The organism is Flavobacterium sp. F52 (assembly GCF_000278705.1).
Taxonomy (GTDB): domain Bacteria; phylum Bacteroidota; class Bacteroidia; order Flavobacteriales; family Flavobacteriaceae; genus Flavobacterium; species Flavobacterium anhuiense.
The window spans coordinates 1-57,671 of sequence record NZ_AKZQ01000024.1 but is presented as its reverse complement, the minus strand read 5'-3'; the positions used below and the strand labels follow the sequence as shown (position 1 = coordinate 57,671).

General features: G+C 33.5%; 54 protein-coding genes and 1 riboswitch (1 of these 55 running past the window's edge). Of the genes, 28 read left to right on the top strand and 26 right to left on the bottom strand.

What is annotated here, in order from left to right; genetic code table 11:
* The 3 genes from FF52_RS09250 to FF52_RS09240 all read right to left on the bottom strand — a co-directional run.
* Positions 1–2,726 carry the 5' portion of a T9SS-dependent choice-of-anchor J family protein gene (locus FF52_RS09250; RefSeq protein WP_008464881.1) on the bottom strand. Its footprint begins 727 nt before the window's first position, so the window shows 2,726 of its 3,453 coding nt (coding positions 1–2,726); the start codon lies at positions 2,724–2,726; its stop codon lies off the left edge, out of view.
* A 307-nt stretch (positions 2,727–3,033) separates the two neighbouring features.
* Positions 3,034–3,786, bottom strand: a complete 753-nt coding sequence (locus FF52_RS09245) for an SDR family NAD(P)-dependent oxidoreductase (protein ID WP_008464880.1) — start codon at positions 3,784–3,786, stop codon at positions 3,034–3,036.
* Between the two features lie 155 nt (positions 3,787–3,941).
* Complete coding sequence (locus tag FF52_RS09240) at positions 3,942–4,316, bottom strand: hypothetical protein (protein ID WP_008464879.1); 375 nt, start codon at positions 4,314–4,316, stop codon at positions 3,942–3,944.
* A gap of 402 nt (positions 4,317–4,718) precedes the next feature.
* Between FF52_RS09240 and FF52_RS09230 the strand changes: the two genes are divergently transcribed.
* Positions 4,719–5,291 carry a pseudouridine synthase gene (locus tag FF52_RS09230; protein ID WP_008464877.1) on the top strand — a complete coding sequence of 191 codons (573 nt, stop codon included), beginning with the start codon at positions 4,719–4,721 and terminating at the stop codon, positions 5,289–5,291.
* A gap of 66 nt (positions 5,292–5,357) precedes the next feature.
* Positions 5,358–5,816, top strand: coding sequence for a tRNA (cytidine(34)-2'-O)-methyltransferase (locus FF52_RS09225; RefSeq protein ID WP_008464876.1), 459 nt, complete (start codon positions 5,358–5,360; stop codon positions 5,814–5,816).
* A 134-nt stretch (positions 5,817–5,950) separates the two neighbouring features.
* On the opposite strand, the gene FF52_RS09220 is transcribed toward FF52_RS09225, so the two are convergent.
* The 3 genes from FF52_RS09220 to FF52_RS09210 are packed head-to-tail and all read right to left on the bottom strand — an operon-like array spanning position 5,951 to position 8,951.
* Complete coding sequence (locus FF52_RS09220; protein ID WP_008464875.1) at positions 5,951–6,727, bottom strand: ABC transporter ATP-binding protein; 777 nt, start codon at positions 6,725–6,727, stop codon at positions 5,951–5,953.
* 51 nt (positions 6,728–6,778) lie between these two features.
* Entirely contained in the window at positions 6,779–7,807 is a 1,029-nt protein-coding gene (locus FF52_RS09215) for a FecCD family ABC transporter permease (RefSeq protein WP_008464874.1), read from the bottom strand.
* Position 7,808: 1 nt separating this feature from the next.
* Positions 7,809–8,951: an ABC transporter substrate-binding protein gene (locus FF52_RS09210; RefSeq protein ID WP_008464873.1), complete on the bottom strand. Its 1,143-nt coding sequence runs from the start codon at positions 8,949–8,951 to the stop codon at positions 7,809–7,811.
* A gap of 94 nt (positions 8,952–9,045) precedes the next feature.
* Here FF52_RS09210 and FF52_RS09205 point away from each other — a divergent pair, with 94 nt between their 5' ends.
* The 7 genes from FF52_RS09205 (at position 9,046) to FF52_RS09175 (ending at position 16,411) form a co-directional block, all read left to right on the top strand.
* Positions 9,046–9,408, top strand: coding sequence for a DUF5522 domain-containing protein (locus tag FF52_RS09205; RefSeq protein WP_008464871.1), 363 nt, complete (start codon positions 9,046–9,048; stop codon positions 9,406–9,408).
* Between the two features lie 96 nt (positions 9,409–9,504).
* On the top strand, positions 9,505–10,014 hold the full coding sequence (cobU, locus tag FF52_RS09200; RefSeq protein WP_008464870.1) for a bifunctional adenosylcobinamide kinase/adenosylcobinamide-phosphate guanylyltransferase: 510 nt from the start codon (positions 9,505–9,507) through the stop codon (positions 10,012–10,014).
* A 169-nt stretch (positions 10,015–10,183) separates the two neighbouring features.
* Positions 10,184–11,863, top strand: coding sequence for a nicotinate-nucleotide--dimethylbenzimidazole phosphoribosyltransferase (cobT, locus tag FF52_RS09195; RefSeq protein WP_008464868.1), 1,680 nt, complete (start codon positions 10,184–10,186; stop codon positions 11,861–11,863).
* A 55-nt stretch (positions 11,864–11,918) separates the two neighbouring features.
* Complete coding sequence (locus tag FF52_RS09190) at positions 11,919–12,704, top strand: adenosylcobinamide-GDP ribazoletransferase (RefSeq protein ID WP_008464866.1); 786 nt, start codon at positions 11,919–11,921, stop codon at positions 12,702–12,704.
* Entirely contained in the window at positions 12,689–13,222 is a 534-nt protein-coding gene (cobC, locus tag FF52_RS09185) for an alpha-ribazole phosphatase (RefSeq protein WP_008464864.1), read from the top strand. Before FF52_RS09190 ends, cobC begins: the two co-directional genes overlap by 16 nt.
* 64 nt (positions 13,223–13,286) lie before the next feature.
* Positions 13,287–13,492, top strand: a riboswitch (cobalamin riboswitch).
* 66 nt (positions 13,493–13,558) lie between these two features.
* Positions 13,559–15,373, top strand: a complete 1,815-nt coding sequence (locus tag FF52_RS09180) for a TonB-dependent receptor plug domain-containing protein (RefSeq protein WP_237718545.1) — start codon at positions 13,559–13,561, stop codon at positions 15,371–15,373.
* Positions 15,374–15,376: 3 nt separating this feature from the next.
* Complete coding sequence (locus FF52_RS09175) at positions 15,377–16,411, top strand: YncE family protein (protein ID WP_008464860.1); 1,035 nt, start codon at positions 15,377–15,379, stop codon at positions 16,409–16,411.
* An 84-nt stretch (positions 16,412–16,495) separates the two neighbouring features.
* Here the strand turns inward: FF52_RS09175 and FF52_RS09170 are convergent, their stop codons facing one another.
* Positions 16,496–17,956: a S41 family peptidase gene (locus FF52_RS09170; RefSeq protein ID WP_008464859.1), complete on the bottom strand. Its 1,461-nt coding sequence runs from the start codon at positions 17,954–17,956 to the stop codon at positions 16,496–16,498.
* 167 nt (positions 17,957–18,123) lie between these two features.
* Between FF52_RS09170 and FF52_RS09165 the strand changes: the two genes are divergently transcribed.
* The 5 genes from FF52_RS09165 (at position 18,124) to yiaA (ending at position 20,715) form a co-directional block, all read left to right on the top strand.
* Entirely contained in the window at positions 18,124–18,633 is a 510-nt protein-coding gene (locus FF52_RS09165; RefSeq protein ID WP_008464858.1) for an RNA polymerase sigma factor, read from the top strand.
* Complete coding sequence (locus FF52_RS09160; RefSeq protein WP_008464857.1) at positions 18,620–19,081, top strand: hypothetical protein; 462 nt, start codon at positions 18,620–18,622, stop codon at positions 19,079–19,081. Before FF52_RS09165 ends, FF52_RS09160 begins: the two co-directional genes overlap by 14 nt.
* A gap of 16 nt (positions 19,082–19,097) precedes the next feature.
* A complete protein-coding gene (locus FF52_RS09155) occupies positions 19,098–19,625 on the top strand; it encodes a DUF4252 domain-containing protein (RefSeq protein WP_008464855.1) in 528 nt (175 codons plus the stop codon).
* 2 nt (positions 19,626–19,627) lie between these two features.
* The gene (locus FF52_RS09150; protein ID WP_008464853.1) at positions 19,628–20,167 is read left to right on the top strand and encodes a DUF4252 domain-containing protein; all 540 of its coding nucleotides are present in this window, start codon (positions 19,628–19,630) and stop codon (positions 20,165–20,167) included.
* 149 nt (positions 20,168–20,316) lie between these two features.
* Positions 20,317–20,715, top strand: coding sequence for an inner membrane protein YiaA (gene yiaA, locus FF52_RS09145; protein ID WP_008464850.1), 399 nt, complete (start codon positions 20,317–20,319; stop codon positions 20,713–20,715).
* Between the two features lie 73 nt (positions 20,716–20,788).
* Here yiaA and carB read toward each other — a convergent pair whose 3' ends face one another.
* Both carB and rpmH read right to left on the bottom strand, forming a co-directional pair.
* The gene (gene carB / locus FF52_RS09140; protein WP_008464849.1) at positions 20,789–23,644 is read right to left on the bottom strand and encodes a carbamoyl-phosphate synthase large subunit; all 2,856 of its coding nucleotides are present in this window, start codon (positions 23,642–23,644) and stop codon (positions 20,789–20,791) included.
* A 143-nt stretch (positions 23,645–23,787) separates the two neighbouring features.
* Positions 23,788–23,949: a 50S ribosomal protein L34 gene (rpmH, locus tag FF52_RS09135; protein ID WP_008464848.1), complete on the bottom strand. Its 162-nt coding sequence runs from the start codon at positions 23,947–23,949 to the stop codon at positions 23,788–23,790.
* 168 nt (positions 23,950–24,117) lie between these two features.
* On the opposite strand from rpmH, the gene FF52_RS09130 reads away from it, so the two are divergent.
* Complete coding sequence (locus tag FF52_RS09130) at positions 24,118–24,633, top strand: hypothetical protein (RefSeq protein ID WP_008464839.1); 516 nt, start codon at positions 24,118–24,120, stop codon at positions 24,631–24,633.
* Positions 24,634–24,855: 222 nt separating this feature from the next.
* Here FF52_RS09130 and FF52_RS09125 read toward each other — a convergent pair whose 3' ends face one another.
* Positions 24,856–25,335: a hypothetical protein gene (locus tag FF52_RS09125; protein WP_035691273.1), complete on the bottom strand. Its 480-nt coding sequence runs from the start codon at positions 25,333–25,335 to the stop codon at positions 24,856–24,858.
* A gap of 174 nt (positions 25,336–25,509) precedes the next feature.
* Complete coding sequence (locus FF52_RS09120) at positions 25,510–26,166, bottom strand: YqiA/YcfP family alpha/beta fold hydrolase (protein WP_035691271.1); 657 nt, start codon at positions 26,164–26,166, stop codon at positions 25,510–25,512.
* A gap of 294 nt (positions 26,167–26,460) precedes the next feature.
* Here FF52_RS09120 and FF52_RS09115 point away from each other — a divergent pair, with 294 nt between their 5' ends.
* Positions 26,461–26,763, top strand: a complete 303-nt coding sequence (locus FF52_RS09115; protein ID WP_008464832.1) for a GNAT family N-acetyltransferase — start codon at positions 26,461–26,463, stop codon at positions 26,761–26,763.
* Here FF52_RS09115 and FF52_RS09110 read toward each other — a convergent pair.
* The 3 genes from FF52_RS09110 to FF52_RS09100 form a co-directional block, all read right to left on the bottom strand.
* On the bottom strand, positions 26,760–28,190 hold the full coding sequence (locus FF52_RS09110) for an anion permease (protein ID WP_008464830.1): 1,431 nt from the start codon (positions 28,188–28,190) through the stop codon (positions 26,760–26,762). The genes FF52_RS09115 and FF52_RS09110 overlap by 4 nt on opposite strands.
* Positions 28,191–28,210: 20 nt before the next feature.
* A complete protein-coding gene (locus tag FF52_RS09105; protein WP_008464826.1) occupies positions 28,211–29,356 on the bottom strand; it encodes a porin in 1,146 nt (381 codons plus the stop codon).
* A 245-nt stretch (positions 29,357–29,601) separates the two neighbouring features.
* The gene (locus FF52_RS09100) at positions 29,602–31,236 is read right to left on the bottom strand and encodes an ABC-F family ATP-binding cassette domain-containing protein (RefSeq protein WP_008464824.1); all 1,635 of its coding nucleotides are present in this window, start codon (positions 31,234–31,236) and stop codon (positions 29,602–29,604) included.
* Positions 31,237–31,515: 279 nt separating this feature from the next.
* Between FF52_RS09100 and FF52_RS09095 the strand changes: the two genes are divergently transcribed.
* Positions 31,516–31,959, top strand: coding sequence for a PepSY-like domain-containing protein (locus FF52_RS09095; RefSeq protein ID WP_008464822.1), 444 nt, complete (start codon positions 31,516–31,518; stop codon positions 31,957–31,959).
* Between the two features lie 133 nt (positions 31,960–32,092).
* On the opposite strand, the gene FF52_RS09090 is transcribed toward FF52_RS09095, so the two are convergent.
* Positions 32,093–33,268 carry a GlmU family protein gene (locus FF52_RS09090; protein ID WP_008464820.1) on the bottom strand — a complete coding sequence of 392 codons (1,176 nt, stop codon included), beginning with the start codon at positions 33,266–33,268 and terminating at the stop codon, positions 32,093–32,095.
* Between the two features lie 160 nt (positions 33,269–33,428).
* Positions 33,429–33,683 carry a type B 50S ribosomal protein L31 gene (locus tag FF52_RS09085; protein ID WP_008464817.1) on the bottom strand — a complete coding sequence of 85 codons (255 nt, stop codon included), beginning with the start codon at positions 33,681–33,683 and terminating at the stop codon, positions 33,429–33,431.
* Between the two features lie 248 nt (positions 33,684–33,931).
* Between FF52_RS09085 and FF52_RS09080 the strand changes: the two genes are divergently transcribed.
* From FF52_RS09080 to FF52_RS09060, 5 genes are all read left to right on the top strand, one after another.
* Positions 33,932–34,462 carry a DUF4199 domain-containing protein gene (locus FF52_RS09080; protein WP_008464815.1) on the top strand — a complete coding sequence of 177 codons (531 nt, stop codon included), beginning with the start codon at positions 33,932–33,934 and terminating at the stop codon, positions 34,460–34,462.
* Between the two features lie 8 nt (positions 34,463–34,470).
* Positions 34,471–35,427, top strand: coding sequence for a glycosyltransferase family 2 protein (locus tag FF52_RS09075; protein ID WP_008464814.1), 957 nt, complete (start codon positions 34,471–34,473; stop codon positions 35,425–35,427).
* A 124-nt stretch (positions 35,428–35,551) separates the two neighbouring features.
* Entirely contained in the window at positions 35,552–37,279 is a 1,728-nt protein-coding gene (locus FF52_RS09070; protein ID WP_008464813.1) for a phospho-sugar mutase, read from the top strand.
* Between the two features lie 262 nt (positions 37,280–37,541).
* Complete coding sequence (locus tag FF52_RS09065; protein WP_008464812.1) at positions 37,542–39,371, top strand: ABC transporter ATP-binding protein; 1,830 nt, start codon at positions 37,542–37,544, stop codon at positions 39,369–39,371.
* 127 nt (positions 39,372–39,498) lie between these two features.
* Positions 39,499–40,200, top strand: a complete 702-nt coding sequence (locus FF52_RS09060) for a DUF2971 domain-containing protein (RefSeq protein ID WP_008464811.1) — start codon at positions 39,499–39,501, stop codon at positions 40,198–40,200.
* A 91-nt stretch (positions 40,201–40,291) separates the two neighbouring features.
* Here the strand turns inward: FF52_RS09060 and FF52_RS09055 are convergent, their stop codons facing one another.
* The 5 genes from FF52_RS09055 to FF52_RS09035 are packed head-to-tail and all read right to left on the bottom strand — an operon-like array spanning position 40,292 to position 46,278.
* Complete coding sequence (locus tag FF52_RS09055; RefSeq protein WP_008464810.1) at positions 40,292–40,708, bottom strand: hypothetical protein; 417 nt, start codon at positions 40,706–40,708, stop codon at positions 40,292–40,294.
* A gap of 17 nt (positions 40,709–40,725) precedes the next feature.
* On the bottom strand, positions 40,726–41,445 hold the full coding sequence (locus tag FF52_RS09050) for a hypothetical protein (RefSeq protein WP_008464809.1): 720 nt from the start codon (positions 41,443–41,445) through the stop codon (positions 40,726–40,728).
* A 31-nt stretch (positions 41,446–41,476) separates the two neighbouring features.
* Positions 41,477–42,121 carry a hypothetical protein gene (locus FF52_RS09045; protein WP_008464807.1) on the bottom strand — a complete coding sequence of 215 codons (645 nt, stop codon included), beginning with the start codon at positions 42,119–42,121 and terminating at the stop codon, positions 41,477–41,479.
* Positions 42,118–44,583, bottom strand: coding sequence for a TonB-dependent receptor (locus tag FF52_RS09040; protein ID WP_008464806.1), 2,466 nt, complete (start codon positions 44,581–44,583; stop codon positions 42,118–42,120). Before FF52_RS09040 ends, FF52_RS09045 begins: the two co-directional genes overlap by 4 nt.
* 12 nt (positions 44,584–44,595) lie before the next feature.
* Positions 44,596–46,278: a M23 family metallopeptidase gene (locus FF52_RS09035; RefSeq protein ID WP_008464804.1), complete on the bottom strand. Its 1,683-nt coding sequence runs from the start codon at positions 46,276–46,278 to the stop codon at positions 44,596–44,598.
* Between the two features lie 181 nt (positions 46,279–46,459).
* Between FF52_RS09035 and FF52_RS09030 the strand changes: the two genes are divergently transcribed.
* The 3 genes from FF52_RS09030 to rny all read left to right on the top strand — a co-directional run bounded on the left by FF52_RS09030 (position 46,460) and on the right by rny (position 48,817).
* Complete coding sequence (locus FF52_RS09030; RefSeq protein ID WP_008464802.1) at positions 46,460–46,750, top strand: hypothetical protein; 291 nt, start codon at positions 46,460–46,462, stop codon at positions 46,748–46,750.
* A 4-nt stretch (positions 46,751–46,754) separates the two neighbouring features.
* Positions 46,755–47,048: a cell division protein ZapA gene (locus tag FF52_RS09025; RefSeq protein WP_008464801.1), complete on the top strand. Its 294-nt coding sequence runs from the start codon at positions 46,755–46,757 to the stop codon at positions 47,046–47,048.
* A 209-nt stretch (positions 47,049–47,257) separates the two neighbouring features.
* Positions 47,258–48,817, top strand: coding sequence for a ribonuclease Y (gene rny, locus FF52_RS09020; RefSeq protein ID WP_008464800.1), 1,560 nt, complete (start codon positions 47,258–47,260; stop codon positions 48,815–48,817).
* Between the two features lie 69 nt (positions 48,818–48,886).
* On the opposite strand, the gene FF52_RS09015 is transcribed toward rny, so the two are convergent.
* From FF52_RS09015 to FF52_RS08995, 5 genes are all read right to left on the bottom strand, one after another.
* Positions 48,887–50,407, bottom strand: coding sequence for a sensor histidine kinase (locus tag FF52_RS09015; protein WP_008464799.1), 1,521 nt, complete (start codon positions 50,405–50,407; stop codon positions 48,887–48,889).
* Between the two features lie 151 nt (positions 50,408–50,558).
* Positions 50,559–51,455, bottom strand: a complete 897-nt coding sequence (gene xerD / locus FF52_RS09010) for a site-specific tyrosine recombinase XerD (RefSeq protein ID WP_008464798.1) — start codon at positions 51,453–51,455, stop codon at positions 50,559–50,561.
* Positions 51,456–51,535: 80 nt separating this feature from the next.
* A complete protein-coding gene (locus FF52_RS09005) occupies positions 51,536–52,111 on the bottom strand; it encodes a porin family protein (RefSeq protein WP_008464797.1) in 576 nt (191 codons plus the stop codon).
* A gap of 142 nt (positions 52,112–52,253) precedes the next feature.
* Entirely contained in the window at positions 52,254–52,835 is a 582-nt protein-coding gene (locus FF52_RS09000; protein ID WP_008464796.1) for a porin family protein, read from the bottom strand.
* 208 nt (positions 52,836–53,043) lie between these two features.
* Entirely contained in the window at positions 53,044–53,604 is a 561-nt protein-coding gene (locus FF52_RS08995) for an outer membrane beta-barrel protein (RefSeq protein ID WP_008464794.1), read from the bottom strand.
* A gap of 290 nt (positions 53,605–53,894) precedes the next feature.
* On the opposite strand from FF52_RS08995, the gene FF52_RS08990 reads away from it, so the two are divergent.
* The 3 genes from FF52_RS08990 (at position 53,895) to FF52_RS08980 (ending at position 57,605) form a co-directional block, all read left to right on the top strand.
* Positions 53,895–54,455 carry a porin family protein gene (locus tag FF52_RS08990; protein WP_008464791.1) on the top strand — a complete coding sequence of 187 codons (561 nt, stop codon included), beginning with the start codon at positions 53,895–53,897 and terminating at the stop codon, positions 54,453–54,455.
* A 122-nt stretch (positions 54,456–54,577) separates the two neighbouring features.
* Positions 54,578–54,991 carry a type II 3-dehydroquinate dehydratase gene (gene aroQ / locus FF52_RS08985; protein ID WP_008464789.1) on the top strand — a complete coding sequence of 138 codons (414 nt, stop codon included), beginning with the start codon at positions 54,578–54,580 and terminating at the stop codon, positions 54,989–54,991.
* Positions 54,992–55,115: 124 nt separating this feature from the next.
* The gene (locus FF52_RS08980; RefSeq protein WP_008464787.1) at positions 55,116–57,605 is read left to right on the top strand and encodes a DUF5686 and carboxypeptidase regulatory-like domain-containing protein; all 2,490 of its coding nucleotides are present in this window, start codon (positions 55,116–55,118) and stop codon (positions 57,603–57,605) included.
* The last annotated feature ends 66 nt before the right edge of the window (positions 57,606–57,671 follow it).

The following is a 57,671-nucleotide window of genomic DNA, read 5'->3' as shown; positions in this document are numbered from 1 at the left end:
ATTTCTTTTTTAATTCCGCCAACATTAGCCTCAACCTGAACCAAATAAGGGAGACGTCCTGATGAGAAAAAGCTATCATCATTTTTTTGTGGAGTATCTGTTCCCGGATAACCTGGCAAAACTACAGTATTAGCACGAACTTGATCGTATAAATCTTTAAATAACACTTTTGTACTTTTTACAGTAGTTGTTTGGGTATTGTAAATTACAACCAATTTTTGAGGCGGAAAATAGGGATCTAAAGGCTCAAATGAGTAAGACCAAGAAGTTGAGATTGTCTTATCGAATGTTTTTCCGTTAACACTGATTTTTTGAATTAACGCATCTAATGCTGGCTCATCAGAAACTTCTTGAACTACATAAACATCTGCGTTTAATTTGTTCATTACTTTGGCCACGTTTTCTATTTGCAGCGCATCATTTGTTGGTCCAAATTCTTTACCAGTTGCATCTTTAGCATCTGTTCCAAAAAACTCTAAATTATAACTCACTACATCATAAGTATGTGCTTTTAATATAGAAGATCCAGTAAATGAACCTATTTCTTTGTTTAAAGAGGTTCCTGTAACAGTTAAAGCACCAGAAATAGTTGGCTCTTTGGTAGTTGGAGCAAATCTTGCATAAACTGTTTTTCCCGTTAATGCATCTGCAGAAGGAACAATGATACTTGATGCGAACGAAATATTATCTAATGACAATTCGTATGAAGCGGGAGCCGCAATAGTGATATCTCCATAGCCTGCTGCTGCAAAAACAAAAGTTTGACTAGCAGAAACCGAATTTGGACTTACATCCGCAAAATCTAAACGAGGGTTAGAATCCACATATTTTGATTCATCAATAATAGCAAAATCATCGAAAGACCATTCCGCAGCATTACCATTTCCGCCAGAAGTGGTTTCGTAAACCCAAGCCAAATACGTATGATCTGTCTTATAAGCTGATAAATTTATATATTCAGATTTTACATAACTTCCTGTCTCTTGCGGAAATCTTCCGTTTATCGGTGTCCAAGTTGCAGTATTTGGGTCACTGACTCCATCATAATTGGTTGAAACCATTAATTTTAAAGATGGACCATCGTAAAATTGACGAGAATAAAAAGATAATAATGGAATTTGAGTAAAACCATCTAAGCGTAATCTTGGAGAAATCAGCCAATCTTTACTTGCACCATTATCCGAAAATCCATTCATTAAAACGGCTCCAGTCCCTGAGTTCACATTACGCGACTGGTTCGTGTAAGCCCATTTGTTTATTGGGCCTGCTTCATTATATTGAGACCATTTGCTATTTGCAAAAACATTTGCATCGTCAAAATTCTGTACAAAAGGATTTACTCCAAGAGCTGTTAAATTAACTGTTTTGGTTGTACCTCCAGTTGTTTCATGAGTTATTGTACCTGTAAAACTACCAACTGAAGTTGGGGTGAATTTTACATATACTGTTGGCGTTGCATTAGAATCAAAATCAGCTGGAACAAATGATAAAATTGATGAGAATGAAATATTATCTTTTGAAATAGTAAAATTTCCCGACGCTGTAACTACTACATTTGCAGTAAGATCTGAAGCTCCAATCTGGTAGCTTTTTATTAAAGGATCATAATTAGGTTCAGTACCGCCCAAATTCAATATAGCAACAGATGGCGATATAGCAGGTGGCATTACATTTAATGTAGTAACATCTGTTTTACTAACTGAGGTTTGTAAATTATTATAAGGATCTTCAGAAATCGAGAAAACAGAATAAGTAGTACTTAAAGTTAATCCCGCAAAACTTTTTATATATTCCTGAGTCGGGTTTGTTACATCAAAAACTCCTGATTGCAAAGCTCCAGTTCCATTTGAATCTTGACCTGCTTTTATTTGCGCGACTGTTGGTTCAGCACTACCTGCAGGGAGTAAAACATAATAGGTTTTTCCAACTTCATCTATTTTATTAATAAAATCAAAGCTTTCTCCTAAAACATTAGCTGTTTTTGGGTAACCTAAAACATTTGTTGGCTCAAAAAGATCTTTTTCAATTTCTATATTATCAATTGCAAAAGATGGACGAGAACCAGCACCTGAAATTTGTCTGGAAATCCATCTAATTTGAACTTCAGGCTTGTCATCACATTCTGCAGGCAATGTAACTTTTATAATTTCATTCTTTTGAGGTGTGGTAGTACTTCCTGTCTGCTGCACTGTATTATTAGCATAAACTGTTCCCAATAAAGATGTAAACTCTCCTGTCGTTCCAATACGATATTGCAGTACCATTTCATTTATTCGGCTTGAAACTGGATTTCCAGACAATCCATATGGATTACGAATAGTCATCGCATCGTATTTAACTCTCACATTTGTTATTCCTGAAGTTGAGAAAGCAAAAGCAATAGTATAATCAACACTACCTGTGTTTAGAAAGCCTAGTTTCCCATCGTAATTATAGACATTCCCAGTACCAGAAGCCGCAGATGCTGGTGCGCTAGATGCGACAGCAGCTAAAACAGCATTGGCTGCCGGTGCAATAGTTTTAAAGTTAGCACCAGGCGATCCAGCAACTGTCCATCCTTGAAAACCAGCTGGATATGATGTAGTAATTCCTGCTATTAATTCCCCCAATTGCTGATTGATAGGTAATGTTTGCGGCGTTGGATTTGTCTGAGAAAAAAGATTTCCAGAAAAAAGACTAAAAAAACATAAAAGAGCCAAAAGGCGCGAAAAGTAGAGTTTTTTCATAGGTTAAAGAATAGAGTTTTTAGAGTTCAAATTTATCGTCTTTAAAGTTAAGGGAATATTACAAAACCATAAACTTAATGTTTATATTTTTATAAATATTTTTCATCAAAACTTAAAACAAGATTAAATATAATAAAATAAAACCAACAAAAAACACTTAAAACAAAACATTCTTCAAAATATCCAGCATTCCAAAAAGCCCCGAAAACGCTACACTTCTTACAAATAATGGATTTCTAAAAACAAAAAAAGCAGTAAACTTTCGCTTACTGCTTTACTAATTCAAAATAGTATTCTTTAAAAAATATTAAACTGCGGTATAGCCTCCATCCGCAATAATATAACTTCCTGTTGTAAATGATGATTTATCAGAATTTAGAAAAACTACCAATTCGGCAACCTCTTCTGCGGTTCCTAAGCGGTTCATTGCAGATTTTGCTGCAACGGCTTGCATCATATCCTTGTTAAGATTATCTTTTAAAAGTGCTGTTTCAATATAACCAGGTCCAACAGCATTGCATCGAATGTTTTTCTGGGCATATTCTACTGCAATATTTTTTGTCAAACCAACCACACCGTGTTTACTCGCTGTATAGGCAACGCTATTTGGCGCAGCAACTTGTCCATGAATTGAGGCAATATTAACAATGCTTCCTCCACCATTTTTCTCCATTTGCTCCAATTGGTAACGGCAGGCATAAAAAACACCGCTTAAATTAAGTGCAATAACTTTATCCCAAGCTTCTGGCTCATATTCGCCAGTTGGTTTTGCCGGGCCTCCCATTCCTGCATTGTTGCAGGCAATGTCCAATCGGCCGTATTTAGAAACTGTCACCTCAACCATATGTTTATTGTCGGCCGCACTCGACGAGTCTCCTTTTATGAAAAAAGCTTCTCCGCCCTTTTCCTTTATCATTTTTACGGTTTCTTCACCGTGTTCTACATTTATATCAGCTACTACTACTTTTGCTCCTTCTCGAGCGTAGGCTTCTGCCACCACGCGTCCGATTCCTGAACCGCCGCCAGATACAAAAGCTACTTTATTTTCTAAAAGTGCCATTTTATATATGTTTTTAAATTGATTCCTCTAATTTACGAAGATATCAACCGACATAAAAGCTTTGAATAGAGTTTAAAATAACATTAACGCGAACCGCTAATGTTATGTTATTTGACATTAAATTGACGCAATTTTGTTGAAAATTTCGTATTGTCTTATTCTTCCTCGTCTAATTTCATATTTCCACGATCTTTATGATTATCTGGATGTGAGTTCGGATATCGATTTGGAGTTATATCGGAATTATGATCTTTGTTCTCAACCGTTTTATTTGCCTCTTCTTCCGTTTCAACTCCGCGGTTTGCATTTGGGTTATCTGGATTTATTTGATGAAGCGCTTTATTAATATCTTCATTCTCGTTACGGGCTCTCTCTACAATCTTTTTATCGCCATCTGCATCTGTAACCAATTCTTTATTCAATTTGGCATCTTTTAGTTCTTTGTCGTGCGAAACGTTTTTTCCTTTAGATTCATCAATATTTTTCTGCGTTCCGTTTATTTTTTTTGTTCCTAAATCATTCGTTTCCATGATAATATTATTTTTTAGATTCAATTTTATAATATTACAAATTGTAACCACTAAACACATTATGACTTCATATTGCTTTTCTTTTATAATTGCCATCTGCTTTTTTATTCATTACCTTTATTTAAAGCAACTTAACAACCGTAATTATTATGAATTTCTTTAAAATTAAAACTAGCTGGTCCAATTCTGAATTTATCTTAATCAAGCTTTGCATGGCTTCTGCATACATTTTGGTCGGAAGTTATTTTCATCAATTTTTCGAAAACTATTACCCCATTTTAATTTCCATTTTTACAGTTACTGTAATTTGGTTTGTCTACCAATGGCTAAAAAAAATGAAATCACAAAAGCTGTAATTGGTTTTAATTTTAGGAAAGGAACTATCTTCGCAAAAAATTAAAAATGCACCGACACTTTATTCTTTTTAAACCTTACGGCTATTTGAGCCAATTTATTTACGAATTAAAAAGAAAGAAAAAACTTTTGGGCGAATTGCATGATTTCCCAGAAGGAACAATGGCAATTGGAAGACTGGACGAAGATTCTGAAGGATTGCTTCTTTTGACTACTGATGGAAATATGAGCGAACTCGTTCGAAGTAAAAAAGTTGAAAAAGAATATTACGTTCAGGTTGATGGATTAATTACGCCAGGAGCAATAGAACAATTGCAAAATGGTGTAGAAATCGGACTTGATGGCGGAAAATATAAAACGAAACGCTGTAAAGCATCTATCGTTACCGAAATTCCCGATTTTGGAGCGAGAGCCAAAAAAATAAGAGACGAGCGTCATGGTCCGACTTCTTGGGCATCCATCACGGTAAGAGAAGGAAAATTTCGTCAAGTTAGAAAAATGACCGCTGCAGTTGGCTTTCCTACGTTACGTCTAGTTCGCGTTCGAATAGGAAATGTATATTTGCAAAATCTAAAAGCAGGTGAAGTTTTGGAAGTTTCCGATTTTCAATTAGATAATTAGAAAATGTGTCAATTAGATAATTTCCATAAACTCATAACTTATAACTCATAATTCATAACTAAAAAGATGTTAAACGTTGTTCTTGTAGAACCAGAAATACCAAATAATACCGGAAATATTGGCAGATTGTGTGTAGGCACAGAAAGCCGTCTTCATTTAATTCATCCCTTCGGATTTGTGATCAATGACAAAAATCTGAAACGTTCTGGATTGGATTATTGGGTTCATCTTGATGTAACAGAATATCAAAACGTAGAGGAATGGATTGCACAGATTCCAGATCATTCTCGTGTATTTTTAATGAGTTCGCATTCTGAAAAATCCTATTTAGAAAATGAATTTCAAGATGGTGACTGGCTGGTTTTCGGAAAAGAAAGCGTTGGTTTGAGCAAAGAATTTATGGCAAGATTCGAAAATCATTTGACGATTCCTATGTCACCGCTTATTCGCAGTTTTAATATTGCCAATTCGGTTGCTTTTGTGGTTGGAGAAGCGAAGAGACAAATTGGATTGAAGAAAGTTTAATCGTTTATCTGTTTAATAGAAAAAGCTTCTTCTGAAAACGAGACTTCTAGCCCTGATGGAAGCGGCATCCTTTTGTGGCGGGGTTCGCCACAAAAGATATAGCGAACAGCAGGATTAGCTCCTTAAAAAAAAAACTAACTCACAATAAACTTCCCTTTTTCAGCATCAAAAATAATATGTTCGTCTTTGAACAAATTGCTGAAACTTCCATTCGAAATTAAATTACAAGGCTGATCTTGCACTATATTTTCTGGCGTCATCATAATCATTTCATCACTTAACTGAATGGCCAAATCAATATCATGTGTGGAAAACAAAATGCTTTTTTGAGTTTCTTGTGTCAGTTTTTTCAGTAATTTAAACAAAGAAACTTTATGTAATAAATCAAGATGCGTTGTTGGTTCGTCTAGAATGATTAATGGCGTATCTTGTGCCAAAGCTCGTGCAATTAAGACTTTCTGTAATTGTCCATCGCTAATCTGAAAATGTTTTTTTGAAGCTAAATGTTCGATTTGCGTCAAATTCATTGCTTCATGAACTTTTAGAACATCTTCGTCAGATAATTTATCAACCCAATCGGTATAAGGCTGGCGACCCAAAGCGACTAACTCAAAAACAGAAAGATTACTTGGCGGCAGTTTTTCGGTTAAAACTAAACTTAGATTTTGCGCCAATTCTAAAGGCTGATAGTCTGAAATATTCCTTTCGTTCAAATAAACATTTCCCGATAAAGGTTTCTGAATTCCAGTAAGCGTTCGTAATAAAGTTGACTTTCCAATCCCGTTTGCTCCTATTAAAGTGATTAATTTACCAGCTTCAAGATTTAAATTAAGATTCTCAGCAATGGTCGTAACTCCTTTCTTGGATTTGTATCCAATATTTAAGTTTATGGTTGATAGAATAGTTCTCATTTTTAAAGGTGCTAAGGTTCTAAGATGCTAAGTTTTTTCTAGGGCTAAATATTACTGAAAATTCCTTTTTCTAACTAAAAGCCAAATAACCACCGGCGCACCAATTATAGAAGTTACGGCATTTATTGGAAGCGTAACATCAAAACCTGGCATTTGCGAAACAATATCGCAAAACAGCATTATTATGGATCCAAAAAATAAAGTGCTCCAAAACAAAATAGTATGATTACTGGTCTGAAAAGTCAATTTTGCAATATGAGGAACTGCTAAGCCGACGAATGCAATGGGTCCGGCAAAAGCTGTAATAGCTCCTGATAATATACTAGTTGCAAAAATGATGACTAATCTTGCTTGTTTAAAATTCAATCCCATACTTTTTGCATAGTTTTCTCCAAGAAGCAAGGCGTTTAATGGCTTGATGCTTTTGGCACTCAAAAGCAATCCTATTCCAATACAGAATGTTAAAATTACAATAGTTGTCCAAGAAAGATTTCCAAGATTTCCCATTGACCAGAAAGTAAATTTCTGAAGCTGTTCTGCCGTGCTAAAATAAGTTAAAACACTTACAATTGCTGTGGTGAAACTTCCAAACATTAAACCCACAATTAAGATGGCCATAGTATCTCTCAATCGCTGTGAAACCACTAAAACTAGAAATAAAACCAACGTGCTTCCTAAAGTAGATGCCAAAACAATTCCGTAAGAAGACAATGCAATTACACTCAGAAAAGAAGGCAGAAATCCTGCGCCCAAAATAACAAATGCAACGCCAAGACTTGCTCCTGAGCTTAATCCTAAAACATAAGGTCCAGCAAGCGGATTTCTAAATAAAGTCTGCATCAAAAGTCCGCTCATAGAGAGTCCTGTTCCGACTAAAACTGCAGTAATCGCTTTTGGCAAACGATAATTAATGATAATATATTCCCAAGTCGATTTTGCTGCCTCACCACCAGTTAAACTCGCAAAAACATCTTTTAACGGAATTGTAACCGATCCTAAACTAATGCTCGCAAAAAACATTAGAAAAAGTCCCAAAGTCAATACGACAAATAAAATGGTATTTCGTTTTTTATTCGCCAATTTAATTCAGTTTTGATGCAAAAGTAAATTCGTAGCCCGCCAATAAATCGGGATGAAAAATCTTGATATAATCTTTCAACACCAAATCAGGACGGCTTGGCGCCAATTCGTAGTAAACTGTTCCGCCTGTTGCTCCTAGCTTTCCTTCAAAATTGTATATCGTTTTATTTTTGAAAGCGTCAAATTCTGCGTAATGCGGATTTGCTTTTTGCAATTCGTCTAAACTTTTAAAAGATCCAGAAGCAATCCAAACATTAGCCGTTTTCGCTTTATCTAAAACTTTTTCAAAAGACAAACCTTCACTTCCAGTTCCTTCTAAATCGGCCCATAAATAATTAGATTTCGCATCTTTCATAAACTGCGCCACCCAGCTGTTTCCTTTGGCAACGTACCAAACATCTTCGTACATTGAACCGTATAACACTTTTGAAGTTGCAGGTTTATCGACAACGAGTTTTTTTGCCTGATTATAGCTTTCAACAATTTTATCAAAAAGTTCTTTTGCTTTATCTTCTTTTCCAAACAGAGCGCCGTAAAGCTTAATCCATTCTGCTTTTCCAAGCGGAGACTGTTCCATCCAATCGCCTTGAATAAGCACTTTCAAACCGCTTTTCTTCAAATTATCCAACATCGGATTATTATTATCAACTCCAAAAGTAACAATCAAATCTGGCGATAATTCTATTAATTGTTCGATGTTCAGTTTTTCATTTTGTCCAACGTTTTTGACAGAACCTTTATCAATTAATGCACGTGTTTTTTCTGAAGAAATATAATCGGTATGTGGAAATCCGACTAGTTTATTCTCCACTTCGAGCATTTCTAGAAAAGGAATATTTGTTGTTGAAGTTACCACAACACTTTCTAAAGGAACTTTTATCGCAGGATATTTTTTTAAACTGTCTGGAATTTGTGCTCCTTTTTCTTCCAAAATGTAAGTAAATTTTCCCTTAGCATTTGGCCACGGATTCATCACATTTACAATTGAATAGCCTTCGTTTTTTACAATTGAAAGTCCAGATGCAAATTCGATGCTTTCTTTGGCAACGGTAGATTTTACTGCCTCTTGCGCTTCATTCTTTTTACAACTAATTACTACAAAAAGTAAAAAAACGACTGGTAATTTATGGAAAAAATATTTCATATTTTGTGTTTTGTGTGGGCACAAAGGTAAATCAATTTCTATTTTTTTTGTTTACCTTTATTCGTACAAATTTAAACAAATAGCCTTTTATTTGATGAATGTACCAAAAACAAAAATCTGCTCCAGCTGTGAAACCGCTTTTTCTTGCGGCGACGTTTCACCTGAAAATAAGTGCTGGTGTAATGACTACCCTCCTATTTTTAATCTTGCCGACGGAGGTGATTGCCTTTGTCCTGAGTGTTTTAAGGAAGCTTGCGAAGATAAAATTGATGCTTATATTGAAACCATAACTCCAGAAAAGGCGCTTAAGAATAAAGCTATGCTATTGCCAAAAACCAATCATTTGATTGAAGGCATCGATTATTATATCGAAAATGGCAATTATGTTTTTAAAGCTTGGTTTCACCTAAAAAGAGGAACCTGTTGTGGAAATAACTGCCGACATTGCCCGTATTAGGAGTTATGAGTGATAAATTATGAGTTAGTCTTCATAATTATTTTATAACTTGCCCAAACTCATAATTCATAATTCAAAACTCATAATTAATAAAAAATGATTTACTTGATAACTGGCGGCGAGCGCTCTGGAAAAAGCGGTTATGCACAGAAATTGGCTTTAGAACTTTCCAACTCTCCTTTTTATGTAGCAACTGCCAGAAAATGGGATGATGATTTCCAAAATCGAATTGACCGTCATCAAAAGGAAAGAGACGAACATTGGACGAATATTGAAAAGGAAAAATATTTAAGTGAAATTGATTTTTCTGGAAAAACTGCTTTAATTGATTGTGTAACGCTCTGGCTAACTAATTTTTTTATTGATACTAAAAATGACGTAGAGTTAAGTTTGGAAGAAGCAAAAAAAGAATTTCTTGCTATCGCTAAACACAAAAATGCGAATATCATTATTGTGACAAATGAAATTGGCATGGGAGTCCATGCAGAAACTCATATCGGAAGAAAATTCGTTGAACTCCAAGGTTGGATGAATCAGTTTCTTGCTACAAACGCAGATCAAGTTGTATTGATGGTTTCTGGAATTCCAGTTAAAATAAAAGGATAACAAACTTCAATATCAATAACAATTTCAAAAATCAATATTCTCATTGATTTTAAAATAAATTCTAAATATTACGTCCTAATTGCAAAATGAATATTTTAACTTTACAAAAAATAAAGATTTCAGGATTCACATTGCCATTGATTTTTGAAATTGTCATTGATTTTTAAAAATGAGCAATTTAGACGATATATTAAAATCACGCCGCGACACACGACATTTTACAGCCGATGAAGTTCCAGATGAAGTAATTCAGAAAGCTTTACAGGCTGGACATTGGGCACCATCTGTTGGACTAACCGATGCGACAAGATATTATATCATTAAATCAGATGAAGTTAAAACGTCTATTAAAAAGCTTTTTTTAGACTACAATAAAAAAGCCGAGGAACTAACCGACAATCCCAAACAGAAAGAACTTTACAGATCACTTAAACTAGAAGCTATCGAAGAAGCGCCAATCGGACTAATCATTGCTTATGACCGTTCTGTTTTAAATCAGTTTACGATTGGAACTATTGGCAGTAATGAAGCGGTGAAATTCAGCACAGTTTGTGCGGCGCAAAATATTTGGCTTTCGCTTACAGAACAAGGTTACGGAATGGGCTGGGTTTCGATTCTCAATTATTATCAGTTTAAAAAAATCCTTAATTTACCCGAAAATATAGAACCGCTTGGTTATTTCTGCATTGGAAAACCAGCTACCAATTATAACAATCAGCCAATGCTGCAGCAATTGCATTGGAAACAAAAACTGGAAGCTCCTATTTGTACAGAAATCAATGAAATTCATCAATTAAATATTTCCACTTTTGAAGTCAAATCAGAAAATCCTATCCAAAACCAATCTGATTTCCATACTCTTTTGCAAGACAAAATAGATTCGAAAACCAAACCTGTTGGCTCTTTGGGAACTTTGGAAGCATTGGCTTTTCAAATGGCAACCGTTTTCGAAACTTTGAATCCAAAAATCTTAAAACCTAATATTGTAGTTTTCGCTGCCGATCACGGAATCGCAAATCATGGTGTAAGTGACTATCCACAAGATGTTACGCGACAAATGGTCAATAATTTTCTCGATGGTGGCGCAGCAATAAACGTGTTTTGCAATCAGAATAATATCGAATTATCAATTGTAGATTCGGGCGTTAATTATGATTTTCCAACCAATGCAAAGTTAATAGATGCAAAAATTGCCAAAGGAACTCAGTCATTTCTTCATGTTCCGGCAATGAGTGAATCTGAAGTTCAGTTATGTTTTGAGAAAGGAAAATCGATTGTTGAAAATATCGCAAAATCTGGTTCAAATTGTATTGGTTTTGGCGAAATGGGAATTGGAAATACCTCGACAGCTTCTGTTTTAATGAGTCTTTTAACCGATTTTCCTATTGAAGATTGTGTTGGAAAAGGAACTGGAGTTGAAAACGAAAAACTACTTCTAAAACAAAATCTACTCAAAAAAGCAATTGAAAGTTATTCCGGTCAAGCCGAAATACTATCGCAACTCTCCTATTTTGGAGGTTTTGAAATTATTCAAATGGCTGGCGGAATGCTGAGTGCTTTTGAAAATAAAATGCTAATTCTGGTGGACGGTTTTATTTGTACTGTTTCCTATTTGATTGCTTTTAAAATAAATCCGAATATCAAACAAAATGCTGTTTTCTGCCATTGTTCTGCCGAAAAAGCACATTCAGAATTATTGAATTATCTGGGAGCAAAACCTATTTTAAATCTCGATTTACGTTTGGGAGAAGGAACGGGCTGCGCTGTTGCTTTTCCTATTTTAAAATCGGCCGAGGCTTTTTTGAATGAAATGGCTAGTTTTGAAAGCGCGGGAGTAAGTAGGAAATAATTTTCAGTCTCGATCTCAGTTTACAGTCATAAAATTACAATTACCAATTTTATAAATGAAAAAAGAACTACACATTTTCTTCACCTGTTTAATGTTTTACACAAGAATTCCATGTCCAAAAAACATTACGCATCATCCAGATTATTTAAATAAAGCGACAAGATATTTTCCTTTTATCGGATGGATTGTCGGGACTATTTCATTTTTGGCCTATTCTATATTTGCCCAATTTCTTTCATCAGAAATTGCTGTTATACTAGCGATTATTGCTTCTATTTTAACAACGGGTGCTTTTCATGAAGACGGATTCGCTGATGTCTGTGATGGATTTGGTGGAGGCTGGACCAAAGAAAAAATCTTAATGATTATGAAAGATAGTGCAATTGGCGCCTATGGAGCAATTGGATTGGTTTTGCTTTTTTTATTAAAGTTCAAACTCCTTTCAGAATCCGTTTTACTTTTTACTAATAACATTTTACTAATTTTCCTTTTATTTATTTCTGCACATTCTATAAGTCGCTTGGCAGCAATCAGCATTATTTTCACGCATGAATATTCTCGTGATGATGCTTCGAGCAAAAGCAAACCGATTGCAAAACAATATACTTGGAAAGAAGTTTTTGGCTCTTTCTTTTTTGGATTAATTCCTTTGATTGCATTTTCTTATTTTGACTTGAAATTTCTTCTTGCTATAATTCCTGTTTTCATAACACGCTATTTTTTAGCTCGCTATTTCCAGAAATGGATTGACGGATATACGGGAGATTGCCTTGGAGCCACGCAACAGGTATGCGAAGTGGTATTTTACTTAAGCATTTTATTTTTATGGAAATTTATCTAGTTCGTCATACCGAAACCATTTGCGAAAAAGGAATCTGTTACGGACAATCTGATGTTGACATTGCCGTACCATTTGATGAAATTTTTGACCGAATTATTTCTGAACTTCCTTCGAAGGCAATTATTTTCTCTAGTCCGTTAAAGCGCTGCGTTATTTTAGCAAAACATATTCAAGAAAATATAAAAGCCATTTCTTACCAGGAAGACGAGCGTTTAAAAGAGATGAATTTTGGAGATTGGGAATTAAAAAGCTGGAACGAAATTCCTTCAGAAGAACTTAATCCGTGGATGGAAGATTTTGTAAATATTAAAGTTTCAAACGGAGAATCTTTTGTCGAACTCCATGAAAGAGTTGGTCAATTTTTATCTGAAGCCATTTCTACAACAAATCAGCCAATTATAATTGTTGCTCACGCCGGAATCATCAGAAGCATTTTATGCCATCAGAGTTCACTGCCTTTAAGGGATGCTTTCAACAATAAGGTTGATTTCGGGCAAGTTATAAAAATCGATTTTTAATAAAAATTGTTTGTGTTTTTCATGAAACGTAAAACAAATTTGAATAATCAATATTTTTAACTTTATCTTTGCAGCAAATTAAGGTTGTGTTTTTGATTTAAAAACACATTAAAAGGGAATCAAGTAAATTCTTGAGCTGTACCCGCAACTGTAAGCTAAGTTCTAAACGAATGCTTGCTGTTAACTACAAACCACTGTTCCGCCACGGCGAATGGGAAGGTAAACAGCAAGACGCAAGCCAGGAGACCTGCCTTTGTAAACAATTATCGAGCTCTCGGGAAAAAGAGCGAAGAAATTATGACTATAAAACGATTTTTTACTTTTTGCTTATTTGTGATGTGTCAGATTATTTTGGCGCAAAACGATTCTATTACCAGTCTTAAAGAAGTTTTGGTTTCAGATAAAAATTTAAGGACTTACTCTGCTTCACAATCCGTTTTAAAACTGAATGATTCTATAATCAATAAAAACGAAGCGCTCTTAACCGATTTATTAAATTTCAATTCGACTCTATATTTTAAAGAATACGGACGCGGAATGCTTTCTACAGTTTCTTTCAGAGGAACAACTTCTTCTCAGACAGCAGTAATCTGGAACGGAATTAATATTAATTCTCAAATGAATGGGAGCACGGATTTTAATACTATTTCTGGCGCTGACTATAATTCTATAAGTGTAAAAGCGGGCGGTGGAAGTGTTATTTATGGAAGCGGTGCAGTTGGAGGAACCGTGCATTTAAATAACGATTTGTTGTTTTTTAATCGATTTGAGAATAATCTAAGACTAGATTACGGTAGTTTTAATACGATCGGAATTAATTACAAAACTGCTATTTCCAACAAAAAGTGGAGTGCTCAAATAGGATTTTCTAAAAACAGCTCGACAAACGATTATAAATATTTAAATCGATATACTTGGAGAGGCGAACAGAGATGGAATCAGAACGGGCAGTATGATATTATTACTTTGAGCGCTAATGCCGGATACAAATTCAACGAAAATCATATTTTAAAACTTTACAGCCAGACTTCAAACACTGATCGAAATACTTCTTTGATTACAGAATCTGAAACAAAAAGCAAATATATAAACGGTTTCAATAGAAATCTTTTGGAATATGATGGAACGTATGGAAAAATAAAAACCAATTTCAAAACGGCTTATATTTTCGAAAACTATCAATATTTTGCCAATAACGCTTTAAAAAATTATACCTACGGAAAGACCGAAAACTTAATTACAAAGCTTGATGTCGATTATCACTTATTTAAATCAACTCACATAAACGGAATTGCAGACTATAGCAGAACAAACGGTTACGGAACTAGTTTTGGAAGCCATATTCGAGAAATCAGTTCTGCCGCTTTATTAGTTAGACAAGGTTTTGGCACAAATTGGAAAAACGAATTAGGCATTAGAAAAGAATTTACAAATAATTACAAATCGCCTATTTTATTCAATTTAGGATCTTCTTATAAATTTAATGATTGGTATAATCTGAAACTGAATGTTTCTCGAAACTTCAGAATTCCAACATATAATGATTTGTATTGGGATGAAGGAGGAAATCCAAACTTAAAGCCTGAAAGCTCTTATCAGGGAGAAATTGGCAATGTTTTTACATTCAAAAATCTGACTTGGACGCAGAATTTTTATTATATGAAAATTACCGATATGCTGCAATGGGTTCCAGGTACAAACGGAATTTGGACTCCCCAAAACCAAGATAAGGTAATTAGTTATGGAACCGAAACCCTATTGGGCTGGAAGAAAAGCTATGACAAAAATATTTTTGCTGTAAACGCTACCTATGCTTATACGGTTTCGCAAGATGAAAAAACTAAAAATCAGATCTTTTTTGTTCCATTCAATAAAGCTACAGGAGCTGTTTCGTATTCTCGAGATAAAATAAGCGCATATTACCAAATCCTTTATAACGGATTTGTTTACACGAGAGCCGATAACGATCCTGATGAAATCATTAACGATTATACGGTTTCAAATATCGGAATCGATTACGATCTAAAATTTTTAGATTCTTTCAAAGTAGGTTTTCAAGTTTTAAATCTTTTCAATAAAGATTACGAAAGTCTAGAAAACAGACCAATGCCTGGTCGCAATTTCAATGTGTATTTAACCTTAAAATTTTAATATATGAAGTTTAGTAAATTACTTTTAATAGCGTTAAGCATTTCGTTATTCGCTTCTTGTTCAAGTGATGACAACGATGATCCTAAAGGTGCTTACGACAATGGTTTTTTTATTTTAAATGAAGGAAGTTCAGATGTCGGAAGCGTTTCTTTCTCAAGCGATGATTTTACCTCTTTTACCAAAGATGTTTATGCTTCTGCCAACGGTTCTGATTTAATTGGCGGATATCTGCAAAATATATTTTTTGATGGAGATCGCGCATACATCATTTCAGGAGGATCAAATGTAATCAATGTTGTAAACCGTTATACTTTTAAATTGATCGCAAAGATTGATTCTGGTCTTGCTAACCCAAGATATGGAGTTGTGAAAGACGGAAAAGCGTATGTAACAAATGCAAATACATATTCTTATATCAATCCAGCAACTGGAGACACTGACGATTATGTTGCTGTAATTAATCTGGCTACTAATACCGTCGAATCAAAAATCGAGTTAAATGCCACTGCAAACAGATTAATCTTAGAAAATGGCAAATTATACATTACAGAACCTAACAGCAGCACTAAATTATTAATTGTAAATATTGCAACAAAGGCGATAGAAACAGTAGAAATTGGCTCTAGCGGAGATTCTATCGAAGAAGAAAACGGAACTTTATTTATTTTGAGAGCTCCTTATTCTGGATCAGGTGAAATTGTAAAAGTAAAACTGTCTGATAAATCTATATCTAGAATTGCATTTCCAGAGAGCTTAGCTGGTCTAGGTTTTATGGATATTGAAGACAACAAAATCTATTATACTGCTGGAAGCTCTGTTTATGCTATGGATATCAATGCAACAACACCTTCTACTACGGCAATTGTAAACTCGCCAGCGAGCTACGTTTACGGTTTTGCTGTAGAAAACAACCGCATTTATATTGCCGACGCAAAATTTGATAAAGATAGTAAAGCTTTTATCTATAATTTATCTGGAGTTTTACAAAAAGAATTAGCTGTTGGTGTAGGTTCAAACGGATTCTACTTTAATAATTAATATTATACTTTAAAATTAGTTTTTGTTTTTTATGGAAAAGGCTTTCATTTCTGAAAGCCTTTTCTATTTTTATATCCTATTACATTAATGTCCTTTTGGAATATCTTGAAAATACATTCCGTGTCTTAATCCGTTTATGATTTTTGAATCTGTCAGATAAGGTGTATTTGGTGCAGAATCATCAAAAATTCTTTTGGCAGTTGTTCCTGTAATTTTTGAAATTGCCAAATTAAGCAGAGGTTCAGAAGGATCTCCTAAAACTCCATAGGTACTTACTCTTTCGTACTGCTGATACGTTGGCTGTAAACCTTGCGTGTAATCTCCAAAACCGGCAGAATTAGAAATTTTAAAAACTAAAGGCTGCATCGCATATTTATGATTCGGATTGATTCCTTTTTTAGTAAACAAAGTTTCAGAATCATAAATCGTATAAGAACCAACATTTTTACCCGTTGTAGTTTCTCCAATCTGCACTACATTGATATAAGGCTTTAAACCATTTATAACCAATTCGCTTGCAGAAGCCGTACTCGCAGTTGTAATAATATAGACTGTAGTTAAATTTAAGCTGTTTAATGCTTTTCCTTCAATATTATTCACAAATCTATAATTCAAGCTTTCCAAATCTTCAGCGGTCATATCTTTCATCCACTTACTGTTAAATTGCGTTTTTGCAAAAATCTGAGTATCGAACTGTCCTGTAATCATACTAGAAAGTCTTATTGAAGAGGTAACAGCTCCTCCTCCATTGTATCGAAGATCTAAAACTAAATCTGTTATCCCTTGCGATTTCAATTCGCCAAAAGCCTGATTTAATTTATCATCATATCCAGGATAAAAGCCATTATACATTAAATAACCAATTTTATGACTTCCAGAAGTAATTACTTTATTGATCAAAATAGGATTTTCTTCTAAAACAGTTTTAGTCAAGGAAACTGATTTCCCATTCAAAACATAACTCGTTCCATTATAATCTGCCAGATTTAAAGTGTAACTATCCTGATTTAATAATAATTCCTGATAATTAGAAACCGTAAGTTTTGTTCCATTTACACTCGTAAATAAATCACCTCTCTTAATTGCTTTTGTAGAAGCATCAGAATTTGGAATAATATATCGGACAAAACCAACAACATCATTTGACCCCGAAGCCACACGGCTCAGTCTAAAATCAACACCATTATTTTTTGTAACGCCGCTTAATTCTTGTTCCAAAACAGTATAATCGTCAACAATCCAACTGAAACGGTCAATTGCGTCTCCGTTTGGATATTTGCTTACCGGCTTGTTCAATAGATCTTCGAACAAATCTTCAGGATGAGAGTATCCTCTCAAAAACTGATTGAAATCTGGTTGTAAATTACGACCATCGGCTAGATTTGGAACATCTTGCTGCCATAAGTAAACTTCATTTAATCCTCTCCAGATAAAATTATTAATCTGCAAGTCTGCTGGAGCAGCTACATCATCCTGATCTTCACAAGACTGTAAAGAAAAAGCGAATAAAAAGAGAAAAAGAACACTCTTTAAAGTTGTTTTCATATCGTGTAGTTATCTATATTCTGAATAAACGTAAAAATAGTATCTTTAGTTTTACCTTTATCGTTAAAGCAGTATTTTTTTTACATAAAAAAAATTTCTTTTTTGCTGTAACAAATATAATTGTGCCTCGTCTTGAATATATAAGCTAACGATTAACCATCTTATTAATGAACCAAGTTGTATTTATAGAATTAATAAATCCTTTTAAAGACAAAGTTTTTCGTCTGGCAAAAAGATTGCTTACTAGCACCGAAGAAGCAGAAGATGCGACTCAGGAAGTAATGGTAAAATTATGGAACAAAAAAGATAATCTGCAAAGCTACAATAGTGTCGAAGCATTGGCCATGACAATGACTAAAAATTATTGTCTCGATCAGCTAAAATCTAAAAGAGCCAGTAATCTGCAGATTGTCCATAATAATTTTACCGATCGGCAACCGCAATTGGATAAAAAATTAGAAGACCAAGATAGTTTAGAATGGGTCGAAAAAATTATAAACGAAATGCCCGAACAAATGCAGCTATTAATTCAGCTTCGGGATGTTGAACAATATGAATTTGAAGAAATAGCCAAAATCGTAAATATGAACGAAACAGCAATACGAGTGGCACTTTCTAGAGCGAGAAAAAAAATTAGAGAATCAATGACAAATACACACCTTTATGGAACTAAATAAAATAGAAGATATATTAGAAAAATACTTTCAGGGAGAAACTTCTATTGCTGAAGAAAATCAATTAAAAGAATATTTTTCTTCGCCGAATGTTGCGCAGCATTTGGAGCAATACAAACCTATGTTTGGCTATTTCTCTCAAGCAAGAGAACAGAAATCGACGTATGAGATTCCACTACAAACTAAGAAACGAAATGTGGCGTGGTTATCGATTGCAGCTTCTGCTGTTGTTTTGCTCGGAATCGGAACTTACTTTTTTGTTAGCGAAAAAAATGAAACTACTGCAGTAGCTTCGCAAGCAGAATTAGGAACTTACGATGATCCCGAAGAAGCCTTAAAAGCAACTCAAAAAGCTTTGGCTTTATTATCAAACAATGTTAATGTAGGTATTGAAAGTGTACACTACATTAAGGAATATGAACAATCAAAAAACAAAATTTTTAAACAGTAATTAAACAAAAATAATCATGAGAAATTTCATTATAACTTTAGTCTTCGCATTCGTTTCAACTACATTTTATGCACAAAGTGCTTTTGACAAATTTGATGGTCAGGATGATGTAACTTCAGTAATTGTAAACAAAAAAATGTTCGATTTAATGAGCAAAGTAAAAACTGATGCTTCTGATAAAGAGACTCAGCAATATATTGCTCTAATCAAAAAACTGGATTACTTGAAAGTATTCACCACTAAAAATCCAAAAATCGAAGCCGACATGAAAGCTACTGCCGATAAATATGTAAAAACTGCCGGTTTAGAAGAATTAATGCGAGTAAATGATGGCGGAAAAAACGTTAGAATAATGGTAAAATCTGGCGCTACAGATACGCAGATAAGAGAACTTTTAATGTATGTTGACGGTGCAAAAAATGATGAAACTGTTTTACTATCTTTAACTGGTAATTTTGACTTAAACGAGATTTCGGTATTAACAGATAAAATGCAGCTTCCTGGCGGTACAGACCTAAAGAAAGCTTCTAAAGGCAAAAAATAAAAATGAAAAACAACATCTTCATACTAGCACTTACAGCTCTTCTAACTTTGGGGAGCTGTAATTCTGAACCATCTCTGCAAAAATATTTCGTTGAGAATTCAGAGAAAAAAGATTTTATTGCTTTAGATATTTCACCAAACATTTTGAATGTTGATAAAACCAAATTATCAGCTGAGCAAAACGAGGCTTTGAATTCGTTTGACAAAATGAATATTCTGGCTTTTAAAGCAGATCAAAACAATAAAACAGAATTTGAGGCAGAAAGAAACAAAGTAAAAGCCATATTAAAAGATCCTAAATATCAAGAATTAATGAAGTTCGGCTCTGGTAAAGAAGGCGCTTCTATAAGCTACGTCGGAAGTGACGACAACATTAAAGAGTTTGTCATTTTTGCCAACAGAAAAGAAAATGGTTTTGCAGTAGTTCGTGTGTTAGGCGAAAATATGAATCCGAATAATATTATGACCTTAATGTCTGTTTTACAAAACTCTAAAATAGACATGGAGCAATTAAAACCTTTAGAGCAATTGCTTAAAAAATAAAAAAACATCTTACTTTTTAAAACAAGAAAAGCTCCAATTACGGAGCTTTTTCTTTTGTATTTGAAAGATTTTACTGAACAAAACATCGCGTTTTTATTTTGGCATGAATCTAATTTAATTATATTTGTGGCTTACCAAAATAATAAATTATGATACAAAAAACATCAAATGCCTTTATCGCTGCATCTTGGGTTGCACTTGGAGCCGGGACAATCGGTTTTATTGTTGGACTTGCCAGAGCCGAAATGCTTTTAAACGAAAAAGGATATTATTTCACCGTTCTAATGTTCGGCCTTTTTGCTGTTGTTTCGCTGCAAAAAAGCGTAAGAGACCGACTAGAAAAACTTCCTGTTACTGATATTTACTACGGAATCTGCTGGTTTGGAACATTCTTATCAATCGTTCTTTTAGTTGTTGGACTTTGGAATGCAACGATTCTTCCAAGCGAAAAAGGTTTCTATGCTTTTGCTTTTCTATTGGCATTGTTTGGCGCTATTTCAGTTCAAAAAAATACTAGAGACAATATAAACTTTAATCAAGGCGAATAAAGTTTCAAACAATTTCAGAAATAAAAAGCTCCAATTTTCATTGGAGCTTTTCTTTTATAATAGAACCTTGAGATTATTTACTCAAATACATTTTTCTTCTAGAGTACAATTCGTAGAATTGATCATCTTTTAAGTCATCAATAAACAAGATACTTTCTCCTGTTGATTTCATTTCTGGCCCTAACGCTTTGTTAACATTCGGGAATTTGCTGAAAGAGAAAACAGGTTGTTTGATTGCAAAACCGTTTAATTGTGGGTTGAAATCAAAGTCAGTTACTTTATTGTGGCCTAACATTACTTTAGTAGCGTAATTTACGTAAGGCTCTCCATAAGCTTTTGCAATGAACGGAACTGTTCTTGAAGCTCTTGGGTTTGCCTCGATGATGTAAACCGTATCATCTTTAATCGCAAACTGAATGTTGATTAATCCAACCGTTTTTAAAGCTCTAGCAATTTTATGTGTGTGATCTTTAATTTGCTGCATTACGAATTCTCCTAAGTTGAAAGGAGGCAATGTTGCGTTACTATCTCCAGAGTGAACACCGCAAGGCTCAATGTGCTCCATAATTCCGATGATGTACACATTTCCATCAGCATCACAGATGGCATCTGCTTCAGCTTCGATTGCTCCAGCTAAGTAATGGTCTAGTAACAATTTATTTCCTGGAATTGCTTTCAGCAAATCGATTACGTGCTCTTCAAGCTCTTTTTTGTTGATTACAATCTTCATTCCCTGACCTCCTAATACATAAGAAGGACGGATTAAAAGTGGGAAATCTAAAGTATCAGCTAATTTTGAAGCTTCATCAGCCGTTTCAGCGATTCCGAATCTTGGGAAAGGAATATTTAACTCAGTTAATAAGTCTGAGAAACGTCCTCTATCTTCAGCTAAGTCAAGTGCATCAAAACTAGTTCCGATGATTTTCACACCGTATTTAGACAATTTATCTGCTAATTTAAGAGCTGTCTGACCTCCAAGCTGAACGATCACACCTTCTGGTTTTTCGTGCTGGATAATGTCATAAATATGCTCCCAGAAAACTGGCTCAAAGTATAATTTATCAGCCGTATCAAAGTCTGTAGATACTGTTTCAGGATTACAATTAATCATGATGGTTTCGTAACCGCATTCTTTAGCAGCTAAAACTCCGTGTACACAAGAGTAATCAAACTCGATTCCTTGTCCAATTCTGTTTGGTCCAGAACCTAAAACGATCACTTTCTTTCTATCTGTTACAATGCTTTCGTTATCAACAAAACGCTCTCCATTTGGTTTTTCAATTTCAGCTTCAAAAGTGGAGTAGTAATAAGGAGTCTGCGCTTTAAACTCAGCTGCGCAAGTATCAACCAATTTAAACACACGGTTGATCTTCTGCTCCATACGTAAAGTATGCACTTCACTTTCCAGACAACTCATCATGTGGGCGATTTGTCTGTCTGCAAAACCTTTTTGTTTCGCCTCAAGCAATAATTCTTTAGGAAGATTAGAAACTTTGTAATTTGAGATTTCTTTTTCTAAAGTGTAAAGCTGTTCATATTGTTTTAAGAACCACATATCGATTCTTGTAATTTCATGAATGGTGCTCAGTGGAATTCCCATTGCGATTGCATCGTAGATTACAAAAACACGATCCCAACTTGCATACGTTAGTTTCTCAATAATCTGCTCGTAATTTTTATATCCTTTTCCGTCAGCACCTAAACCGTTTCTCTTAATTTCTAGAGATTGAGTCGCTTTGTGAAGCGCTTCCTGGAAAGAACGTCCGATCCCCATAACCTCACCTACAGATTTCATCTGAAGACCTAAAGTTCTGTCTGAACCTTCAAATTTATCGAAGTTCCAACGTGGTATTTTTACGATTACATAATCTAAAGTTGGTTCGAAAAGAGCCGAAGTAGATTTTGTAATTTGGTTTTGCAATTCATCTAAGTTGTATCCTAAAGCTAGTTTAGAAGCGATTTTTGCAATTGGATAACCTGTTGCTTTTGATGCCAAAGCAGAAGAACGAGATACACGAGGATTAATCTCGATTGCTACGATATCTTCTTTTTCGTCTGGCGAAACTGCGAATTGTACGTTACATCCTCCCGCAAAATTTCCGATACTTCTCATCATTAAGATAGCATAGTCACGTAATTTTTGGAAAGTAGTATCCGATAATGTCATCGCTGGCGCAACTGTAATCGAATCTCCAGTGTGGATTCCCATTGGATCCATGTTTTCGATAGAACAGATAATTACAACGTTGTCATTTTTATCTCTTAAAAGCTCTAGCTCGTACTCTTTCCATCCCATCAAAGCTTTGTCGATCAAAACTTCATGAATTGGAGAAGCTTCAAGTCCGCGAGTTAAAAGCTCATCAAAATCTTCTTTTTTGTACACCACAGCTGCTCCTGTTCCTCCAAGTGTAAACGAAGGACGAATTACAAGCGGGAAGCCAAATTCTTGAGCAATTTCTTTTCCTTCAAGGTAAGATGTAGCTGTTTTTGCTGGTGCAGTTGGCACATTGATTTTTTCTAAAAGCTGTTTAAATTGCTCTCTGTCTTCAGTAATATTAATTGCATTTACATCAACACCGATTAATCTTACTCCGAAATCTTGCCAGATTCCTTTTTCTTCAGCCTCCAAACACAAGTTCAAAGCAGTTTGTCCTCCCATTGTTGGAAGAACTGCATCAATTTGCGGATGTTCCTTAAGAATCTCAATAATCGATTTTGTCGTTAAAGGTTTCAAATAAATATGATCGGCCATAGATGGGTCGGTCATAATCGTCGCTGGATTCGAGTTAATCAAGATAACCTCAATTCCTTCTTCACGAATCGAGCGTGCAGATTGAGATCCCGCATAATCGAATTCGCAAGCTTGGCCAATAACAATAGGTCCTGAACCTATTATTAAAACTGATTTTATTGATGTGTCTTTAGGCATTTTGTATGTATTGTGTAGTTATTTACGATTTAAAAACCTCTCTAGTGCGTTATAAACTAGAAAGTTGAAAAAATTTGTACCGAAAAGGTATAAAAAAAGGCGATACTAAAAAAGTAATCGCCTTATGTATGTTTATACAAACATTATTTTTTGTGTCTAGGCTCGCTAGAAACAGTTAATTTATGTCTTCCTTTTGCTCTTCTACGCGCTAGAACTTTTCTTCCATTCGCAGAAGCCATTCTGTCCATAAATCCGTGCTTATTTCTTCTTTTTCTTTTCGATGGTTGAAATGTTCTTTTGCTCATTGCTTTGTATCTTTAAAAATGGTATCTATTAACTTATTAATTTGTTTTTGATATCGTTATTCAAAAACCGAGTGCAAATATACAAAGACTTTTTTTTCTAGCAAGTACTTTTATAAAAATATTTTTAATTCCTTTTACTATCTTTGCAATCACAAATTTACATTAATTATGTTTCACAAAAATATTAAACTTATTTTGGCCGGACTTCTTGTAGTGGCGGGCATTTGGCAATTTACAGAAAGTAATATCGGAAATGGAATCTTTCTTATATTATTGACTGCAATTCCGATTTTTCTTTATTTCAAAAACGAATTTATCCTTTTAGCTTTCCTTAAATTAAGAAAACAAGACTTCGCAGGAGCTAATAAATGGTTATCATATATCAAAAACCCGGAAGGTGCATTAGTAAGAAAACAACAAGGATACTTAAATTATTTGCAAGGTATCATGTTATCTCAAACCAATATCAACCAAGCAGAGAAACATTTCAAAAAAGCAATCGAACTTGGACTATCAATGGATATGGATTTAGCTGTAGCTAAACTAAACCTTGCAGGAGTAGCAATGTCACGCAGAAGAAAATTGGAAGCGACTAATTTATTAAACGAAGCTAAAAAATTAGACAAACAAGGAATGCTGAAAGAGCAAATCTCTATGATGAAAGAGCAAATGAAGAAAATCTAACGATTTTTTAAATTCCAAATATTAGAAATCTCAAATTCCAAAAGAGTTTGGGATTTTTTATTTTAGATTGTTGAGTTTAGATTTTAGATTTTTCTCATTTTATGTCTTCCTGAGCGGAGTCGAAGGACACGCAAAGTATAGACGCACTGAATAGATTTAGCATGCGATCCTTCGACTCCGCTCAGGAGGACAAAACTTTTTGGTTACTTTTTATAAATCCATTTATTTTAAAGAATCTTTTCTACGAGGTACAAATTTCACCTCTGAAATTACCATTTTATTGATTTCTCTTAAATTTATTTTTTTATTTATTTTAAAAAACTGAAGATTGAGCTTAATTCTATCTAATGTTTCTCCAAAATGCCAAAACTGTTTAGGACCAGAAATCCCATAAATTTTAAGCTTTTTAGATTCCTTACCATTCTTTAATACGAACGCATTGGTTTCTCCATCATTAAACACTATATCTTCAAAAGTATCATTCTTTGGAAAAGTTATAGTGTCTAATACATTTTGAATTCTTTCTTTTTGCTCTTTATTTAAAATTGCAAAAGAAGTCTCTAACTTAATTCTAGAGGCATCTACACAATAAAGCGTATCCGAAGAATTAAACTTCAAATAATACGCTTCATGAATATTCCTTTTAAAGAAAGTAAAGTCGTAATCTTTTTTTGGAGATTTACATCCGACCAAAATTAACATTAAAACGATTATGCAGATTCTCATACTTTTTTGAATTTCTTTGTCGAGCTACTTGCGAAGATTTCTCCCTACGGTCGAAATGACAAGATCGCGTGTAAATGTCCTTAAATACACCTTTGTCAAAGTTTAAAACTTTGACAAAGATTTGGAATTTGGATTTTTTAAAATTGGAATTTAATCCAGTATTATCGAAGGTAAATTCTCATTCAGCCATTTATACTTATTGAGAATCATAATATGGGTTCCCCCTTTAACCAAAATGCATTTATCAATATATTTAATTGGAAAAACTTCGTCTTGATCTCCGTGAATGTGCACTACATTTTCGTCAATTTTATCTCGATCCCATAAGATTACACTTTCTACAGCCCATTGCAGATAACCTAAATCGCGTACAGATAGAAACTTCTCGTATAATTTTATTCTCTTATTGACTTTTTCTCCAAAAGAAAACTTGGCAAGCTTTTCAATATTAAGAATCAACTGCATCGGGATTAGTTTATAAGCTTTTGTTCGCTTTCCTATTTTCATTCTTCTAGGAAATTCATGATTGCTTCTTACACTTGATATTATAATGACTTTTCGCGCTTTTATATGCTTCGAAATTTCCTGAACTAAGATGCCTCCAAAAGAAACTCCGATTAAAACAGGATTTTCTTCTTTTATGTTTTTACTAATTCGAAGCGCATAATCTGATAAAGATTCTTTAGGGTTTGGAATTTCCCACTCGAGAAGATGCGTTTCAAAAATATTTTCATCCAATTTTATCCTTTCAAAAATAGATGAACTCGCTGCCAGACCCGGCATAAAATAAACTGGAATTTTACTCATAACATTAAAATGAAATTACGATTGGGATATTTATTCTTAAAAAATAAAGTTACTTCTTTTAATATCATGATAATCAAATTTCAGACCTATTTATTACATCTGACTCAAAAAATCAAACTTCAAAACAATAACTTAAAGTTTACAGCTGCAAAAAATAATTTAATATTGAAAATCAAATGATTACCTTTGCATTTCGAAATATTTTTTGATTTTAAATCTTATAAAGAATTTTCTTTCAATACATGTTTCGAATCCCAAATTCACTATTTACCAATAACCTAACAAGAAATTAGTATGGAAACTTCTGTAACTATGGAAATCAAAGACAACACATTTGCACGCCAATTCGAAACTGTCATCCCTGAAGGAATGTTAGCAGTTGAGTATCAATTTCAAGAAAAAAAAATCTTTTTAACCAAAATCAACAAACCTGATTCGTACGAAAACGAAGAAACAATCAATACCTTACTTAAGAATATTTTAGATTTAAGTTCTGAAAAAAATTACAGAGTAGTTCCTATCCATCCAAAGATTGTTTCATTTTTCAAGAAAAACCCTAAATATAAAGAGTTACTTCCTCCAGGAATTAGAATCTAAAAATATCCAATAATTCGGAGCCACAATCCTCCTATCACCATATAGATCAAGAGCATAACCAAACCGGTTATAAGCCCTTTGACCCACCAGCTCTTTAGGTCAACGTAGCCACTCCCGAAAAATACGGGTGCCGGACCATGACCATAATGCGTTAAAGTTCCGTAAAGAGATCCGACGAAACCAAGCATAAATGCTAGCAGTAACCCAGGAATTCCGAGCGAAACACCAACACCAAGTAAAGCCGCATACATTGCTGCAACGTGTGCGGTTGCACTTGCGAAAAGATAATGACTAAAGAAATACACTAATATAATAATCGGAAAAGCCATCTGCCAGCTTAACCCGCCAATTTCTGCTTTCACTAAATCGCTAAACCAAGCAATAAAACCCAATTCGTTAAGCGAACTGGCCATCATTACCAGAACAGAAAACCAAACAATGGTATCCCAAGCTCCTTTTTCGGCTTTTACATCATCCCAAGTCAATACTGAAGTCAAAAGCAAAATTACCAACCCTATAAAGGCAGTTGTAGTTGCATCGATAGAAAATAAATCCCCTGTCATCCAAAGGAAAAGCAGAATAAAAAATGTTAGCAACATCATCCATTCATTTCTTGTTATCGCCCCCATTTCTTTTAATTTCTGCGTTGCTATCTGCGGAGCATCACCAGTTTTTTTTAATTCTGGAGGATAAATTTTGTAAAGCACAAATGGAATTACAATAAAAGCACACAAACCCGGAACAATTGCAGCAGCTGCCCATGACATCCAGCTGATTTTTATCCCTAAATTCAAAGCAAACTTCTGACACATCGGATTACTTGCAGTTCCTGTTAAAAACATAGAAGAAGCAATCAAATTCATGTTATAACTATTCAATGTCAAATATGCCCCTAATTTTCTATGTGTTTCAGGTTTGTCTGGCATTGAACCAAAACTCATTGACATTGATTTCATAATCGGATAAACAATTCCTCCTCCTCTAGCGGTATTACTCGGAACGGCTGGCGCTAGAACCAAATCTGCCAATCCTAAACCATAAGCCAATCCTAAAGAACTTTTCCCAAATATTTTTATGAATAAAAAAGCAATTCTATTTCCAAGACCTGTTTTTATAAATCCTCTTGCGATGAAAAATGAAATTCCAATAAGCCAAATTACTTTATCTCCAAATCCTTTTAATGCCAGCGTGATCGATTTTCCAGGATCTCCTGGAGCCAAAACCTGAGACATAGCTGTCAAAGCAATTGCAATCATACACATAGTTCCCATCGGAGCTGCTTTTAAGATGATTCCTAAAATAGTAGCTACGAAAATGGCAAATAAATGCCAAGCCTCTGTCACAACGCCTTCTGGAGCTGGAATAAACCAAATGGCAACTAAAACTGCCAGCGTAATTAGGGTCTGTGGAATTTTTACTTCTTTCATAAAAACAAAAATTAAGTGAGTTAAATTCTGAGCTGTAACTGAATTAAAAATAAATTATCGTTGTAGGTTGATGTATCCGGGATGCTTTTATCGAATCTGTCAATTTCAAATCCCATTTCGATACGGCCTGTATACGACTTTCCGAATTCTAAACTAATCATTGGCGTGTAAGTGGTACGCACGTTTGAATTAATTTTATAACTAGGGTCGAAAGTTTCGTAACGACACGACAATTCAAGCGCAGTAAGTTTTTGATAATTTACCTCATATCTAAAGTTCGGCAAGAAATAAATACCTCGCATTTGATAATCGGCAACATTATCTGTTCGGCTTTCAACTGGCAAGGAATAATATAAATTATGGTTTGTTCCCTGTTTATATTCGATCTGCAGATCAAAACTAAGTTTATCGGTTAGTTTAAAATCGCTTGTAATATCTGCTCCTAGCGCAAATACATCTTCTTTAAAAACCTTTCCAAAACCACCATTCAAGCCCAGATTAATTTTATGTTCTTTTGACAAACCGAAAACCCATCTCGAAGAATATTGTTTTCCATTGTCTTTGTCCATTTCTACATTTTTCCCATTTCCATTTAAAACCGAAATAGCATAATTCACTGGAATTTTCCCAATATCAAAAGCTCCAGTTGCCGACGCTCCAATTTGAAAACTTGTCCATCCGTTTTTCCCGAATTCATAATATTGATTTGAAAAGTCAAAAGACTTAATAATATCTACCGGAACAAGCTCTTCTATACCAAAAGCTGGACGAAATTGACCTCCTGTTAGAGCAATATATTTATTGAAAGTATATTTTCCATAGGCATTTTCGAGAACTTTACCTTTTGTATCTGACTTAAAATCTGCCAAATTCACCAGAATTACAATTTCCGTAGTTTCGCTTAATTTGGTATTTAGCCCCACACGCATTCTTTTAATATCAAAAGAACTTTGCGTTACATCTCCAGTAGAGTGATGAGTTCCTAAAACATCTACGTTATCTCCAAAACTTTCCAAATATCTGGCTTGAAGTAGCCCTTTTAACTGAAATTGCGGATATTTTACTTCCTCATTCTCTATTTTATCTGTTTTATCGGCTCCTTGATTCAAATCGCCTTGGGCGTGTAAAAAAGTTGGCGTTATAAAAAAAAGAAAAAAAATTGGCATTAGTAGACTTTTACTCATAGGCTTAAAATAAATTGAAACATTAATGCTTGTATAGCGATTTAAAAATCAGCTCTTTATTCTTGAGTTCAAAAGTTAACTGCTTATAGTCAACAGGAAAATGGAAGTACTAAAATAACAAAAAAAGATATTTTATGTAAAAAAAATTGCATTAAAATATTGTTACAATAACAAAAAAAGGGCATAAGATTAAAACTTATGCCTTTTTCAAATTTTAATGAAAAATATTATTTCTCGATTTCTCTCATAGAGTCCATTTTCTTATGCGCTAAGAAACCTGCCACATCTTCAAAATGTTCTTTTACTCGTTTATTTCCAAATTCAAAAACCTTAGTTGCCAATCCGTCAAGGAAATCACGATCGTGAGAAACTAGGATCAAAGTTCCGTCAAAATCACGCAAAGCATCTTTAATAATATCTTTGGTTTTCATATCAAGGTGATTCGAAGGTTCATCCAGAATTAATAAGTTTACTGGCTCCAACAATAATTTAATCATTGCCAAACGCGTTTTTTCTCCTCCAGAAAGCACTTTAACTTTTTTAGTGATATCATCACCTTGAAACATGAAAGCTCCTAAAATATTTTTAATCTGTGTTCTAATATCTCCAACAGCAATATTATCTATGGTTTCAAAAATAGTTGCATTTTCATCCAACAAAGAAGCTTGGTTTTGTGCAAAATATCCAATTTGCGCATTATGTCCGATTTCAACGCTTCCAGAATCAACGCCGATTTCCTTCATGATCGCTTTAATCATTGTCGATTTACCTTCACCATTTTTTCCAACAAAAGCCACTTTCTGTCCGCGTTCGATAACAATATTGGCATCTTTAAAAACAACATGATCTCCATACGATTTAGACATTTCCTTTACAATAACTGGATATTGTCCTGAACGTGGTGCTGGAGGGAATTTTAATCGCAATGCCGAAGTATCTACTTCGTCAACCTGAACAATTTCTAATTTTTCAAGCATTTTCACACGAGACTGAACGGCATCTGTTTTAGAAAATGTTCCTTTAAAACGCTCAATAAAAGCACGATTTTCAGCAATCATTTTTTGCTGCTCATCGTATGCTTTCTGCTGGTGAATTCTACGATCTTTTCTTAATTCTAAGTAATGAGAATATTTTGCTTTGTAATCGTAAATTCTTCCCATTGTAACCTCGATAGTTCTGTTTGTGATATTATCTACGAATGCTCTATCGTGCGAAATTACCACAACGGCTTTTGCTTGAGTCAACAAGAAGTCTTCTAACCATTGAATGCTCTCAATATCCATGTGGTTGGTAGGCTCATCCAGCAAAATCAAATCTGGTTTTCTTAGAAGGATTTTAGCCAATTCAATACGCATTCTCCATCCTCCAGAAAATTCAGAAGTCTGACGTATAAAATCTTCACGTTCGAATCCAAGACCTGATAATACTTTTTCAACTTCAGCTTCATAATTTACTTCTTCGATAGCATAAAATTTCTCACTTAAGTCAGAAACCCTTTCGATCAATTTCATATATTCGTCACTTTCATAATCGGTACGAACGGTCAACTGCTCATTGATATCGTCGATTTCAGCTTTCATTTTAAAAACCTCACTGAAAGCTTTTGACGCTTCTTCCATAACCGTAGCACCATCTTCAGTAAGCAAATGCTGAGGCAAATAGGCAATTACAGCTTCTTTTGGAGCAGAAATATTTCCTGTAGAAGGTTTATTTACACCTGCAATTATCTTTAAAAGTGTCGATTTTCCCGCACCATTTTTACCCATAAGGGCAATTTTATCATTTTCATTAATAGCAAAAGAAACATCGCTAAAAAGTGTAGTTCCGCCAAACTGAACCGAAATATCGTTAACTGTAATCATTTGTGTTTGTGAATTTTGTTTAATCGGTTAATCGTTTATTTGACTACCCATTTTTTTCGTGCTGCAAAGATAGATTTAATTAGATAATGTCCCAATTTGATAATTAGATAATTTTGAAAATGTGATAATTAGATAATTTGCCAATGAGACAATTTGATAATGCAAAAATTTAAAAGAATTAAACAAAGCCTAAATTGCAAAGAATCAAACCAAATCGATTTGTTTCTATTTTTAAAATTTAAATCTTACCTTGTATAAGAATTTAAAAATCAGCAAAATATGAAAACGAAATTAAAATTGGCTGTTTACGTAATTGCAGGACTGATGATTGGTTTTTCTGCAAATGCACAAAAAACCGTAATTAAAAAAGAAGCTTTACCAGCAAATGCCCAAACATTCTTAAAAACACATTTTGGATCTAAAAAACCGAGCTATATCTTAGAAGACAAAGAAATTCTTTCTACAGAATACAAAGTTCAGTTTGACAATAAAATTGAAATTGAATTTGACAAGAAAGGAAATTGGAAAGAAGTGGACGCCAAAATTGGCAAAGTCCCAAAATCTATCATCCCGAAAAAAATTGCTTCTTATATAAAAGCTAATTTTCCTAAAGAAGATGTAACCAAAATAGAAATTGAGACTTCTGGTTATGAAACAAAACTTACCAACGGTTTAGAATTAAAATTCAACATGAAAGGAGATTTTATTAAAATTGACAAATAAGTAAAATTAGAAAATGTGTCAATTAGAAAATTAGAAAATTCTCTAAAACCCTAAAATAACAAAACCCGACAGGTTATTAAAACCTGTCGGGTTTGCAAAAAATTATCTAATTATCTAATTATCTCCATTAAAATCAGTCTTTTCTCCATTTTTTAGTTTCCTCGAAAATATGTTCCATAATTGCAGCTTCAGTTGCATCAAATTCTATATTTCGTCTACTCATAACTAATCTTGCTGTTTCAAAAGCTTTTTTAGTTACATAAGTCGTAAATCCGGCTGCACCGCCCCAAGAAAAACTCGGAACAAAGTTGCGAGGAAATCCGCTTCCGAAAATATTAGCGCTTACCCCAACCACAGTTCCTGTATTAAACATCGTGTTGATTCCGCATTTACTGTGATCTCCCATCATTAAACCGCAAAACTGAAGCCCTGTTTTAGCAAAACTTTCTGTTTCATAGCTCCATAATTTCACTTCTTCATAATTGTTCTTTAGGTTCGAGTTATTAGAATCTGCTCCGATATTGCACCATTCTCCTAAAACTGAATCTCCTAAAAATCCTTCATGTCCTTTATTTGAATTAGCAAAAAGAACCGAGTTTTTAACCTCGCCTCCTATTCGGCTTCCAGGCCCAACAGTTGTTGCTCCATAAACCTTAGCCGACATTTTTACCATTGCATTTTCGCATAAAGCGAATGGTCCTCGAATTACGGTTCCTTCCATAATTTCGGTATTCTTACCTATATATATAGGACCAGTCGATGCATTTAAAGTTACAAACTCTAGTTTTGCTCCTTCTTCAATAAAAATATTCTCTGGCGAAATTACATTAACACTTTTAGGAATTGGCTGAGACGTGCGGTCTTCTGTCAGATATTTAAAATCCTGACGAATCGCAACATCGTTTTTAGAAAAAATATCCCAAGTATGTTCAATGGTGATACAATCTTCATTGTACTGAATGATTTCGTAAGAATCAAAATCGACTTCTTCCTGATTTTCGCTCGCAAAAAATGCAATTACATCTTCACCTTTAAAGATTGCCTGATTTTCTGTCAAATTAGAAACCATCTCCGCAAGAGTATCATTTGGCAAATACGCTGCGTTGATCATTACATTTTCCTCCATTTCAACCATTGGAAATTTTTCAGACAAATATTCTTCGGTTATCGTAGTGATTGTCGAACCAAGATATTTTTCCCATTTCTGACGAATCGTCATAATTCCTACCAAAATATCAGCTACCGGCCGTGTAAAAGTAAAGGGTAATAAAGCATTCCGAACGGGACCGTCGAAAAGAATGTAGTTCATAAATAATTGAGTGTTTGTTAAAATTTGATTTGGTTACCTGGCTTCAAAGTTACGAATATTTTACCGGTTTACTAAAAAACCATTTTAACGAAAAGTAATATTTAACGCATAAAAAAAGCCTCCCAGAATTGGAAGGCTTTTGTATAATTTAAAACAGCTATTATTTTTTAGCGTGTTTAGCATATTTAGTTTTGAATTTATCAATACGTCCTGCAGTATCGATAAGTTTAGATTTACCAGTATAGAAAGGGTGAGATGTTCTAGAAATCTCCATTTTTACAACTGGATACTCAACTCCGTCAACTTCAATTGTTTCTTTTGTATCTGCAGTAGATTTAGTGATAAAAACCTCATCATTCGACATGTCTTTAAATGCAACTAATCTGTAATTTTCTGGGTGAATTCCTTTTTTCATCTTTTCTTTTATTTATTGTTTGGAGCACCTTTATTTTGAAGCTTTTTCATGGTTAGAAAAAGGTGTAAACAAATAATACTCTTTTTTGTTTAAAAATTTAATTATTTTTGAGTGTGCAAATTTACAATTCTTTTTTAATAAACAAACAGTTAGCTTACTTTTTTTTAGTTTATTTCGAAAAGCTTTTTTTATATCCGATTATAGTGGGAATTACTATATTTGTGGATTAATTTTAAACATATCGAAATATGATTAATGAAGTTATAAAAAAGAATGGAGTTACGTATGGTGTAATGATCGGAATTGCATCTGCTTTGGTTACAGCTACAATCTATGCTATTGATTTAAATCTGTTTACAGCTTGGTGGATGGGAATACTAGGAATCGTAATAAGCCTTACAATTAGTATCATTTTACTTTCTAAAACTAAGAAAGATTTAAACGGTGTTTTTCCTTTTAAAGATGCTTTCACTACTTATTTTATAGCTGCAGTAATTGGTATTTTAATATCAACAACTTTCAACATCGTATTATTTAATGTAATTGATCCAGGCGCAAAAGACACTTTGAGCGAAATTATGATCAAATATACTATTGGTATGATGCAGAAATTTGGCACGCCAGCTTCAGCAATTAATGAAGCTGTTGCTAAAATGAAAGAAAGCAATCCGTATTCTACTTTTGAATTATTAAAAGGATCTGTTTTTGCTATGGTTATAAGCGCAATTTTCGGATTAATTTTCGCAGCATTTTTTAAAAGCAAATCTACACAAGAATAAAAATATAAATGAATTTATCTATACTTATACCGCTTCTAAACGAGGAGGAATCACTTAAAGAACTCTACACTTGGATCATTAAAGTGATGCAGTCTAACAATTACTCTTATGAAATCATTTTTGTAGATGATGGTAGTACAGATAATTCTTGGCAGATTATTGAAGGTTTCTCTAACGAAAATCCTAATGTAAAAGGAATTCGTTTCATGAAAAACTTCGGAAAATCTCAGGCTTTACATGCTGGTTTTGCAAAAGCAAAAGGCGATGTTATTATTACAATGGATGCCGACTTGCAAGATAGTCCAGACGAAATTCCTGAATTGTATGAAATGATTACAGCTCAGAAATACGATTTGGTTTCAGGTTGGAAAAAGAAACGTTACGATTCTGTTGTGGCAAAAAATCTTCCGTCAAAATTATTCAACTGGGCCGCTAGAAAAACTTCTGGCGTTGATCTGAATGATTTTAATTGCGGATTGAAAGCTTATAAAAATGTTGTGGTAAAAAACATTGAAGTTTCTGGCGAAATGCACCGCTACATTCCTGTTTTGGCTAAAAATGCCGGATTCGGAAAAATTGGAGAAAAAGTGGTAATTCACCAAGCCAGAAAGTATGGTGAAACTAAATTTGGAATGGAACGTTTTATAAACGGATTTCTAGATTTGATTACCATTTGGTTTTTATCAAGATTCGGAAAAAGACCCATGCATTTATTTGGCGCAATAGGCTCTTTAATGTTTATTATCGGATTTTTAGCCGCTGGATACATTGGAATTTCTAAACTGTACCATATGTATACTGGAATGAAATATAGCTTAGTTACCAACAATCCATGGTTTTATATTGCTTTAACTACCATGATTTTGGGAACTCAGTTATTTTTAGCAGGATTCTTGGGCGAAATTATTTTAAGAACAAAAAATAACGAGGCAAGATATAAAGTAGCACGAGAGGTTAATTTTTAAAAAAGTTCTTTATAAGTTATATTTTTAAATCTATGTTTAATTAAGATATAAAAATATTTCATAAAGCACCTTAAACTCTCAATAACAAACTATTTTTAAACAAACATAAAAACGAAATCATATAATGAATATAGCACCAAATATATTAAATGCTGTAAACGAATGGCTGACGCCAACATTTGATCAGGAAACGCAAGCTGCGGTTAAGGAATTAATGACTACTTCTCCAAAAGAACTTGAAGAGAGTTTTTACAAAAACCTAGAGTTTGGAACTGGAGGAATGCGCGGTGTAATGGGTATTGGAAATAACAGAATCAACAAATACACACTTGGAAAAAATACTCAAGGATTATCTGATTATCTGCATAAAGTTTTTCCAAACGAACCTTTAAAAGTAGTTATTGCTTACGATTGTCGTCACAATAGCAACACGTTGGCTAAAGTGGTAGCTGATGTTTTCTCGGCAAACGGAATTCAGGTTTATTTGTTTTCTGATTTGAGACCAACTCCAGAATTGTCTTTTGCTCTTAAATATTTAAAATGCCAATGCGGAATTGTTTTAACAGCTTCTCACAATCCACCGGAGTACAACGGATATAAAGTATATTGGCAAGATGGAGGGCAAATTGTTCCTCCTCAGGACAAAGAAATTGTAAATGTGATTGAAAGCTTAGGTTATGACAAAATCAAATTTAACGCAAACGAAAGTTTGATTCAGTACATTGATACCGAAATAGACAAAGCATTTATAAAATCATCTATCGAAAACGCAAGTTTTAATACGCCTGCCGAAGCCAAAGACAATCTTCATATTGTTTTTACTTCATTGCACGGAACTTCTATAAAATCAATTCCAGATGTTTTATCGCAAGCTGGATATAAGAATGTTCATATCGTTCCGGAACAAGCTATTCCAGATGGAGATTTCCCAACGGTAAAATCTCCAAACCCAGAAGAACCAGAAGCTTTAACTATGGCTTTGGCTCTAGCAGATAAAACAAATTCTGACATTGTAGTGGGAACAGATCCTGACTGCGACCGTTTAGGAGTTGCTGTTCGTAACAATGACGGCAAAATGATTTTATTAAACGGAAACCAAACGATGGTTTTGATGACTTCTTTCTTATTGAAACAATGGAAAAAAGCAGGTAAACTTAACGGAAAACAATTCGTTGGCTCAACAATCGTTTCAACTCCAATGATGATGGAATTGGCAACAAGTTATGGCGTTGAGTGTAAAGTTGGCTTGACTGGATTTAAATGGATCGCAAAAATGATCAAAGATTTTCCTGAACTTGAATTTATCGGAGGTGGTGAAGAAAGTTTCGGATTTATGGTTGGCGATGCTGTTAGAGATAAAGATGCAGTTGCCGCTACTTTATTGATATGCGAAGTTGCCGCTCAGGCAAAAGCTGCGGGAAGCTCTGTTTATAAAGAACTTTTACAGCTTTATGTTGAAAATGGTTTTTATAAAGAATTCTTAGTTTCTTTAACCAAAAAAGGAATGGAAGGCTTACAGGAAATCAATCAAATGATGATCGATTTACGTGAAAATCCTTTGAAAGAAATTAACGGACAAAGAGTTATTATGGTTGAAGATTATCAATCGTCTATCGCTTTAAATTTATTAGACGGTTCAGAATCAACAATGGATATTCCGAAATCGAATGTATTGATTTATTATACTGAGGATGGCTCTAAAATTTGCGCAAGACCAAGCGGAACTGAACCTAAAATTAAATTCTACATTAGTGTGAATGCTGAAATCGAATCGGTTTCTGATTTTGATGAAGCAGAAAGTTTCTTAGATCAAAAGATTCAAAACATTATTGCAGATATGCAGTTAAATTAAATAAATCCTTTTTTTGAAAATATTGCCATTTGCAAATAGTCTTTAAAAACAAGGAGTCCAATATTTAAAACTCTGATTTGCATCTTTAAGAATGCAAATCAGAGTTTTTTTTATAAAAAAAACCTAAAAGAAATTGAAAACAATCCAATTGGATTAATTTTGTGCAGTAAAAATTCGTTAACGCGAATTTATTGTAACAAAAAATGTAATGCTAAAACTCAAGCAAGCATAACCAAGCAAAAAAAATAACATCCAAAAATAAATGAGTAATTTCAAAAAAATAGTTCCTTTTATATACCCTTATAAGAAGTATGCGTTCTTAAATATCTTTTTCAATATTTTGTATGCGCTTTTCAGCACACTTTCTTTTGTGGCTTTAATTCCGATGCTTCAGGTTTTATTTGACCAGACAAAAGCTAGATACGAAAAACCGGTTTATGAAGGTATTTTAAAATTGCAGCAATATGGTGAAGACTATTTAAGCTACTACATCACTACAACAAAAGGCAATCATGACCCAGGTTATATTTTAGCCATAATGGTGACAATTATAATTTCGATCTTCTTATTAAAAAACTTAGCCGATTATTTAGCTATGTTTTTTATCACTTTTTTACGAAATGGAGTTTTACAAGACATGCGAAATGCTATGTACAAAAAAACACTGGAACTTCCTTTGGCATTTTACTCTGAAAAAAGAAAAGGAGATGTCATTTCAAGAATTTCAGCTGACGTAAACGAGGTACAAAACTCTTTTCTAGCCATATTAGAGCTTATAGTAAAAGAACCTTTAACTATCATTTTCACCATCACTACAATGCTGATCATCAGCACCAAGTTAACCTTATTTGTATTCATTTTTATTCCGATTTCTGGTTACATAATTTCTTTAATCGGAAAACAATTGAAAAAGCAATCCACAAAAGCGCAAGAAGAGCAAGGTACTTTCTTATCTACAATTGAAGAAACTATTGGCGGATTAAAAGTTGTAAAAGGATATAATGCTGAAAACTATTTCAATACCGTTTTTCAAAATTCAACTCAGCGCTTTTTTAATTTATCAAATAAAATAGGAAACCGTCAGAACTTAGCTTCTCCTGCTAGTGAATTTATGGGAATTACTGTTATTGCTATTTTATTATGGTATGGAGGACAAATGGTCTTGATTGACAAAACTCTAAGCGGTCCTTCGTTTATCGCTTACATGGGACTTGCTTATAACATTCTTACTCCTGCAAAAGCAATTTCTAAAGCGTCATACGGAGTAAAAAGAGGAAATGCAGCTGCAGAACGTGTTCTTGAAGTTTTAGACCAAGAAAATACTATTGTTTCTAAAGAAAATGCAATCGAAAAAACAACGTTTGACAACAACATCAGCGTTCAGAATATCAACTTTAAATATGAAAATGAAAATGTTTTAAAAGACTTTTCTCTTGAAATTAAAAAAGGCCAAACTGTTGCGCTTGTTGGACAATCTGGAAGCGGGAAAAGTACTATTGCAAATTTATTGACTCGTTTTTATGATGTAAACGAAGGTTCTATAGCTATAGACGGAATCAACATTAAAGACATGAATCTTCACTCACTGAGAAGTTTGATGGGATTGGTAACGCAAGATAGCATTTTGTTTAATGATACGATAAAAGCCAATATTTCTTTAGGAAAATTAGACGCTACTGATGATGAAATTATCGAAGCTCTAAAAATCGCAAATGCTTATGAGTTCGTTAAAGATCTTCCAAAAGGCATTTACACCAATATTGGAGACAGCGGAAACAAACTTTCAGGAGGTCAAAAACAACGTTTGTCTATTGCTCGTGCTGTATTAAAAAATCCACCTATTATGATTTTGGACGAAGCAACATCTGCATTGGATACAGAAAGCGAAAAATTTGTTCAGGTTGCACTGGAAAACATGATGCAAAACAGAACATCGATCGTAATTGCACACCGTCTTTCTACAATTCAAAAAGCAGATGTAATTGTAGTAATGCAAAAAGGAAAAATCGTTGAACAAGGAACTCACGAAGAGCTGATTGCACACAACGGAACTTACAATAAACTGGTAACGATGCAATCTTTCGAATCATAAAAAAAACATTAAACCCGATTTAATTTACACAGATTAAGGAAACATTAAAACTCAATTTAAGTTCTTTAATCTGTGTTTATTTTTATAACTTTAGGTTAGTTAAGAATAATCTATAACTCTTCCTGAAATGTATCTTAAAAACCCCAACATAAAACTTCCTGACGATCCCGATACTATTGTTTGGAAATATCTAGATCTATCCAAATTTCTTGATTTATTGCTTTCGAAAAAGCTTTTTATGTCACGTTCAGACAAGTTTGAAGATCAATATGAAGGAACTTTCAGCGAACCTACTTATGAAGAGATTAAAAAACTTGCCGCAGATAATCCTGAGTTTTTAAATTACTACAAAACACACCGCGAAAAAGTAGCGATTAGCAGCTGGCACATTAATGAATATGAATCGTTTGCCATGTGGCAGATTTTCACAAAAAACAACGAAGGATTAGCCATTCAATCTACAATTGGAAAACTTCAGAAAGCAGTGAAGCCAGAAAATAATTTTGACCAGTTTATTGGCGAAGTAAATTATATCGATTATAAAAAAGAATACATTCCGTTTGATGATTTGTTCTTTCCATTCTTATTTAAAAGAAAAAGTTTCCAATACGAAAGAGAAGTACGAATTCTAAGTGACACTTCAAAAAGCGGCATCAAATTAAATGACGGATTAAAAATCAATGTTGACATCAATCAATTAATTGAAAAAATATACATTCATCCAAAATCTGAAAACTGGTATAAAAAACTGGTAATAGAATTGGTAGAACGCTTAGGTTTTGGTTTCGAAATTGAAAAATCGGATTTGGAAAGTGATATATTAATTTGAAGTTTCTAAGATACTGAGACGCTATGATTCTAAGTTTTTTTTCTTGCCACAGATTAAAAGAATTTGAAAAGATTAAATATATTAGTCTAATTTATTTTTCTTTGAGTTTTTCTAAATACCTATTTCTAAGATACAAATTTTGATCTTCAATGATGATTTGTCTTCCTTTTTTATAATAATAAACAGAATCAGATTTAGACTTTTTCACCACAGAATCACCAATCTCTATTTTATCATATAGTTCACTACTCACTTGCCATCTAATTCCTGAATTCAAAAATAAATAATGAGGAAAACGATATCCCTCTCCACCTTCTATTTCCTTTTCATAAACTACTCCTGAAAAACTATATTCATTAGCTTCTTTATATTCCTTTTCTATATATCCCATTGAATTACCCACGAAATATGCTCCAATAACAGTAAGAATGAATATGGGCATAAAAACATAAGTCAAAACAGTACTAAATTCCTTCTCCTGTTCTTTTAATTCATCTTCAGAATACATTTTAAAATTTTAAAAAGTTATATCGGCTTATAACTCTTCACCTCCCATTTTTTAGAAGCCAAATCTATATAATTGTAATGCAAAACATCATTTTTATCAAACTGGCCGTTTTGATTGGTATCTTCGATAGTTCTAAAATACAAACGGTTTTTAGATTCAATTAAGCTCCAATCTACCAGTTCTTGAAGGTCAGCAGAAACTTTCGTAAAATTTTCTCCGCTGATGTCACTTAAATATAAAGTTTTAATATCGCTGGTGTCTATTTTTCCATCTTTGTTGGTATCTGAATCTGTCAAGGTGTAAACCATCACATTATTATGAGTTTTATCTGCAACCGTTTTCAAATACGTAGCTGTTAAAATCAAAACCGGTTTATCTGATAATGGTCGGATAGAATCTGAATCTACTTTTTGGAATTTTAAATTCTGAAGGTATCCTGTAATTTCATATTCGCCTAAATTAGAAATTGTAAAACTCACATCATTTACGCTCGAAGAACCATATCTAGCTTTAGATCCTCTTTCAAAAACCCTTAAATCTCCAACTGGGTGAATTAAATAACTTGTTCCTTCCATTTGAATTGGCAAATCGGCGATTTCAATTTGAGTTGTATCGGCTTTAGTAACACTTACTTTGTTTGAAGCGCCATAACTTACTTTTGGTTTCTGAACTTCCTCTCGACAGCTGATTACTGTTCCGACAAGTATTAGCGCGATATATTTAAAATACTTTTTCATCTACAATGATTATATACGATTATCAAATATACTATTTTTGATTGTAATTTTTGTTTTTATTAAATTTTACTAGCGCAAAGATGTTTAGTAGAACAATTCCTAGATAACCTAGAAAAATAAGCCAGCTCTTTTTATACAAAGAAAGATGATAAGACCGTTCTCTTTCCTTATCTTCTTTTAACCAGAAATCTTTATTGGCTTCATAATAACCACAAGTTATTACACGATAATTATTTTTATTTGGTTTTGGTTTTGGGCTTGTTAATACATAAATATCATTCCCAAACAAAGCCCAAGTTGGCACTTTTTCTTCTGCTACCAAATTAATTACATTAACAAAAGTATCATAATCTGTTTTTGACCCAAAATGAATTTTAGCGCCATTTATAGTGTCATACTTTTTGACTATATCTCGAACAAAAAATCTTAATTCTTTTATTTTGTCAAGTTCTTTTAATTTTACATCATTAAAATTAAACCTTTTATACTTTCTTAAATCTGCGATTTTATATTTTTCAAATTCTTCTTTATCAGGAACCATTAAATTTAAGGATCCATAAACCATAAAAGCATCAACTTTAAAAAAATGATAAAAACAAAACAGCGGTATTAAGACTAAAGAAATCATTCCTGGAACGTAAAAAATCTTTTTTCTCTTTTCACGTTTTTCTATCATAACCTCGCATTTATCTTAACGTTAAAAACCCTCGAAGTCATATAATTTGGAATCGCATATTGATTTTTTGAATAGACGTCACGAACCCAAGTATTGGTAATAGCATTTTGATTATTGAAAAGATTGAAAATTTCCAGTCCAACAGCCAATTCTTTAAAGTTTTTCAGCCAGCCTTTTTTTGTATTTTGCGTACTAGCGTCTACAAAAACTTTTGCAAAACCAATATCTGCTCTCCTATAATCATTTAATCGGCTTTGATATAAATACGGATCAGAATATGCTGGCGCACCTCCAGGCAAACCTGTATTATAAACCAAATTCAAATACACTTTCACGCTTGGAATATTCGGCATATAATCTTGAAACAGCATCGCAAATTTCAAACGCTGATCTGTCGGACGGGCAATATACCCTTTGTTTTCATAATTCTCCTCCGTTTTCATATATCCGAAACTTACCCAAGATTCTGTTCCTTGAACAAATTCTCCATTTAATCTAAAATCAAGACCTTGTGCATAGGCTTTTGCATTGTTATTGGCAACATAACGAATTCGGACATTGTCAATTGAATACACATTTACATCTGAAAGTGATTTATAATACAGTTCGGTCACCCATTTAAAAGGGCGATTCCACATTTTAAAATTATAATCATTTCCTAAAACTATATGAATTGCTTCTTGAGCTTTCACATTTGGATTCACAACACCATTTAAATCTCGTAATTCTCTGTAAAACGGCGGCTGATGGTATAATCCGCCCGAAATTCTAAAAACCATATCGTGATCCCAATCTGGTTTTATCGCAAATTGCGCACGCGGACTTACTACAAACTTCGTCTTTCCTTCTTCTAAAGCTCCCGCAACATTCCAGCCTTGAAAACGCGCTCCCAAATGATACCAAATCTGACTTGAGCCTAATTCCGACTGCTTATTCCATTGAGCATAACCAGAAAATCTGTTAATGGTATTAAAATTTGTCGCTCGTATATTTTGGTATGGCAAAAGTGGCCCTGTATAAGGCGTGTAAGGCTGATTATTTTTTGGAATAATAACCAAAGGCGGATTTATAGAAAATCCTGCCGAATCAATAACTTCCCACTCCACTACTCGATCGCGAATAGATTCTCTAGTATATTTTAAACCAAATTCCAACTGGCTTTCTTTCCAATCTTTAGTTCCTTTGAGTTCAATATTTGCAATTAAAGCATCGAGATCATTTCGAGCGTGGTTTAACTGAGAGCCAATTCCACGAGTAAAATCAACTGCAGATGTATTTTCTGGATCTTCAGCATTTACACTGCCTAAACGATATTGCGCCAAAATATCAAAATGTTCTTGTTCTGTCGTGTGAAATAAAGACCCAATTAATTTAAGAGTCAGCGTAGGCGATGCTTTATAAGTCGTTTTTAAAGCTCCAAAATAGGTATCGTATTGATCTTTTTCTTGTCCGTCATAATAAACCGCAAGCGCCATTGGCTGATCTGCCGTTCCAAAATTAGTTTGGCGCACCAAAGGCTCATACGAATATTTGTTTTGAGAAATATTTCCTAGAAAGCTCATTTGCCATTTTTCAGAAATATCATAATTCACATTGGTTTGAATATCTGCAAAAGTTGGTTTATAATTCGTCTCTGTATCTTGACTATTCACCAAAAGACTATTATTTCTATAACGAACTCCTGTTACAGCAGACCATTTTTTATTCTTCGAAACCAGATCGACTGCAGCGCTTCCGCCTAAAAAACTGGCTTCAAAAGCAGCGCCAAACTGAGTCGGCTTTCGATACGTAATATCTAAAACAGAAGATAACTTATCTCCGAACTTCGCCTGAAATCCTCCTGCAGAAAATTCAACATTTTGCACTAAATCAGTATTGGTAAAACTTAGTCCTTCCTGCTGTCCTGAACGAATTAAAAATGGACGATATACTTCTACTTCGTTTACATAAACTAGATTTTCATCATAATTCCCGCCACGAACCATGTACTGTGTGCTTAATTCGTTATTTGAATTAACGCCAGGAAGTGTTTTGAGAATATTTTCGATTCCTGAATTTGCACCCGGAATCTTTTTTATGGTTTCAGTATCAACAGAAGTTATTCCTTGAACTCGTTTTCTGTTTCCAGAAGAAACAAAAACTTCTCCCATCTGTTCTTCAGAATTACTCATAATCGGATTAAAAACAAAAACTTCATTTGTTTTCAAATTCACCGTCAAACTCATCATTTTTAAAGAAACGTGAGTAAAAATCAAAGAGACTTTTTTGTTTGATGGAATTACAATTTCATAAAAACCATTTGAATCAGACTGCACTGTAATATCTTGTGAGGAAACATTTACCTCCGCAACAGGATGTTTTTCATTATCTAAAATAAGCCCTTTGATACGAGCGTTTTGAGCTAATGCAATGCAGCTGAAAAAGAAAAAAAGAAAAACGAATGTAAACCTGTTATGACTCAAAGATTTTGGGTTTTATTTTTGTTGACTTCTAAAAAAACGAGTTTCAAAGATAGTAGTATTTCCTACATTATCAACAACTTCAACTTTTAATACGTTTTCACCTTCAGCCAAATACTGATCATCAAAAGTATGCGTAATTCTTCTCGCTTTATTTTCGTATTCAAACAAAACCCAACTTCCATTCAAATATCCGTTATAAGATTTTATTCCTGATAAAGAATCGCTTATCGTTAAATCAATTTTCTTTTGATCGCTAATCCATTTTCCTTCAATTGGTTTTGCAATTTTAATCACTGGAGCAATCGTATCCAGAACCAAACCGTATGTACCCAATATTTTTGCCTTCGCAGTAAAAATATCATCTTTTCTGATCGTTCCATTATAGCTTGTTCCCTTTCCGATATAAAGTTTATCACGCAAAGATTCTGGATAAGTATCGTCTTTTATGGTGATGGTAAAATTAGAATGCACTGGAACAGTATCGTCATGAATAAAAATTTTGTTATTTCTCACATCAAAATTCATATTGAAGTCATCGTAAAAAGTTCCAGCCGGAAAGAAAACCGACATATTATCTTTCTCAAAATTGGCATCTCTATTATACTTGATAAAATACTGCCCATTAACTGGCTCCGCTTCCACAAGAGGTGTTGTGGCATCAAACTCAATTGGGACTGTAACCGAATTCATATTTCCAAAATAATCCGAAACTTCAATTTTATAATTTGAAGTTAGATTAGGTTCAGCTTTTACAATACCGCGAAGAGAATCTGTTTTGATAATGCTTAAAGCAAAAGGCGTTTTCATGAAAAGCTTCTGCACGCGTTGCCCCGATTTTTTATATCTAGAATAATCAATCAAAGCATTGATATAACGCATTTCATCAAAGGAATACGTATTAAACTGATAATTATAATTCTGATTTCCGTTTAAAAAAGTCGAAACATTAAAAACTCCATTTTTATTATGCGACACATCATCGGTATCAACGGCATTAATTCCGAAACCAATTTTTCCGTTTGCTTTAATTTTAGATGCTAAATAAGTCCCGTCTTTCTGAAGTGCCATACTTACCAGCAATGGCTGTTTTGACTGATTTACCGTTGCATTATCCAAAGGATAAACATACAAACTAGACAAAGTTGGCTTCTTGGTGTCTTTTAAATTTTGGTCAAAGCCAAAGAAAATCGGATTGATAACAAACTCTGTTTTTGTATCTCTGATTTCAAAATGAAGATGCGGTCCTTCTGATGAACCCGTATTCCCCGAAAGTCCAATTATATCTCCTTTTTTTACAGGAAGCTCGTCTGGCTTTGGAAACATTTCAATCTCATAGGCTTTTTCTTTGTAATGCGTTTTTTTTACATAATCTAAAATTGCCCCAGTTGGCGTTTGCAAATGTCCGTAAACAGAAGTATATCCATTTGGATGTGTAATGTAAATGCATTTTCCGTTTCCAAAAGTCGAAATTTTTATTCTCGAAACATAGCCATCTGCGATCGCATGTACAGTCAAACCTTCTCTCTGGTTGGTTTTTAAATCAAAACCCGCATGAAAGTGATTAGGTCTTAACTCTCCAAAATTGCCAGAAAGCTGCATTGGAATATCTAATGGGGGGCGGAAATAATCTTTAGGATATTGTGTTTGAGCAAACACAGAATTACAAATTAAAAGGGCAAGTACATATAATCTCATAAACAACATTTTTGCTAAGATAAGCAAAAATAAGCCAATAAAAGCAAGAAAAAAGCTTCAAAAACCCAATTGATTGAATTACAATATATTTATCTAAAATAATGCAAAAAAATCGATAAAAAATTGCATTAATAAAAAGGAATATTAACTTTGTAGGATTAAGTAATGAATAGGATGTATAATGAGTGTAATTGCAGAAATAATTGATACTCTTGAATATAAAGTTGAAAAGCTTTTTGAGAAATCAAAAGCCTTTGAACAAAACAATCAAGTATTACGATTAGAACTAGCCAAAGCTGCGCAAATTATCCAGAAACAATCTGAGGAAATGGAAGCTTTGAAGAAGCAAAATGAAACACTTAAGATAGCCAATTCGTTGCTCGGCAGCGACAATAACAAGAGAGAGACAAAGCTTAAAATAAATTCATTAATTCGCGAAATCGATTACTGCATAGCGCAACTATCAGATTAATAACATGGACGGAAAGCTTAGAATTAAAATATCAATTGCCGACCGCGTTTACCCACTTACGGTTGAACCCGCTCAGGAAGAAGGACTAAGAAGTGCTTCTAAAAAAATTGATGCCATGATTAAGCAATTCGAAGAAAATTATGCGGTACGTGACAAACAAGATGTTCTAGCTATGTGTGCATTGCAATTTGCATCGCAGGTAGAACAAAAACAGATTGATAATGCAATCGATGGAGAAGAGACTATCGAAAGAATTAAAAGATTAAATACGCTTTTAGATCAATATCTCGAAAATTAAACGTTCTTTACAGAAACTAAGATACTGCCTACATTAGTTCACATTTGGTAAACTCAACACTAACAATTTAGAATGAGCAAATCGTCGCTACTATAGTATGCCCTCCTTTTGGCTGGGAAACTTGAACAGTGAGTTAGCTCAAAACTTGTCTTTACGAGTTTATACAAGCAATTAATGTAGGCTTTTTTTATATATAAACCCTAACAAACATGGACATCATAACGATCATTATTGGTATTGTAGGTATTGCGGCAGGATTTGCAATAGCTAAAATTATCGAGAAAAGTAATATTTCAAACCTAATTAAAAACGCTAAAAAAGAAGCGGCCTCCATCTTAAAAGACGCTAATTTAGAAGCTGAAAATATCAAAAAAGATAAAATTCTTCAAGCCAAAGAGCGTTTTATCGAACTAAAATCAGAACACGAACAAGTTATTTTAGCGCGCGATAAAAAAGTTGCTGAAGTAGAAAAACGCGTTCGCGATAAAGAATCTCAAGTTTCTAATGAACTTTCTAAAGCTAAAAAAATAAACGAAGATTTTGAAGCTAAAACAGCTGAATACAACAATAAAATTGAGCTATTAGACAAAAAACAAGCTGAAGTTGACAAACTTCATAAAAGCCAGCTACAGCAATTGGAAGTAATCTCTGGTCTTTCTGCTGAAGAAGCAAAAGAACAATTGGTAGAAGGATTAAAAGCAGAAGCTAAAACAAAAGCAATGTCTCATATTCAAGAAACTATTGAAGAGGCAAAATTGACTGCGCAGCAAGAAGCTAAAAAAATCATAATTAATACTATTCAAAGAGTTGGAACGGAAGAAGCAGTTGAAAACTGTGTATCTGTTTTCAATATCGAATCTGATGATGTTAAAGGTAGAATTATCGGACGTGAAGGGCGTAACATTAGAGCGCTTGAAGCCGCAACTGGTGTGGAAATCATTGTTGACGATACGCCAGAAGCAATTATTCTTTCTTGTTTTGATCCTGTTCGTAGAGAAATTGCTCGTTTATCTTTACACAAATTAGTAACTGACGGACGTATTCACCCAGCAAGAATCGAAGAAGTTGTGGCTAAAACGGCCAAACAAATCGATGATGAAATTATCGAAGTTGGAAAACGTACTGTTATCGACTTAGGAATTCACGGTTTACACCCAGAATTAATTAAAGTTGTGGGTAGAATGAAATATCGTTCTTCTTATGGACAAAACTTATTACAGCACTCAAGAGAGGTTTCTAAACTTTGCGGTATAATGGCTGCAGAATTAGGACTAAACGTAAAACTGGCAAAAAGAGCAGGTTTATTACACGATATCGGAAAAGTGCCTGATACAGAGAGTGATTTGCCACACGCACTTTTAGGTATGCAGTGGGCTGAGAAATACGGCGAGAAAGAAGAGGTTTGCAACGCAATTGGAGCACACCACGATGAGATTGAAATGAAATCTTTATTATCTCCAATCATCCAGGTTTGCGATGCTATTTCTGGAGCTAGACCAGGTGCTAGACGTCAGGTTCTTGATTCTTACATCCAACGTTTGAAAGACCTTGAAGATGTAGCTTACGGATTCAGCGGAGTTAAAAATGCTTATGCAATCCAAGCTGGTAGAGAGCTTCGTGTAATTGTGGAAAGCGAAAAAGTTTCTGATGACAATGCAGCAAACTTATCTTTCGAAATTTCACAAAAAATTCAAACAGAAATGACTTATCCTGGACAAGTAAAAGTTACAGTTATTAGAGAAACTAGAGCTGTAAACATTGCTAAATAAATTAAGGAACATAGATAAAAATAAAGGCTGTCAATTGACAGCCTTTATTTTATTTAGCTCTTTGCAAGCTTACATATCATTAAAAATGATTTTAAAACTTGTCCCTACTCCCACTTCACTTTCTACTTCAACAGTTCCTTTCATTGCTTCAATTTGATTTCTTGTAATGTATAATCCAATACCTCGCGCTTCTTCATGTTTATGAAAGGTTTTATACATACCAAACAGCAAATCACCATAGACTTTCAAATCGATTCCGAGACCATTATCTGTTATTTTAAGGGATTTAAAACCTTCAGGCTCAATAGCAAAATCAAAAGTAATTACAGGATCACGATCTGGATGCGCATATTTAATTGCGTTTGTCGTAAAATTCAACAAAACGCTTTCCATATAAGCCGGATTAAAATTAACCGTCAAATACTTCGGTACATTATTGATGATCGTAACTTTTCGCTCTTTATGATACCCTTTAATCGTTGAAATAGTTTTCTCGATATATTCACAAAGTTTTAGTGGCACTACCGCAATATTAATATTACTCTGCGTTTTTACAATTTGGGTAAGATTCGAAATAGTTTCATTCAGGTCATTAGAAACGGTGCGTAAATATTCCAGCATTTCTGTCACGGTCTGTTTACTAACATCTGCATCAATAAGATCTAAAATCGATTTTATATTTCCAGCCTGTGTATTTAGATTATGAGAAACAATATGCGAGAAGTTCAATAAACGGCTATTTTGATCGCTATACAGCTTCATTGTTTTCATAAGTTCCAGCTCTTTTTCTTTCTGAGCCGAAACATCAGTATGCGTACCAATTACACGCAAAGGCCTTCCGTTTTCATCGCGTTTAATTACTTTTCCGCGGTCTAAAATCCATTTGTAATTACCGCTGGAAGTCATTACACGATGATAATTTTCATAAAACGGAATCTTATTGTCAAAGTGTTCATGAATATCCGAATAATATTTGGGAAGATCATCTGGATGCACAATTTTATCCCATCGTTCTGGATCATCAAAAATATCAGTCGATTCTAATTCTAAAATTTTAAGAGACAGAGAAGAGTAAAAAACCCTATTGGTGACCATATCCCAATCCCAAATTCCGGCAGTAGAAGCATCTAAGGCAAATTGAAAACGCTCTTCCGAAATTCTTAGCTTTTCTTCTTTATCTTTCAATTCGGTAATATCCGAAACATGACCATAGAAAATCACATTTCCATTTGCCGCAGATTCTGTTTTTGCAGCAATTTTAAACCAGCGAATTCCTTTTTTAGGAAGAGTAGCTCTAAACTCTATTTCCCAAGGTTTTATTTCCTTTCTGGCTTTGACTAAAGACTGAAAAAAAAGTTCACGATCCTGCGGTAAAATTCGATCGTAAACTATAAGCTTTATATCATTATTAAAATCTGCAGCAGAAAGTTCAAATATTTCGTCTGCCGATTTGCTTACAAGGGGAAACGAGTAATCATTATCAGCATCAATAACAAACTGAAAAAGCAAGTCCGGCATTTCGGCCAACAATTTTCTATAAAAATTATTTACCTCTAAGCAATCTTCGTTTCCATATAAATCAAAAACCATATGTTACTCTTTTATGTAAATAAGATATCCAAACTTATTCCGAAAAGCAAAAAACGAAACTCACCTGTCAACGTCTTTACTTTAATCAAAACAATATTTTAACACAATATATGGATTTTCATAACAAAAACATAGACTATTATAAAAATAATTACTTTCTAGGATGAAAGCTATGCATTACTTCCTTTAAAAAACTGCGATCCAAATGCACATAGATTTCAGTTGTTGTAATAGATTCGTGACCCAGCATCAATTGAATTGATCTCAAGTCAGCGCCGTTTTCAAGCAAATGAGTCGCAAAAGAATGTCTCAGGGTATGCGGACTAATACTTTTTTTAAGTCCCATTTTCTGAGCAAGATCTTTGATGATAGTAAAAACCATGGCACGCGTTAACTGATTTCCACGTCTGTTTAAGAACAAAGTGTCTTCGGCACCTTTTTTTATATTGAGATTTGAACGGACTGCATTTTTGTAAATATCAATATACTTTTGAGTTAGAGGACCAATTGGAACAAATCTTTCTTTATTTCCTTTACCCGTGATTTTAATAAAACCTTCATCAAAAAAAAGATCTGAAATTTTAAGCGTAATCAATTCAGAAACACGTAATCCGCAACCATACAAAGTTTCGAGCATAGCTCTGTTTCTCTCGCCTTCATTTGTACTTAAATCGATTGTTTCGATCAGCGCATCGATTTCCTGAAGCGATAAAGTATCTGGCAATTTACGGCCTGTTTTTGGCGCCTCAATTAATTCTAAAGGATTGTCATTTCTATAATCTTCAAAAACCAGATAATTAAAAAAACTTTTAAGCCCAGAAATAATCCTCGCCTGTGATCTCGGATTCACCTCCTTAGCAACCGAATAAATAAATTGCTGTAAAGTTTCATCGGAAATTTTTATTGGTGAAACATCAATTTGATTGGTTTCTAAAAAAAGACACAAACGTTCAATGTCAAAACCATAATTTTCGATCGTATTTTTAGACAAGCCTCTCTCTATCCTCAAATACGACTGATAATCTTTTATATATCTGCTCCAATTCATACTCACAAAGTAAGTGATTTTTTGGCATAAAAAAACCTTCCTTTTAGGGAAGGTTTTTTGGAATACATTACAATAATGCATTAAAATTTATATCCTAAAGAAATCTGGAAATTACTGTTTTTTGTACTGTCATAATAATCACTAAAATCTTCGTAATTGCGGTCAAATATTCCAGAAAGACCAATTGCATAACGTAAGCCAACAGAAAAATTATCTGTAAAATTATAACCTGCACCAAAATTAAATCCGTAATCTGCAGTTTTGTAAGCATCTTTAATATCTCTATCTTCATTTTTAGCAGAAACTAAGAATCCAATCTGCGGACCTGCTTCAACGGTAAATTGTTTCGTAACATAAAATTTAGCCAAAACAGGTACATTAATGTAATCCAACTTATAAGACCCGCTTTGATTACCACCAATCATATTGTATCTAGCACCTTGAGTAGAAAACAAAAGCTCTGGCTGAATGGCTAAATTTTCGATAATTTTAATTTCAGCAAAACCTCCAACATGAAAACCAGCTTTAATATTGGTGTCAACATCTCCAGTAAAATTGGTAAGATTAAGACCTCCTTTTATTCCAAATCTTGTTTCTTGGGCATTTGAGAATGCAAAAGCCATAATCGCAATGGCCGATAAAATAAGTTTTTTCATTTTAATTTGGTTTGGGTTTAAATAGAGATTCAAATATAAATATATACTTATTAAAAAGCCTTCATTCCCTCAATAAAACATTCGTTTATAAAAAAACCTTCCTTTTTAGGGAAGGTTTTTTGGAATGCATTCCAATAATGCATTAAAATTTATATCCTAAAGAAATCTGGAAATTACCATTTTTCGCACTATCATAATAATCATCCGAATTATCAATATCTCTATCAGAAATAGGAGACAAACCGATAGTGTAACGAAGACCTACAAAGAAATTTTCAGTAAAATCATAGCCAGCTCCTAAATTAAAGCCTAAATCTGTTGATCTTGTATAATCTTTGAAATCTTCTCCATCTGATTTAGCTGATAGTAAAATACCCAGTTGTGGACCAGCTTCTACGCTAAACTTCTTGTCAACAATGTAATACTTTGCTAATACAGGAATGTTTAAATAATTTAATTTTAAGTCTGCGTCAGATCCAAAAGGTCCGTCAAATTTAGCACCTTGAGCAGAGAATAATAGCTCTGGTTGAATATAAAACTTTTCAACTACGTGAATTTCAGCTAAGCCTCCAACGTGAAATCCTACTAATGATTTAGTATTGTCTACGTCTCCTCCAACAATACTTGAAATATTAAGACCTCCTTTTACTCCAAATCTTGTTGACTGAGCATTTGAAAATGCAAAAGCCATAATTGCAATGGCAGATAAGATAATTTTTTTCATTCTAATTTGTTTTGGGTTAAATTAATCGAGTCAAATATAAAAATATTCTTCATAATTCTACATTAGGAATTTAACAAATAAAATAGTAACTATTACGCTAATTGTTAATTTTAGATTAACTCAAGTTAAAATTAGAATTATAAGTATAAAAAAAGCCTTCCCTAAAATTAAGGAAGGCCTTTTAAAATTAACTAACTGTTTCTTTAACTTAGAATTTATAAACAACTCCGAAGCTTACATCTCTTAAGTCTGTTCCAAAACCAAAAGAATTAGTTTTTTCAGCTCCATGTCCTCCATTGTTGTTTACGGTGTATCCTAAACCAAGCCAAGTTGCTTCGATTGCAAAATGGTTAGATAAGAAATAACTCAAACCTAAACCAAGGTTAGCTCCAATCTCATTTGATTTAAAATCTCCTGGCTTGTGTTTGTAATTTGTAAAATCTAGACCCGCTTGTCCGTAGATTGAAAATTGTGAAGCAGGTGTAAAATAGTATCTACCAAAAGCCCCAGCAGTAAATGAATTTGTTTTATCATCCCCTACTTTATCTGAACCAAATCCTAATTTTGCTCCAATCGCAATATTTTCAGTAAAAAAATAACCTACTTTTGGCTCAATTGTGAAACCGCTACTTTTAGCATCACCTGTTTTTTCTGAACTCACATTCAATGCTCCAGAAATAAATGTATCTCCTTTTGCGAATCCTCCCGTTTGTGCATTAGCAAATGTAAAGCCTAATACTGCAATAGCAGCCAAAACAATTTTTTTCATAATTTTTAAAATATTATTTGATTAATATTCGGCAAAACTAAGATTAGACTTACAAAACAAACTCCGCAATAAGTTTAAAAAGTATTAAAATAAGACAAAAATGAAATCGATATAGACTAATTGAAAATCAAAGCATTGAAAGAAGAAAAGGCATTTATGAGACAAGAAAAAGCAATTTGAGTGGGAATTTTAGTAATTATTTAATCCAAATTATAATGCAATAAAATGCTAAATATGTAGTTTTGAACTTTAAATAACATTTTAAAATACCAATTTTTAAAAACCTTTTTATGAAGAAAATAATTTTAGCAGCTGTAATGTTCATTGCAACATCAGCGGCAGTAAACGCACAATTTGTACAAATCGGGGTTAAAGCAGGGGTTAACTTTGCCAACCAAACTGGAGGTTCTGATTTTGATGGAATTTCTGTTGACAAAGAAGGTATTACAAGTTACCACGCAGGTCTTGTAGCAGAACTTAAATTATTAGAAAAATTCTCAATTCAACCAGAACTTTTATATACTACACAAGGAGCAGAATACAAAAGTGCTGTGCAGGATTTTAAAAACGAAATGGGTTATATCGCTATTCCTGTAATGGCAAAATTCTACATGACTAAATCTCTTAGTTTAGAACTTGGTCCACAAGCATCATTCCTTGTTAGCAATAAAAAAGAATTTGATGTTGCAGATCCAAAAACATTTGATTTTTCTCTTAATGCTGGTTTAGGATTAAAAGTTGTTGGAGGTCTTTTTGTTCAAGCACGTTATGGAATAGGTTTAACAGAAATTTCAGAAGAAGCTGATTTTAAAAACTCTGTTTTCCAACTTTCAGCAGGATATATGTTCTAAAAGAATATCACATACTTTTATAAAAACCGCTCTATTTATTAGTGCGGTTTTTTTATTTTTACAAAGTTCAATGACAATTGCAATATCAATTGCAATATCAATATCTCAAAATAAAAAAACTTATGAAAATCTGCATTATCAATGGACCAAATTTGAATCTTTTAGGAAAACGCGAACCAGAAGTTTACGGAAGCCAAACTTTTGAAGATTATTTTGAAACGTTGAAACAAAAATTCCCAAACATTGAACTTTCTTATTACCAAAGCAATATTGAAGGCGAATTGATTGGTAAAATTCAAGAAGTTGGTTTTTCATTTGATGGCATTATTCTGAATGCTGGAGCGTACACACACACTTCCATCGGTTTGGGCGATGCAATCAAAGCCGTTACCACGCCAGTCATTGAGGTTCATATTTCAAATACATATGCGCGCGAAAGCTTTAGACATCAATCGTATTTATCTGGAAATGCAAAAGGTGTTATTCTAGGCTTCGGACTAAAAAGTTACGAATTGGCTATTCAATCTTTTTTATAATGTAATTATAATTTTAAGGGAAAATTTCGATTTCTCGCAGAATGATACAGTCTCATCAATTTAACAAATTATTAATAAGCTCAGATTTAACTTATTATATTTTTGTAAGATATACCACATTTGCATGAGAAACTATACTTTATTTGCCTTTCTATTTTTTTCACTTTCCAATTTTGCTCAAATAAGAGGAACAGTTACAGACGACAAGGGAAATCCGCTTCCTTTTGTATCCGTTTTTGAAGAAAACACCTATGCTGGAACCACTACAAATGAACAGGGAAAATATCAGCTGAACGTAAAAGAAATTGGCGGAAACATCATCACATTTCAATATTTAGGTTATAAAACCAAAAAAATAACTGTTCTGGCCGCAACAAGAATAGTCAATATAGATGTTAGTCTTCAGGAAGAAAGTTTTGCATTAAATGAAGTAATCATTGATCCTAAAAACAATCCTGCAAACGCTATTATAAAAAGCGCAATAGCTCATAAAAAAGAAAACTCAGATAAAACTGGACGTTATACAGCCGATTATTATTCGAAAGGAATGTTTAAGGTTAAAGATCTTCCTAAAAAAATTCTAGGCAAAAAAGTAGATTTGGGCGATGACATGGCTTCAAATCTCGATTCTACTGGAACAGGAATTTTGTATTTATCTGAGACGATTTCGAAGGTGACTTTTGAGAAACCAAACAAACTCAAGGAAAAAATTATTGCTTCTAAAATTTCAGGAAACAATCGCGGTTATAGCTATAATACGGCTGCTTTATCGACTTATGATTTTTACGACAATACTTTAGATTTTGATGTAAAACTCATCTCTCCTATTGCCGACAATGCTTTCAATTATTACAAATATAAGCTTGAAAGCACTTTTTATGACGACAATAACCAGCAAATTAATAAAATCAAAGTTACTCCAAAACGAGATAAAGAACCTGTTTTTGAAGGTTACATCTATATTGTAGATGACAGTTTTGCGATTTATGCCATTGATCTTGATATCAAAGGGTATCGAATGAAAAACGAGTTTACAGAAATCATGACTTTAAAACAGAGTTTTAGCTACAATACCAAAAATAAAATTTGGTCTAAGAATGCACAGACGCTTTCTTTTAATGCGGGTATTTTTGGTGTGAAATTTTCTGGAAACTTCAATTATGTATATTCAAATTATGAATTTCCTGATTCTTTTGATAAGAAAACTTTCGGAAACGAAATTGTTGCTTTTGACCTTAATGCCAACAAAAAAGATGATGCTTTCTGGAATGAAATTCGCCCAATTCCGTTAACTATTGAAGAAAGCTCAGATTATACCAAGAAAGACAGTCTGCAGACTATTAGAAAATCAAAAAAATACACCGATTCCATTGACGCCAAAAACAATAAATTTAAGGTTTGGGATATTTTATTGGGTTATGATTATAAAAATACTTTCAAAAAATATTCTTTTGACTATAAAGGCTTGCTGAACATTAGTTCTTTAAGTTTCAATACTGTTCAGGGTTTTAATTTGGATTCTGGCTTTTCTTTTAGAAAATGGGATGAAGAAAAAGGAACAAACACTTCTATAAGCACGACTTTCAATTATGGCTTTTCTGATGAACGCTTTCGTGCAATTGGCCAATTCAGCCATCGTTTCAATACTATAAATTATGCCACAATATGGGGTTCTGGAGGGGTAAAAACTACTCAGTTTAACAGTGCTGAACCTATTAGTAAGTTTGTCAATTCTATAAGTTCTTTGTTTTTTAAAGACAATTATATGAAGCTGTACAACTTGGAATTTGCTGAAATCAATTACGGACAAGACGTTGCAAATGGAATAAATCTTACGGGAAAAATAGGTTACGAACAGCGTAAACCTCTTTTCAATACGACTGATTATTCTTTTTTTAAAAAAGATGATATTTATTCTTCGAACAATCCTTTGGCGCCAAACGATTTTGCAACTCCAGCTTTTAACCAGCATCATTTGTTTAAAGCTCTTGTAACAACTAGAATTAACTTTGGAAATAAATACATATCAAGACCTGACGGAAGATATAATTTTAAAAACGATAAATATCCTACAGTTTATCTGGCTTTTGAAAAAGCATTCGCGGCAAGCGAAAAAAAATATCAATATGAACGAATCGGTGCTTCGGTACAATATGATTTGTCGCTTGGAAACAAAGGTCTTTTAGGAACCAATTTTAGAGCTGGTAAATTCTTTAATGCAGAGAATATTTCGTTTATCGATTATAGACATTTTAATGGAAATCAGACTCATATCGGAACAAGTGATCGCTATTTGAATGTCTTTAACATGATGCCATATTATGCGAACAGCACAAACGATAGTTATTTTGAAATGCACACTGAATATAATGACACTGGCTTCATCATGAATAAAATTCCGTTGTTAAATCTTTTAAAGTCAACAATGAATATTGGTTTTCATGCTTTGGCTATTCCCGACCGAAAACCATACTCTGAATTTACTGTTGGTTTAGACAATCTAGGTTTTGGAAAATTCAAATTATTCCGAATCGATTATGTGCATTCTTATCAAGGTGGCATTCAGCAAAACGGCGTTGTCTTTGGTTTGAAGATTTTGAATATTTTAGATTAAGATGCAAAGCCACAAAGTGACAAAGGCACAAAGTTTTTTCTTAACTAAAATTAAAACCCCCATTAT

What these genes read in the sequence shown, in the direction of transcription:
- FF52_RS09230 (WP_008464877.1), top strand. Translation starts at nt 4,719, where the DNA reads ATGCACCGACACTTTATTCTTTTTAAACCTTACGGCTATTTGAGCCAA.
- FF52_RS09085 (WP_008464817.1), bottom strand. Translation starts at nt 33,683, where the DNA reads ATGAAAAAAGGAATTCACCCAGAAAATTACAGATTAGTTGCATTTAAA.
- cobC (WP_008464864.1), top strand. Translation starts at nt 12,689, where the DNA reads ATGGAAATTTATCTAGTTCGTCATACCGAAACCATTTGCGAAAAAGGA.
- FF52_RS09210 (WP_008464873.1), bottom strand. Translation starts at nt 8,951, where the DNA reads ATGAAATATTTTTTCCATAAATTACCAGTCGTTTTTTTACTTTTTGTA.
- cobU (WP_008464870.1), top strand. Translation starts at nt 9,505, where the DNA reads ATGATTTACTTGATAACTGGCGGCGAGCGCTCTGGAAAAAGCGGTTAT.
- FF52_RS09120 (WP_035691271.1), bottom strand. Translation starts at nt 26,166, where the DNA reads ATGAGTAAAATTCCAGTTTATTTTATGCCGGGTCTGGCAGCGAGTTCA.
- FF52_RS09155 (WP_008464855.1), top strand. Translation starts at nt 19,098, where the DNA reads ATGAGAAATTTCATTATAACTTTAGTCTTCGCATTCGTTTCAACTACA.
- FF52_RS09190 (WP_008464866.1), top strand. Translation starts at nt 11,919, where the DNA reads ATGAAAAAAGAACTACACATTTTCTTCACCTGTTTAATGTTTTACACA.
- rny (WP_008464800.1), top strand. Translation starts at nt 47,258, where the DNA reads ATGGACATCATAACGATCATTATTGGTATTGTAGGTATTGCGGCAGGA.
- cobT (WP_008464868.1), top strand. Translation starts at nt 10,184, where the DNA reads ATGAGCAATTTAGACGATATATTAAAATCACGCCGCGACACACGACAT.
- rpmH (WP_008464848.1), bottom strand. Translation starts at nt 23,949, where the DNA reads ATGAGCAAAAGAACATTTCAACCATCGAAAAGAAAAAGAAGAAATAAG.
- FF52_RS09105 (WP_008464826.1), bottom strand. Translation starts at nt 29,356, where the DNA reads ATGCCAATTTTTTTTCTTTTTTTTATAACGCCAACTTTTTTACACGCC.
- xerD (WP_008464798.1), bottom strand. Translation starts at nt 51,455, where the DNA reads ATGAATTGGAGCAGATATATAAAAGATTATCAGTCGTATTTGAGGATA.
- FF52_RS08990 (WP_008464791.1), top strand. Translation starts at nt 53,895, where the DNA reads ATGAAGAAAATAATTTTAGCAGCTGTAATGTTCATTGCAACATCAGCG.
- FF52_RS09050 (WP_008464809.1), bottom strand. Translation starts at nt 41,445, where the DNA reads ATGAAAAAGTATTTTAAATATATCGCGCTAATACTTGTCGGAACAGTA.
- FF52_RS09075 (WP_008464814.1), top strand. Translation starts at nt 34,471, where the DNA reads ATGAATTTATCTATACTTATACCGCTTCTAAACGAGGAGGAATCACTT.
- FF52_RS09090 (WP_008464820.1), bottom strand. Translation starts at nt 33,268, where the DNA reads ATGAACTACATTCTTTTCGACGGTCCCGTTCGGAATGCTTTATTACCC.
- FF52_RS09160 (WP_008464857.1), top strand. Translation starts at nt 18,620, where the DNA reads ATGGAACTAAATAAAATAGAAGATATATTAGAAAAATACTTTCAGGGA.
- FF52_RS09115 (WP_008464832.1), top strand. Translation starts at nt 26,461, where the DNA reads ATGGAAACTTCTGTAACTATGGAAATCAAAGACAACACATTTGCACGC.
- FF52_RS09245 (WP_008464880.1), bottom strand. Translation starts at nt 3,786, where the DNA reads ATGGCACTTTTAGAAAATAAAGTAGCTTTTGTATCTGGCGGCGGTTCA.
- FF52_RS09175 (WP_008464860.1), top strand. Translation starts at nt 15,377, where the DNA reads ATGAAGTTTAGTAAATTACTTTTAATAGCGTTAAGCATTTCGTTATTC.
- FF52_RS09150 (WP_008464853.1), top strand. Translation starts at nt 19,628, where the DNA reads ATGAAAAACAACATCTTCATACTAGCACTTACAGCTCTTCTAACTTTG.
- FF52_RS09030 (WP_008464802.1), top strand. Translation starts at nt 46,460, where the DNA reads ATGAGTGTAATTGCAGAAATAATTGATACTCTTGAATATAAAGTTGAA.
- FF52_RS09070 (WP_008464813.1), top strand. Translation starts at nt 35,552, where the DNA reads ATGAATATAGCACCAAATATATTAAATGCTGTAAACGAATGGCTGACG.
- FF52_RS08995 (WP_008464794.1), bottom strand. Translation starts at nt 53,604, where the DNA reads ATGAAAAAAATTGTTTTGGCTGCTATTGCAGTATTAGGCTTTACATTT.
- FF52_RS09225 (WP_008464876.1), top strand. Translation starts at nt 5,358, where the DNA reads ATGTTAAACGTTGTTCTTGTAGAACCAGAAATACCAAATAATACCGGA.
- FF52_RS09220 (WP_008464875.1), bottom strand. Translation starts at nt 6,727, where the DNA reads ATGAGAACTATTCTATCAACCATAAACTTAAATATTGGATACAAATCC.
- FF52_RS09080 (WP_008464815.1), top strand. Translation starts at nt 33,932, where the DNA reads ATGATTAATGAAGTTATAAAAAAGAATGGAGTTACGTATGGTGTAATG.
- FF52_RS09000 (WP_008464796.1), bottom strand. Translation starts at nt 52,835, where the DNA reads ATGAAAAAAATTATCTTATCTGCCATTGCAATTATGGCTTTTGCATTT.
- FF52_RS09130 (WP_008464839.1), top strand. Translation starts at nt 24,118, where the DNA reads ATGTTTCACAAAAATATTAAACTTATTTTGGCCGGACTTCTTGTAGTG.
- FF52_RS09025 (WP_008464801.1), top strand. Translation starts at nt 46,755, where the DNA reads ATGGACGGAAAGCTTAGAATTAAAATATCAATTGCCGACCGCGTTTAC.
- aroQ (WP_008464789.1), top strand. Translation starts at nt 54,578, where the DNA reads ATGAAAATCTGCATTATCAATGGACCAAATTTGAATCTTTTAGGAAAA.
- FF52_RS09125 (WP_035691273.1), bottom strand. Translation starts at nt 25,335, where the DNA reads ATGTTAATTTTGGTCGGATGTAAATCTCCAAAAAAAGATTACGACTTT.
- FF52_RS09035 (WP_008464804.1), bottom strand. Translation starts at nt 46,278, where the DNA reads ATGAGATTATATGTACTTGCCCTTTTAATTTGTAATTCTGTGTTTGCT.
- FF52_RS09060 (WP_008464811.1), top strand. Translation starts at nt 39,499, where the DNA reads ATGTATCTTAAAAACCCCAACATAAAACTTCCTGACGATCCCGATACT.
- FF52_RS09055 (WP_008464810.1), bottom strand. Translation starts at nt 40,708, where the DNA reads ATGTATTCTGAAGATGAATTAAAAGAACAGGAGAAGGAATTTAGTACT.
- FF52_RS09015 (WP_008464799.1), bottom strand. Translation starts at nt 50,407, where the DNA reads ATGGTTTTTGATTTATATGGAAACGAAGATTGCTTAGAGGTAAATAAT.
- FF52_RS09110 (WP_008464830.1), bottom strand. Translation starts at nt 28,190, where the DNA reads ATGAAAGAAGTAAAAATTCCACAGACCCTAATTACGCTGGCAGTTTTA.
- carB (WP_008464849.1), bottom strand. Translation starts at nt 23,644, where the DNA reads ATGCCTAAAGACACATCAATAAAATCAGTTTTAATAATAGGTTCAGGA.
- FF52_RS09180 (WP_237718545.1), top strand. Translation starts at nt 13,559, where the DNA reads ATGTGTCAGATTATTTTGGCGCAAAACGATTCTATTACCAGTCTTAAA.
- FF52_RS09165 (WP_008464858.1), top strand. Translation starts at nt 18,124, where the DNA reads ATGAACCAAGTTGTATTTATAGAATTAATAAATCCTTTTAAAGACAAA.
- FF52_RS09045 (WP_008464807.1), bottom strand. Translation starts at nt 42,121, where the DNA reads ATGATAGAAAAACGTGAAAAGAGAAAAAAGATTTTTTACGTTCCAGGA.
- FF52_RS09170 (WP_008464859.1), bottom strand. Translation starts at nt 17,956, where the DNA reads ATGAAAACAACTTTAAAGAGTGTTCTTTTTCTCTTTTTATTCGCTTTT.
- FF52_RS09065 (WP_008464812.1), top strand. Translation starts at nt 37,542, where the DNA reads ATGAGTAATTTCAAAAAAATAGTTCCTTTTATATACCCTTATAAGAAG.
- FF52_RS09240 (WP_008464879.1), bottom strand. Translation starts at nt 4,316, where the DNA reads ATGGAAACGAATGATTTAGGAACAAAAAAAATAAACGGAACGCAGAAA.
- FF52_RS09095 (WP_008464822.1), top strand. Translation starts at nt 31,516, where the DNA reads ATGAAAACGAAATTAAAATTGGCTGTTTACGTAATTGCAGGACTGATG.
- FF52_RS09005 (WP_008464797.1), bottom strand. Translation starts at nt 52,111, where the DNA reads ATGAAAAAACTTATTTTATCGGCCATTGCGATTATGGCTTTTGCATTC.
- FF52_RS08980 (WP_008464787.1), top strand. Translation starts at nt 55,116, where the DNA reads ATGAGAAACTATACTTTATTTGCCTTTCTATTTTTTTCACTTTCCAAT.
- FF52_RS09205 (WP_008464871.1), top strand. Translation starts at nt 9,046, where the DNA reads ATGAATGTACCAAAAACAAAAATCTGCTCCAGCTGTGAAACCGCTTTT.
- FF52_RS09100 (WP_008464824.1), bottom strand. Translation starts at nt 31,236, where the DNA reads ATGATTACAGTTAACGATATTTCGGTTCAGTTTGGCGGAACTACACTT.
- yiaA (WP_008464850.1), top strand. Translation starts at nt 20,317, where the DNA reads ATGATACAAAAAACATCAAATGCCTTTATCGCTGCATCTTGGGTTGCA.